Origin of the sequence: Arthrobacter sp. AB6, from assembly GCF_031844545.1 — a bacterium.
GTDB lineage: Bacteria > Actinomycetota > Actinomycetes > Actinomycetales > Micrococcaceae > Arthrobacter.
Genome location: NZ_JAUZVL010000015.1, coordinates 1 through 57,671, shown reverse-complemented (window position 1 = coordinate 57,671; position 57,671 = coordinate 1). Strand labels below are relative to the sequence as shown.

The 57,671-nt window shown below is 66.8% G+C and carries 44 protein-coding genes and 2 tRNA genes (1 of these 46 running past the window's edge); 14 read left to right on the top strand and 32 right to left on the bottom strand.

Going from position 1 to position 57,671, the window contains the following annotated elements; translation table 11 throughout:
• From Q9R30_RS12815 to Q9R30_RS12785, 7 genes are all read right to left on the bottom strand, one after another.
• Positions 1-1,310, bottom strand: partial view of an ABC transporter ATP-binding protein gene (locus tag Q9R30_RS12815; RefSeq protein WP_104998458.1) — the 5' portion only. It extends 415 nt beyond the left edge of the window; the window shows 1,310 of its 1,725 coding nt (coding positions 1-1,310); it begins with the start codon at positions 1,308-1,310; the stop codon falls past the left edge of the window.
• Positions 1,307-2,320 carry an ABC transporter permease gene (locus Q9R30_RS12810; RefSeq protein ID WP_311217781.1) on the bottom strand — a complete coding sequence of 338 codons (1,014 nt, stop codon included), beginning with the start codon at positions 2,318-2,320 and terminating at the stop codon, positions 1,307-1,309. The genes Q9R30_RS12815 and Q9R30_RS12810 overlap by 4 nt, the downstream gene beginning before the upstream one ends.
• A gap of 2 nt (positions 2,321-2,322) precedes the next feature.
• Entirely contained in the window at positions 2,323-3,414 is a 1,092-nt protein-coding gene (locus Q9R30_RS12805; RefSeq protein ID WP_157241750.1) for an ABC transporter permease, read from the bottom strand.
• Between the two features lie 139 nt (positions 3,415-3,553).
• The gene (locus Q9R30_RS12800; protein ID WP_311217780.1) at positions 3,554-5,185 is read right to left on the bottom strand and encodes an ABC transporter substrate-binding protein; all 1,632 of its coding nucleotides are present in this window, start codon (positions 5,183-5,185) and stop codon (positions 3,554-3,556) included.
• 231 nt (positions 5,186-5,416) lie between these two features.
• Complete coding sequence (gene mnmA, locus Q9R30_RS12795) at positions 5,417-6,556, bottom strand: tRNA 2-thiouridine(34) synthase MnmA (RefSeq protein ID WP_104998462.1); 1,140 nt, start codon at positions 6,554-6,556, stop codon at positions 5,417-5,419.
• 141 nt (positions 6,557-6,697) lie between these two features.
• Positions 6,698-7,927, bottom strand: a complete 1,230-nt coding sequence (locus Q9R30_RS12790; RefSeq protein WP_104998463.1) for a cysteine desulfurase family protein — start codon at positions 7,925-7,927, stop codon at positions 6,698-6,700.
• A 54-nt stretch (positions 7,928-7,981) separates the two neighbouring features.
• On the bottom strand, positions 7,982-8,674 hold the full coding sequence (locus tag Q9R30_RS12785) for a hypothetical protein (protein ID WP_311217779.1): 693 nt from the start codon (positions 8,672-8,674) through the stop codon (positions 7,982-7,984).
• A gap of 226 nt (positions 8,675-8,900) precedes the next feature.
• Between Q9R30_RS12785 and Q9R30_RS12780 the strand changes: the two genes are divergently transcribed.
• The 4 genes from Q9R30_RS12780 (at position 8,901) to Q9R30_RS12765 (ending at position 12,061) form a co-directional block, all read left to right on the top strand.
• Positions 8,901-9,851 (top strand): J domain-containing protein, encoded by a 951-nt coding sequence (locus tag Q9R30_RS12780; RefSeq protein WP_104998465.1) that lies wholly within the window; start codon positions 8,901-8,903, stop codon positions 9,849-9,851.
• A 42-nt stretch (positions 9,852-9,893) separates the two neighbouring features.
• Entirely contained in the window at positions 9,894-10,361 is a 468-nt protein-coding gene (locus tag Q9R30_RS12775; RefSeq protein ID WP_104998466.1) for a tRNA (cytidine(34)-2'-O)-methyltransferase, read from the top strand.
• A 211-nt stretch (positions 10,362-10,572) separates the two neighbouring features.
• Complete coding sequence (sigK, locus tag Q9R30_RS12770) at positions 10,573-11,211, top strand: ECF RNA polymerase sigma factor SigK (protein WP_104998467.1); 639 nt, start codon at positions 10,573-10,575, stop codon at positions 11,209-11,211.
• 10 nt (positions 11,212-11,221) lie between these two features.
• Complete coding sequence (locus Q9R30_RS12765) at positions 11,222-12,061, top strand: anti-sigma factor (RefSeq protein ID WP_311217807.1); 840 nt, start codon at positions 11,222-11,224, stop codon at positions 12,059-12,061.
• Positions 12,062-12,155: 94 nt separating this feature from the next.
• On the opposite strand, the gene Q9R30_RS12760 is transcribed toward Q9R30_RS12765, so the two are convergent.
• From Q9R30_RS12760 to Q9R30_RS12745, 4 genes are all read right to left on the bottom strand, one after another.
• Positions 12,156-12,935 (bottom strand): PIG-L deacetylase family protein, encoded by a 780-nt coding sequence (locus Q9R30_RS12760; RefSeq protein WP_104998468.1) that lies wholly within the window; start codon positions 12,933-12,935, stop codon positions 12,156-12,158.
• A gap of 4 nt (positions 12,936-12,939) precedes the next feature.
• Positions 12,940-13,893, bottom strand: a complete 954-nt coding sequence (locus tag Q9R30_RS12755; RefSeq protein WP_311217778.1) for an electron transfer flavoprotein subunit alpha/FixB family protein — start codon at positions 13,891-13,893, stop codon at positions 12,940-12,942.
• Positions 13,894-13,907: 14 nt separating this feature from the next.
• On the bottom strand, positions 13,908-14,699 hold the full coding sequence (locus Q9R30_RS12750) for an electron transfer flavoprotein subunit beta/FixA family protein (RefSeq protein ID WP_104998470.1): 792 nt from the start codon (positions 14,697-14,699) through the stop codon (positions 13,908-13,910).
• A gap of 280 nt (positions 14,700-14,979) precedes the next feature.
• Positions 14,980-16,527 carry a S1C family serine protease gene (locus tag Q9R30_RS12745; RefSeq protein WP_104998471.1) on the bottom strand — a complete coding sequence of 516 codons (1,548 nt, stop codon included), beginning with the start codon at positions 16,525-16,527 and terminating at the stop codon, positions 14,980-14,982.
• 283 nt (positions 16,528-16,810) lie between these two features.
• On the opposite strand from Q9R30_RS12745, the gene Q9R30_RS12740 reads away from it, so the two are divergent.
• The 3 genes from Q9R30_RS12740 (at position 16,811) to Q9R30_RS12730 (ending at position 21,280) form a co-directional block, all read left to right on the top strand.
• A complete protein-coding gene (locus Q9R30_RS12740) occupies positions 16,811-18,847 on the top strand; it encodes a TPM domain-containing protein (protein ID WP_311217777.1) in 2,037 nt (678 codons plus the stop codon).
• A 105-nt stretch (positions 18,848-18,952) separates the two neighbouring features.
• Positions 18,953-19,744 (top strand): PspA/IM30 family protein, encoded by a 792-nt coding sequence (locus Q9R30_RS12735; protein ID WP_104998473.1) that lies wholly within the window; start codon positions 18,953-18,955, stop codon positions 19,742-19,744.
• Between the two features lie 102 nt (positions 19,745-19,846).
• Positions 19,847-21,280 carry a deoxyribodipyrimidine photo-lyase gene (locus Q9R30_RS12730; protein ID WP_311217776.1) on the top strand — a complete coding sequence of 478 codons (1,434 nt, stop codon included), beginning with the start codon at positions 19,847-19,849 and terminating at the stop codon, positions 21,278-21,280.
• Between the two features lie 24 nt (positions 21,281-21,304).
• Here Q9R30_RS12730 and Q9R30_RS12725 read toward each other — a convergent pair whose 3' ends face one another.
• From Q9R30_RS12725 to Q9R30_RS12705, 5 genes are all read right to left on the bottom strand, one after another.
• Positions 21,305-22,237, bottom strand: a complete 933-nt coding sequence (locus Q9R30_RS12725) for a cytochrome b/b6 domain-containing protein (protein WP_311217775.1) — start codon at positions 22,235-22,237, stop codon at positions 21,305-21,307.
• Between the two features lie 140 nt (positions 22,238-22,377).
• Positions 22,378-22,451 (bottom strand) — tRNA-Met (locus tag Q9R30_RS12720).
• A gap of 102 nt (positions 22,452-22,553) precedes the next feature.
• Positions 22,554-22,627 (bottom strand) — tRNA-Met (locus tag Q9R30_RS12715).
• A 166-nt stretch (positions 22,628-22,793) separates the two neighbouring features.
• Positions 22,794-25,778 (bottom strand): UPF0182 family protein, encoded by a 2,985-nt coding sequence (locus tag Q9R30_RS12710; RefSeq protein WP_311217806.1) that lies wholly within the window; start codon positions 25,776-25,778, stop codon positions 22,794-22,796.
• 167 nt (positions 25,779-25,945) lie between these two features.
• Positions 25,946-27,013 (bottom strand): PDZ domain-containing protein, encoded by a 1,068-nt coding sequence (locus Q9R30_RS12705; RefSeq protein ID WP_396136722.1) that lies wholly within the window; start codon positions 27,011-27,013, stop codon positions 25,946-25,948.
• Between the two features lie 279 nt (positions 27,014-27,292).
• On the opposite strand from Q9R30_RS12705, the gene Q9R30_RS12700 reads away from it, so the two are divergent.
• Entirely contained in the window at positions 27,293-28,768 is a 1,476-nt protein-coding gene (locus Q9R30_RS12700; protein ID WP_104998478.1) for a zinc-dependent metalloprotease, read from the top strand.
• A 34-nt stretch (positions 28,769-28,802) separates the two neighbouring features.
• Here the strand turns inward: Q9R30_RS12700 and Q9R30_RS12695 are convergent, their stop codons facing one another.
• Genes Q9R30_RS12695 through nudC form a run of 3 tightly spaced genes read right to left on the bottom strand, consistent with a single transcriptional unit; the run spans position 28,803 to position 32,618 of the window.
• A complete protein-coding gene (locus tag Q9R30_RS12695) occupies positions 28,803-29,405 on the bottom strand; it encodes a M48 family metallopeptidase (RefSeq protein ID WP_311217774.1) in 603 nt (200 codons plus the stop codon).
• On the bottom strand, positions 29,402-31,537 hold the full coding sequence (locus Q9R30_RS12690) for an ATP-dependent DNA helicase UvrD2 (protein ID WP_104998480.1): 2,136 nt from the start codon (positions 31,535-31,537) through the stop codon (positions 29,402-29,404). The genes Q9R30_RS12695 and Q9R30_RS12690 overlap by 4 nt, the downstream gene beginning before the upstream one ends.
• Before the next feature lie 58 nt (positions 31,538-31,595).
• Entirely contained in the window at positions 31,596-32,618 is a 1,023-nt protein-coding gene (nudC, locus tag Q9R30_RS12685; protein ID WP_104998481.1) for an NAD(+) diphosphatase, read from the bottom strand.
• Positions 32,619-32,760: 142 nt separating this feature from the next.
• Between nudC and Q9R30_RS12680 the strand changes: the two genes are divergently transcribed.
• The gene (locus Q9R30_RS12680) at positions 32,761-33,993 is read left to right on the top strand and encodes a macrolide 2'-phosphotransferase (protein WP_104999787.1); all 1,233 of its coding nucleotides are present in this window, start codon (positions 32,761-32,763) and stop codon (positions 33,991-33,993) included.
• Here the strand turns inward: Q9R30_RS12680 and Q9R30_RS12675 are convergent.
• The 3 genes from Q9R30_RS12675 to Q9R30_RS12665 form a co-directional block, all read right to left on the bottom strand.
• Complete coding sequence (locus tag Q9R30_RS12675; protein ID WP_311217773.1) at positions 33,971-37,522, bottom strand: ATP-dependent DNA helicase; 3,552 nt, start codon at positions 37,520-37,522, stop codon at positions 33,971-33,973. The two genes, Q9R30_RS12680 and Q9R30_RS12675, sit on opposite strands and share 23 nt — an antisense overlap.
• Positions 37,523-37,560: 38 nt before the next feature.
• Positions 37,561-40,761 carry an ATP-dependent DNA helicase gene (locus Q9R30_RS12670; RefSeq protein ID WP_311217805.1) on the bottom strand — a complete coding sequence of 1,067 codons (3,201 nt, stop codon included), beginning with the start codon at positions 40,759-40,761 and terminating at the stop codon, positions 37,561-37,563.
• A 164-nt stretch (positions 40,762-40,925) separates the two neighbouring features.
• Positions 40,926-41,342, bottom strand: coding sequence for an MGMT family protein (locus tag Q9R30_RS12665; RefSeq protein WP_104998482.1), 417 nt, complete (start codon positions 41,340-41,342; stop codon positions 40,926-40,928).
• A gap of 63 nt (positions 41,343-41,405) precedes the next feature.
• On the opposite strand from Q9R30_RS12665, the gene Q9R30_RS12660 reads away from it, so the two are divergent.
• The 4 genes from Q9R30_RS12660 (at position 41,406) to Q9R30_RS12645 (ending at position 44,899) form a co-directional block, all read left to right on the top strand.
• Positions 41,406-42,116, top strand: coding sequence for a 3'-5' exonuclease (locus Q9R30_RS12660; protein WP_311217772.1), 711 nt, complete (start codon positions 41,406-41,408; stop codon positions 42,114-42,116).
• Positions 42,117-42,448: 332 nt separating this feature from the next.
• A complete protein-coding gene (locus Q9R30_RS12655) occupies positions 42,449-43,384 on the top strand; it encodes an ABC transporter substrate-binding protein (protein WP_104998484.1) in 936 nt (311 codons plus the stop codon).
• A 16-nt stretch (positions 43,385-43,400) separates the two neighbouring features.
• Entirely contained in the window at positions 43,401-44,165 is a 765-nt protein-coding gene (locus Q9R30_RS12650; RefSeq protein WP_104998485.1) for an amino acid ABC transporter permease, read from the top strand.
• A complete protein-coding gene (locus Q9R30_RS12645; RefSeq protein ID WP_104998486.1) occupies positions 44,162-44,899 on the top strand; it encodes an amino acid ABC transporter ATP-binding protein in 738 nt (245 codons plus the stop codon). Before Q9R30_RS12650 ends, Q9R30_RS12645 begins: the two co-directional genes overlap by 4 nt.
• A gap of 81 nt (positions 44,900-44,980) precedes the next feature.
• On the opposite strand, the gene hemL is transcribed toward Q9R30_RS12645, so the two are convergent.
• The 10 genes from hemL to hemE all read right to left on the bottom strand — a co-directional run bounded on the left by hemL (position 44,981) and on the right by hemE (position 56,010).
• On the bottom strand, positions 44,981-46,312 hold the full coding sequence (gene hemL, locus Q9R30_RS12640) for a glutamate-1-semialdehyde 2,1-aminomutase (protein WP_311217771.1): 1,332 nt from the start codon (positions 46,310-46,312) through the stop codon (positions 44,981-44,983).
• Positions 46,313-46,348: 36 nt separating this feature from the next.
• A complete protein-coding gene (locus Q9R30_RS12635) occupies positions 46,349-47,446 on the bottom strand; it encodes an LLM class flavin-dependent oxidoreductase (RefSeq protein ID WP_311217770.1) in 1,098 nt (365 codons plus the stop codon).
• Positions 47,446-48,426, bottom strand: coding sequence for a porphobilinogen synthase (gene hemB, locus Q9R30_RS12630; protein ID WP_104998489.1), 981 nt, complete (start codon positions 48,424-48,426; stop codon positions 47,446-47,448). Before hemB ends, Q9R30_RS12635 begins: the two co-directional genes overlap by 1 nt.
• A 60-nt stretch (positions 48,427-48,486) precedes the next feature.
• Positions 48,487-49,356, bottom strand: a complete 870-nt coding sequence (locus Q9R30_RS12625) for a uroporphyrinogen-III synthase (protein ID WP_311217769.1) — start codon at positions 49,354-49,356, stop codon at positions 48,487-48,489.
• An 8-nt stretch (positions 49,357-49,364) separates the two neighbouring features.
• Entirely contained in the window at positions 49,365-50,363 is a 999-nt protein-coding gene (gene hemC / locus Q9R30_RS12620; protein ID WP_311217768.1) for a hydroxymethylbilane synthase, read from the bottom strand.
• Positions 50,360-51,568, bottom strand: coding sequence for a ferrochelatase (locus Q9R30_RS12615; RefSeq protein WP_311217804.1), 1,209 nt, complete (start codon positions 51,566-51,568; stop codon positions 50,360-50,362). The genes hemC and Q9R30_RS12615 overlap by 4 nt, the downstream gene beginning before the upstream one ends.
• Before the next feature lie 56 nt (positions 51,569-51,624).
• Positions 51,625-52,326, bottom strand: a complete 702-nt coding sequence (hemQ, locus tag Q9R30_RS12610; protein WP_104998493.1) for a hydrogen peroxide-dependent heme synthase — start codon at positions 52,324-52,326, stop codon at positions 51,625-51,627.
• A 115-nt stretch (positions 52,327-52,441) separates the two neighbouring features.
• Positions 52,442-53,350 (bottom strand): hypothetical protein, encoded by a 909-nt coding sequence (locus Q9R30_RS12605; RefSeq protein ID WP_311217767.1) that lies wholly within the window; start codon positions 53,348-53,350, stop codon positions 52,442-52,444.
• Between the two features lie 106 nt (positions 53,351-53,456).
• Positions 53,457-54,911 (bottom strand): protoporphyrinogen oxidase, encoded by a 1,455-nt coding sequence (gene hemG / locus Q9R30_RS12600; protein WP_104998495.1) that lies wholly within the window; start codon positions 54,909-54,911, stop codon positions 53,457-53,459.
• 4 nt (positions 54,912-54,915) lie between these two features.
• Positions 54,916-56,010 carry a uroporphyrinogen decarboxylase gene (hemE, locus tag Q9R30_RS12595; RefSeq protein ID WP_104999791.1) on the bottom strand — a complete coding sequence of 365 codons (1,095 nt, stop codon included), beginning with the start codon at positions 56,008-56,010 and terminating at the stop codon, positions 54,916-54,918.
• Positions 56,011-56,168: 158 nt separating this feature from the next.
• Here hemE and Q9R30_RS12590 point away from each other — a divergent pair, with 158 nt between their 5' ends.
• A complete protein-coding gene (locus Q9R30_RS12590; RefSeq protein WP_104998496.1) occupies positions 56,169-57,485 on the top strand; it encodes a glutamyl-tRNA reductase in 1,317 nt (438 codons plus the stop codon).
• Positions 57,486-57,671: the final 186 nt, after the last annotated feature.

Below are 57,671 nucleotides of genomic sequence, written 5' to 3'. Positions count from 1 at the left end.
TGGACTGATTCGAGCAGCTCACCGACGCGCTTGCGCAACTGGGCCGGGCTTGGCTTCGTGTGGATGACCATGGGTTCGGCAATGCAGTCCCCGATGGTCAGCTGCGGGTTGAAGGACGCTGCCGGGTCCTGGAACACGAAGCCGATGTCCTTCCGGAGCGGCTTGAAGGTGCGTTCCCTAAGGTTCAGCATCTCGTAGCCCAGCACCTTGAGGCTGCCGCCGGTGGTCCTGTTGAGGCCGGCGATTGCGCGGCCGATGGTGGTCTTCCCCGATCCGGACTCCCCCACCAGCCCGAAGACCTCGCCCCTGGACAGGGTGAAACTGACGCCATCCACAGCCTTGAACGCCGGCGTTCCCAGCCTGCCGGGGTATTCGATGGTGAGGTTCCTGGCCTCCACCAGGACTTCCTCATCCTGGTGGGCCCGCCCTGTCAGGCCCTCCGACGCCGAGTTGTGACCCAGGTGCGGCACGGCCGCGAGCAGTTTCCGGGTGTAGTCCTGCTTGGGTTCAGCGAACAAGGTGCGGGCCGGCGCCTCCTCCACGACATCGCCCTGGTACATGACCACAACGCGGTCGGCAAGGTCCGCCACCACCCCCATGTTGTGGGTGATGAGCACAATGGACGTGCCGTACTTGTCCCGCAGGTCCCGCAGCAATTCCAGGATCTCTGCCTGGACCGTGACATCGAGGGCCGTAGTTGGCTCGTCGGCGACGATCAGCTCCGGATTCAGCGCCAGCGCCGCGGCGATGACCACCCGCTGCTTCTGTCCTCCCGAGAACTGGTGGGGGTAGTAGTTGACGCGGTGTTCGGGGTCGGGGATGCCCACCTTGCGGAGCGCGTCGATGGCGCGGGACCTGGCATCCCTGGCCGAAACCCGCTTTCCGCCGCTGCCGGCGTGTGCGCGAATGCCTTCGGCGATCTGCCAGCCCACGGTGAACACCGGGTTCAGGGCCGTTGAAGGTTCCTGGAACACCATGGCTACGTCGCGGCCCCGGATCTGGCGCAGTGTGGCGGCACTGACGCTGATCACGTCAGCGCCGTTGATCACCACTGCCCCGGAACTGCTGGCTGTTTCCGGAAGCAGGCCCAGGATGGTCTTGGCGGTCACCGTCTTGCCGGACCCCGATTCCCCCACGATGGCCAGCACTTCCCCCTTCCGGACCTCCAGGCTGACGTCCTTGACGGCATGGACCGGGCCGCCGTCGGTGGCGAAGGTGACCTGGAGGTGGTCGATGTCAAGGACCGGACGGCCGCCGCCGGACTCGTGGCCGGAGCCGGCCCCGGACGACGGATCGATGTTGACGGTCATGATGCCCTCACTTCTGTTGCGATGGCGGCGGTGTCCACCGGCGCGGGCGAACTGCCGCCCGTGCTCTTGCGGCCCCGGAGCCGCGGATCGTTCAGGTCGTTGATGCTCTCGCCCACCAGGGTCAGGCCCACCACGGTGAGTACAATCGCCAGGCCCGGGAACAGGCCGGTCCACCAGATGCCGGAGGTGGTGTCGGCGAGCGCCTTGTTGAGGTCGAAGCCCCATTCAGCCGCCGAGCTCGGCTCGATGCCGAAGCCCAGGAACCCCAGCCCGGCTAGGGTCAGGATGGCCTCGGAAGCGTTGAGGGTGAAGATCAGCGGCAGGGTGCGGGTGGCGTTGCGGTAGATATGGCGGGTCATGATGCGGATGTTGGAAGCGCCCACCACTTTGGCCGACTCCACGAACGGCTCGGCCTTGAGCCGGACCGTCTCCGCCCTGATCACCCGGAAATACTGCGGAATGAACACCAGTGTGATCGCGGTGCCGGCAGCGAAGATGCCGCCAAGCAGGCTGGACTGGCCGCCGCTGATGACAATGGCCATGACAATGGCAACCAGCAGGGACGGAAAAGCGTACACGGCGTCGGCGATGACCACAAGGATCCGGTCGAGCCACCCGCCAAGGTAGCCGCTGACGAGGCCGAGGGCAACACCCAGGACGATGGACATGGCAACGGCGACCACGATCACCAGGATGGCCGTCTGCGCTCCCCAGACGACACGGGACAGGACGTCGTAACCGCCCACGGTTGTGCCCAGAAGATGCTTGCCTCCGGGGGCCTCCTGCGTGGGGAAGTTGCCGTCGGCGTCGGAAAGCTGGGAGAAGCCGTAGGGTGCCAGCAGCGGCGCGAAGAGCGCTGTCAGGACGAAGATGCCGGTGAGGATCAGGCCGGCCACCAGCATGCCGCGCTGGAGGCCCACGCTCTTGTTGAAGTGGGAAACCACCGGCAGGCGCCGGTACCAGGGTGCCCTGGGATTTTCCATGGGGACGGGAACAGTCGGGATGTTCATGCTCAGTACCTCACGCGGGGATCGATCAGCGCGGCAATAATGTCCACGATGAAGTTGGTCATGGCCACGATGATGGCGAGCAGGACCACGATTCCCTGCACAGCCACGAAGTCCCGCGCGGTGAGGTAGTTGGCCAGCTGGAATCCCAGGCCTTTCCATTCGAACGTCTTCTCGGTCAGTACCGCGCCGCCAAGCATGACGGCTATCTGCAAGCCCATCACCGTGATGATGGGGATGAGCGCTGGCTTGTAGGCGTGCTTGGTGACCAGGCGGTATTCGCTGACTCCCCTGGACCGCCCCGCCTCTATGTAGTCCCTGCCCAGGGTGCCGATGACGTTGGTCCGGACCAGGCGGAGGAAGATCCCTGCCGTCAGCAGTCCCAGTGCCACCGCAGGCAGGACCGCATGCGCCAGGACGTCTCCGAGCGCGGCCATGTTGCCGCTCCGCAGGGCATCGAGCCAATAGATCCCGGTGGGGGCCTGGAGCGAGGTCAGGGCGAGTTCGCTGGAGGTCTTGGCCCGCCCGGCCACCGGCAGCCACCCGAGCCAGACAGAGAAGGTCAGCTTCAGGAGCATGCCGGCGAAGAACACGGGCGTTGCGTAGCAAAGAATGGCGAAAACCCGCAGGACGGCGTCCGGCGCCTTGTCCCGGCGGTGGGCCGCCACCATGCCCAGGGGGATGCCCACCAGGAGGGCAACGAGGAGTGCGTTGATGCTCAGTTCCAGGGTGGCTGAGCCGTACGTGGTCAGCATTTCGACGACGGCACGGTTGTCCGTGAGCGTGCGGCCGAAGTTGCCGGTGGCCAGCTGGCCGAGGTACTCGAAGTACTGGACCAGGATGGGCCGGTCATAGCCGGCAGCCTGGATCCGCGCCTGGAGCTGGTCCTCGGGCAGGCGGCCGCCCATGGCCGCGGTGATAGGGTCCCCCGTGATCCGCATCAGGAAGAAGACCATGGTCACCAGAATGAAGATGGTGGGGAAAATCAGCAGGAAACGGATCAGGATGTATTGTCCCAGTCCCCCGCCGGAGGACTTCTTGGCGGCCGGAAGCAGTCCGTCCGCGTCTGTTGGCGGCGCGTCGATCAATGTAGTCATGGTGCCTCAGGTTGTTGTTGCGGTGCCTGCGGTGGGCATGCACCCGGTTCCCGACCAGCAGAGGGGGCGGGGCACGCGCACCTGAGCAGGCGCACCGTGTCCCGCCCCCTCTTAGGCCGGAGCCGGATTGTTCGGGGGCCTACTTGGACATCACGCCAAGACGGGTCTTGAACGACGCGTCCAGGGTCTTCTCGATTCCTTTGACATCCGTGCCGGCCACCATGACCTGGGCGCCCTGCAGCAGCGGAAGCGTTGAGAGGTCCTTTGCGATGGCCTCCTGGGCCTGGCCCAGGAGATCGCTGCGTTCCGCCTTGTCCGTGGTGACGAGCTGCTTCTTGACGATCTCCGTGACTGCGGGATTTTCGTAGTGGTTGCCGAGGAAGTTGCCCGGAATGAAGAACGGGGTCAGGTAGTTGTCCGCGTCCGAGTAGTCCGGGAACCAGCCCAGCTGGTAGACAGGGTAGGCGTCCGCACGGCGCTCCTTGGTGTACGTAGTCCATTCCGTGGACTTCAGGTCAACGGTGAAGAGACCGGACTTCTCGAGCTGCTCCTTGACCAGCGCGTACTCGTCGGCAGCTGAGGTACCGTAGCGGTCCGTGTACTGCAGTTTCAGGTCCACCACGGAGGTGACGCCGGCGTCAGCCAGTACCTTCTTGGCCTTGTCTACGCTTGGCTTGCCGTTTCCGTCGCCGTACAGGCTCTTCAGCGGTTCCGCTGCTCCTTCGAATTCCTTGGGGACGTAGGAATAGACAGGGGTGTAGGTGTTCTTGAAGACCTGGGAAGCGATAACGTCGCGGTCAACGAGGTGTGCTATCGCCTGGCGCACGGCCCGCGACTTCGCGGGGTCGGCTTCGGGAGTCTTCGCGCCGAACGGCATGGTGTCGAAGTTGAAGACCATGTAGCGCAGTTCCCCGCCGGGGCCCTTGTGGACCTTGACCTTGGAGTCCTTTTCCAGGTCGGCCACGTCGGTTGCCGTGAGGATGCGGCCTGCAACGTCAATGTTGCCCTGCTGGACGTCGAGTTTCAGGTTGTTCGGGTCCGCGTAGTGCTTGAGCGTGGCGCCGCCGTTGGCTGCCTTGCCAAGGAGGCCCTGGTAGTCCGGGTTGGGCTTGAAGCTGACCAGTTCGTTCTTTTTGTAGCTTTCAATGGTGTACTGGCCGGCGAAGGGCTTTGCGGCGACGATAGCGTCGTCGTCCATGATCTTGTCCGCCGGAAAGACCTGCTCGTCCACGATCGGCCCGGGGTTCGAGGCCAGGACGCCAGGGAACACCTGGTCATTTCCGGCCGCAAGGGTGAACACCACGGTGTTGGGGTCCGTCGCCTCGATTTTTTCCATGTTCGAAAGCAGTGAGGCCGGGCCGTTGGGATCGTCAATGGCCTTGACCCGCTTGAAGGAGAACACCACGTCCGAGGAATCCAGCGTATTGCCGTTGGCGAACTTCAGGCCGGGCTTCAGCTTCACCGTGTACTCGGTGGAGCTGGTGAAGGAGGCGGACTCGGCGATGTCCGGCGCGGCGTCGGCAGTTCCGGGCTTGTAGTTGAGCAGGAACGGGTAGATCTGGTTCATCACCATGAAGGATCCGCCGTCATAGGATCCGGCGGGATCGAGGGTGACCACCTTGTCCGTGGTGCCGTAGGTGATGGCACCGCCCCCTGGCTCGCCGGTTGAGGTTCCGCCGCCGCCTGAGGGGCCCGTGCAGGCAGTCAGTGCGAGTGCGGAGATGCCTGCGAGCGCGATTGCGCCATGCAGTGCTTTGTTGCTCTTCGTCATCCGTGAACTTTCTGTTCGATGAGTGCGCGCCCGCCGACCGCTGATGGGTACGTGTGTCCAGGCGGAAGCGCGCGGTGCTGATGGCTAGATTCAATCAGAGAGTCAACCCTCAGACGCGGCTATTTTGTGAGTTGAGACACAAAATTTACCTGAATGGGCCGCTCCCGCCATGGCGCACACAAGAAAGAACACCGCCCCGGCGGAACCGGGACGGTGCTCGAAGTCGATGGCCTAGAGTGCGGCGCGCTGAAGGGAGCGGGCGGCGTCGATCGTGGCCTGGCCCAGCACGCGGCTGCCCTGGTACAGGACTATCGTCTGGCCGGGGGCCACTCCGCGCAGCGGAGTGGTGAGCCGGACGACAAGCTGGCCTCCGCCCTCTTCCGTGTCCTGGCCGGCCGGCTCCATGCGTGCCGTGGCAGCAACGGGATCGCCGTGCGCACGCACCTGGGCGTGGCATGCGAACTCCCCGCCGGTTCCCACTTCAGCGATGGGCAGCCCGGCCCAGGACACCTTGATGCCGCGGATCTCGTCAATCGCCAGCAGCGCCTCAGGGCCTACCACAACCTTGTTCTCCTTGGGCCGGATCTCAAGGACGAACCGCGGCTTGCCGTCGGCGGCAGGCGTGCCCAGCTTCAGTCCTCGGCGCTGGCCCACGGTGAAGGCGTTGGCGCCAGGATGTTCACCTACCTTGCTGCCCGTTTCATCCACGATGTCCCCGGTGGACATGTCGATCTTTTCCGCCAGCCATCCGGCGGTGTCGCCGTCGGGGATGAAGCAGATGTCGTGGCTGTCCGGCTTGTTGGCGACGGACAGGCCGCGCCGCTCCGCCTCTGCACGCACTTCAGCCTTGGAAGGTGTGTCAGCGAGCGGGAACATTGAGTGCTTGAGCTGCTCGTGCGTCAGGACGCCCAGGACGTAGCTCTGGTCCTTGGCCCAGTCAGCTGCGCGGTGGAGTTCGCGGTTGCCGTCAGCGTCCTCGATCACCTTGGCATAGTGTCCCGTGCACACGGCGTCGAAGCCCAGTGCTATGGCCTTCTCCAGCAGTGCCGCGAACTTGATCCGCTCGTTGCAGCGCATGCAGGGGTTGGGCGTCCGGCCGGCGGCATACTCATCGATGAAGTCCTGGACGACGTCTTCCTTGAACCGCTCGGAGAAATCCCAGACATAGTACGGAATGCCCAGCACATCGCAGGCGCGCCAGGCGTCACGGGAGTCTTCAATGGTGCAGCAGCCCCGGCTTCCGGTGCGCAGCGTTCCGGGCATGCGGGACAACGCCAGGTGCACGCCGACGACGTCGTGCCCTGCCTCGACGGCGCGGGCGGCGGCAACGGCGGAGTCGACTCCGCCGCTCATGGCTGCTAGAACTCGCATGTTTGCTTTCTGTTGGGGTACTTCCGGCTCCGGGGCCGAACTGCCGGAGGCTGGCCTAAAAGGCGGGCAGCCAGCCGGAAACGATCTTCGCCTATCTATTCTACGGCGGTGTCAATTCGACGGGCGCGGGTAACGCTCCCGTCATTCTTGGACCGAGACCCGGCGGGCCAGGGTTCCTGCGGTCTGGATAGTGGATTCATGTCCCGCCATGCCCGCCTGCCGCGCCCGTGCATAGGCTCCGGGGAGCGCGGCCAGCAGCGCATCGACGTCGGCCTCCACGGATGCGTGGCCCAGGGTGAACCGCTGCGCTCCGCGCGCAGTCTCCTCGTCCAGGCCCATGGCCAGCAGGACGTGCGAAGGCCGCGGCACCCCTGCCGTGCACGCGGAACCCGTAGATGATTCCACCCCTGCCAGGTCCAGGAGGAACAGCAGGGAGTCCCCTTCGCAGCCGGGGAAGGTGAAGTGCGCGTTGCCGGGGAGCCGGCCGCTCCCGGGGGCACCCCGCAGGACGGCTTCCGGAACCTGTTCACGGACGCCGTCAATCAGCCGGTCGCGGAGGGCAGCGATCCGTGCCGATTCCTCCCCCAGGGTGGCCGCTGCCTTTTCCGCAGCCGCCGCGAAGGCCGCGATGGAGGCGGTGTCCAGCGTGCCGGAGCGGACGTCGCGTTCCTGGCCGCCACCGTGCTGGACGGGTGTCAGTTTCACCGCCCGCCCGAGCAGGAGGGCCCCTACCCCCACCGGTCCGCCGATTTTGTGCCCGGAGATTGACATGGCGTCCAGGCCGGAGGCCCTGAAGTCCACAGGGAGCGAACCGAATGCCTGTACCGCGTCCGAATGCACGGGCACCCCTGCGGCGTGGACCAGTTCCACGATCCGGCTGACAGGCTGGATGGTGCCCACCTCGTTGTTTGCCCACATGACCGTGGCCAGTGCAATAGTGTCCGGGTCACGGGCGAGTTCCGCTTCCAGCGCGGCCAGGTCCACAACCCCTTCGCTGTCCACGGGAAGCCATGCCACCTCGGCGCCTTCGTGCCGCTCCAGCCACTCCACCGTGTCCAGGACGGCATGGTGCTCGACGGCGGAACACAGGATGCGGCGCCGTGCAGGGTTTTCTGCCATCCGGGACCAGTAGAGGCCCTTGACAGCCAGGTTGTCGGACTCTGTGCCCCCGGAGGTGAAGATGACTTCCGAGGGATGGGCTCCCGCCGCAGCCGCAATTGCCTCCCGCGCGTCCTCCACGGCGCGGCGGGCGCGGCGGCCGGAGCCGTGCAGGGAGGAGGGGTTCCCGGTGCGCGCGAGCTCACGCGTCAAGGCAGCCAGCGCCTCGGGTGAGAGGGGCGTGGTTGCGGCATGGTCCAGGTAAACGGGCACCTCCCAATTCTACTGTCCATGCCTCCAGGCAGGAGCGGCTGCCCTTTGGGGCTGCTAGCCGGCCGGCGGGAGCACAGGCAGGAAACGCACGACGTCGGCCTTGGCCGCGGCGAGCGTGGCGGCGTCCGGGCAGGAGATGGAGACATAGACCGACGAGCCGGCAGTGCCGAATAGCCTGGCCAGCACAGCGGTTGTCCTGCCGCCCGGCTTCGCTGCCTGCTCCAGTGCCAGCACCTCCACCGTGCGCCCTGGCCCTTCCTGGGGCGCGCCCCACTGCAGGGTCGCCGTTTTCAGGTAGCCGGGGAGGATGGACGGATCAAGGTATTCGAAGAGGGCAATGGTCGATTCCCGGTCATCAGCCCGGGCAAGGGCGTTCTGGCTGGTGCGTGTCTTGGCGGCCACCAGGCATCCGTCCGCCTTGGTGTACCGGCTTTCGCCCGCGACGTTGCGGCTCCCGGCCTTCCAGCCCGGAGCTTCCTTGAGTCCATCCGAGATTCCAACCGGCACCCCCGGGGCCAGGGTGCCGCCGGCAGCAAAGGGCAGGTCTCGGCCGGCTACTGCCTCAGCGTCGTGGCCCGGCGTTATGGTGGGCGTCGCCACTGCGGGCGTGCTGGCCACAGGTTCCGGAACGGCCGGGTCCCGCACATCGATGCTGCAGCCGCCCGCGAGCAGGGCTGCCAGTGCTGCTGCCAGCAGCGGCACGGTCCGCCGCCCGGCCCCGCGGGCCGTTCCCGCCGTCGTCGGCATTTTCATTCCTACCCCAATGCATCCTGCGGCGGCCCGGACGGCCGCATGCACGAGTCTAGGGGCAGCGCAGCCCGGGCCAACATCCGGCGCCCGGGCGCCGTCACGCAGGGTCGGCGGGCCGCAGGGAACCCTGCAGGGCCGGAACCTCGTTGTCCAGGAAGGGCCGTTAAACTGTGCAGACCTGGCTACATGCGAAGACTGGCCGGATCAACCGAAGGATGGGTGCTTGACCGAGAGCAGCAGCTCGTATTACCAGGTGCTTCGCGTGCCGGTGACAGCCACGGAAAAGGAAATCAAGGTGGCCTACCGCCGGGCTGCCCGAACGGCCCACCCGGATCACGGGGGCGACGCCGCGGCATTCCGGCGGGTGACACGGGCCTATGAAACCCTCATCGACCCCATCCGCAGGAAAGCCTACGACCGCTCCTACGCCGCCGGCACTGTCCGCGGTGACGAGTCGGACAGGGAGCCGCACTTCGACGCCCCGCCGGCAGGCAGCCGCGCTTCTGCCACCGTGCACCGGCCAGGCAACGCCCGCAACACCGCCGGCGATCCCCCGGTCTACGTCCCGGCGTACGACAGCCTTCCCGCCGGGGAAGTTCCCCTGGTCCCGCTGGCACTCGCCAGCCAACAGGTCCACGGAATGCCCCGGAAACGTGGAATATTCGGCGCCGAGGCACGCATCCAGCGGGAGATGCGCACCGTCCAGCTCCTCACCCGACAGGTACTGCCGGCAATTCCGGCCGCCAGGCTCATCAATGGCCTCCAGTCCCCCGCAGACAACAGCCACATCGACCATGCTGTGCTGTCCGGGTACCGGCTGGCGCTGATCGGCTCCATGCTGCTGCCCAAAGGCGCCTATGCCTGGGACGGCCGGACCCTGAACCACGGGGGCCGTGCCATCCCCCCGCCGCAGCTCGCGCACGTGGTGCGCGCCATGCAGGACATCTTCCCGGAGCTGAATGTCACAGGCTGGACCGTGGTGCTCAGTCCGGGCGGCAACCTCCATGAGCCGGTGATCGACAACCACCGCCGGTCAGCAGGCGGGCTGGAGGCCGTACAGGTGGTTAATGCCGCAGGGATGGTCCGCGGCCTCAAGGAATTCCTCGCCGCCGGGCCGGCCCCCAATACGGTGAACGTTCCGGTGCTGGCCAGGCTGCTGCGCGGCATGCACTGACCCCGGACGGCCTGGACCCGCAACGGTCGCTAGGATGGAAGCGTGTTCCGCATCCTTTTCCACGCCCCCGAAATCCCCGGCAATACCGGCAACGCCATCAGGCTGGCAGCCATCACCGGGGCCGAACTGCACCTCGTGGAACCGCTCGGCTTCGACTTTTCGGATGCGAAGCTCCGCCGGGCCGGACTCGACTACCACGACCTCGCCGTCGTCACTGTGCACCCGAGCATCGAGGACGCGTGGCGGCACCTGAAGCCGGAACGGGTATACGCCTTTACTTCGGACGGAGCCGCCAGCTACACGGACATCTCCTACCAGCCGGGTGACGTCCTGATGTTCGGGCGGGAATCCGTGGGCCTGCCGCCGGAACTGAAGGCGGATCCCCATGTCACATCCACCGTCCGGTTGCCCATGCTGCCGGCACTGCGCTCCCTGAACCTGGCCAACGCCGCATCCATTGCCGTGTACGAGGCCTGGCGCCAGCAGGGGTTCGCCGGCGCCCGGATCTGACCTGCGCGGTTCAGGCACACCCTCGGCGGGCCGCTTCTTTTTCCCAGCCAACCCATCCGCCCCTGCTGCGGCGTCGAATCACTCCCGACAACATTCCATCGTGTTCAAGGAGCTGCAGGTGACATTGCTGGAGTCACGTTCCAGGACCTCCCGCAGCAGCCGGGGCGGCTCTGCTGAGGATTCACGGTCCGGAGACTTATGCTTGGTAGTAATGGAAACCCCCAATGCCCCGCATCCCGAGGCGCCGCATTCCCAAGCCCCGCATTCCGAGGCCCGTGCCGCGGTGACAGATCCTCCGGCCGACCTCAGCCACCGGCTTTCAGTCCTGCTGGACAGCATAGGCCGGGGCGACCAGGCAGCCTTCGCCGAGTTCTACCAGCTCACGTCGCGCCGGGTTTTCGGTATGGCCCGCCGCGTGCTGATCGACCCCGAACTCAGCGAAGACACCACGCAGGAAGTCTTCCTCCAGGTATGGCAGAACGCGGCGAAATTCGATCCCAAAGCCGGGAGCCCGCTCTCCTGGCTGATGACCATTTCGCACCGCCGTGCCGTGGACAGGGTCCGGTCCTCCCAGTCCTCCACTGATCGCGAGGCCAAATACGGCGCCAGCACCCAGGACATCGACCACGACACAGTGTCTGACCAGGTGGGGAGCAGGCTGGAAGCCGAGTCCGTGGTCCGTTGCCTTGGAACGCTGACCGAGACGCAGCAGGAGTCGGTGCGCCTGGCCTACTACGGCGGCCTCACATACCGGGAAGTTGCCGAGCGCCTGAACGCAGCAGTACCGACCATAAAATCCCGGATCCGTGACGGATTACTCCGGCTGAAGACCTGTTTGGAGGTGAGTTGAGATGAGTGACATGAACCACGGCCGCAACGGCCGTTCCGGTTCGTTTGGCGACACCGTGGCCATGGACCTGGCTTCCGGCCGGGCCGTGGAACTGGCGGAACTGTATGCCCTGGACGCGGTGACCGACGAAGAACGCCGGGCGATCGAGCAGTACATCTCGGCTGCCCCGGCAGCGGAACGTACCGCCTTTTTCGACCGGGTACGCCAAGCGAGGGAAACTTTGGCCAGGACCTTCCGGGTTGAGGAAGAGCCACCGGCCAACCTCTTCGACCGCATCGTTGCCCAACTTCCTGCACAGGGCAGCCAACCTGAAGCGGACGCCCCGGCCGCAGCTGCAGGGCCTGCCGCCACGCCCGCCGGGGACGAGCTCGCCAAGGCGCGGCAGCGCCGTGCAGAACGGCGCCGGCCTTCCGGTAGCCGCCGCTGGCTCGCCGGAGTGGCCGCGGCAGCCGCCATCGCCCTCGGCGGGGTTGGAGTGGGTTCGTACCTGGCGGACCAGAACGATCCCGTCAACCAGGTGGTACGGGCCGGGGACCTGCGGGAAGCCTCGGTGGATGTGGCCGGCGGCGGTACCGCCACCCTGCTCATTTCTTCATCCGAGGATGCCGCCGTTGTCAAGATGAATGGCGTTCCCGCACCGCCCGCGGGCAAGGTGTACCAGATGTGGCTGATCCCCAAGGATGGTTCGGCGCCCGTATCACAGGGCCTGATGGACGAAGAAGCCCTCTCCAAGCCGGCTGTGGTGGAAGGGATCTCCTCCGCAGCAGCGCTGGGGATCACCGTTGAACCGGTGGGCGGATCCAAGTCGCCCACGCTGCCCACGGTGGCCGCCGCACGCTTGGGTGCGTAGGGACAGGCTCCCGCACCATCCGAAAGCGTCCCGTTCCATCTTCCGGCAGGAAATGGTGCGGGGCGCTTTTGCGTGTGGTCAGCCGGGAAAGTTGTCAGAAGCCGGCGATAGTTCCCGGACCGTTGACCGCAACCACATGGAATGCCTCGGCGCTTCGTCCCTCCACCAGGCCGGCCCGTTCGGCATTGAACTTCATGCCCCGGCGGACGGTAGCCTCCATCGCCTCCACGTCGGGATGCTGGCTGACGTGGACATGGATGGCGCGGAGCTTGGACTCCACGTGCTCTGTGACGTCCACAAAATGGTTCTCCCGTTCCTCCGGCCCGGCATAGAGCCACAGCCATGGCAATTTGTAGGCCTCCAGGCCGGCTTCGGCCAGTTCAGGGTAGGCGAATGGATTCTCCAACGCCGGGTAAACGGCGCGGGTCACGGCCTCCCCTACGGCCAGATGGTCGGGGTGGCTCTTCTGGATGCGCTTCCAGCTCCGTTCCGGGTGCATTGAAAGCACGACGTCGGGACGGATTTCCCGGATCAGCTTCACCACGCCCTTCATCACCTCGTGCGACGCCTCGAGGTAGCCGTCCCGCTGGTGAAGGTAGTGGATGTCAGTGACTCCCACCAGCTCGGCGGCCCGGCGCTGTTCAGCGCCGCGCAGGGCGATGATGTCCGCACGGTGGGCGGGGTCGAAGCCGCCGGCGTCGCCGTCGGTCATAATGCAGTAGCTGACGTGGACCCCGGCCGCCGTCCAGCCGGCGATGGTGCCCGCAGCACCGAAGTCGATGTCGTCAGGATGCGCCGCAAAACAGAGCACCCGCCCAATCCGGTGGATGTCCGGGTTGAACGGGCTCTGTTCCTGTGCAGGAGAGGAAGCCAAGATGTCAGCCTTTTCGCTTCTTGATCTCAGCCGTGGCCTGCGGGAGGACATCGAAGAGGTCGCCTACGATGCCGAAGTCCGCGATCTCGAAAACCGGTGATTCAGCGTCTTTGTTGACGGCTACGATCACCTTCGCCGTCTGCATGCCGGCCTTCTGCTGGATGGCACCGGAGATTCCCGCCGAGATGTAGAGCTGCGGGGACACCGTCTTGCCGGTCTGGCCCACCTGCGCGTCGTGGCTGATCCAGCCGGCGTCGGTGGCGGCGCGGGAGGCACCCACGGCTGCGCCCAGGGCGTCGGCAAGTTCCTCAACCGGGCCAAAGTCGCCGTCAAGGCCGCGGCCGCCGGCGACGACGATGCGGGCATCGGTCAGGTCCGGGCGGCCGCTGGCTACTTTCTGCTCCCGGGCGGTGATGCGGGCGGCCGCGGCCGTGCTGCCGGCGGGAACCTCCACCGTGGCGGTCTCCGGCGAGCTTGGCGCCGCAGCCGGTTCCGGGGTGACGTTGTTGGCCTTCACCGTCAGCACGCTGACCGCGGTGGAGGCCTTGCAAGCGGTGTTGTAGGAGCCCGCGAGGACTGACTTGTGCGCCGTGCCGTCAGCGTCCACAGCAACGACGTCGGTGATGACGCCGGCGTTCAGGCGGATTCCCGCCCGCGCGGCGATCTCCTTGCCCTCAGGCGAATTGTCGAGCAGGACGATGCCGGCCCCGGCCTGTTCAGCCGCAGTTGCCAGGTAGGCAGCCTTCGGGGCAACAAGGAAGTCATCGAGGTCCGCTGCCGAGGGGAGCAGCACCGTGCTGACGCCGTACTCGGCAAAGGTGGCCGCAACGTCGTCGTGCAGCGTCCCGTTCAGCGCAACTGCTGTCTCGCCCAGTGAGCGGCCCAAAGTGAGCAGTTCAAGGTTGCTCTTCTTGAGCGCGGCCCCGGGGTTGTCAATGAATACAAGTACTTTTGCCATGTCTGTGGTCCCTCTTAGAGCAGCTTCTGGGCGGCCAGGAAGTCAACGAGTTTGATGCCGGCGTCGCCTTCGTCCGTGATGATGGTCCCGGCGGTCCGGGGCGGACGTTCTTCCGCACTGAGCACGCGGGTCCAGGAACCGGCGTGCCCCACCTGCGCCGGGTCCACCCCGATGTCAGCGAGCGAGAGCGTGGTGATGCTCTTGCGCTTGGCTGCGATGATGCCCTTGAAGTTGGGGTAGCGCGGCTCGTTGATCTGGTCGGTCACGGAGACGACAGCCGGGAGCGGGGCTTCCACCGTCTCTGACGACGTGTCAGCGTCGCGGCGGGCGGTGAGGCGTCCGCCGTCGACCTCCAGCGTGGACGCGAAGGTGACCTGCGGCAGGCCGAGCCGTTCCGCCAGCTGGGCGGGAACCAGGGAGGTTTCACCGTCGGTTGACGCCATGCCGGTGATGACCAGGTCCACGCTGCCCAGGTGCCGGACGGCTGCTGCCAGCGCCAGGGACGTGGCGGCGGCGTCCGAACCGGCCAGTGCGTCATCCGTGAGGTGCACGCCCTCGGTCGCTCCGATCTGCAGCGCCTTCTTGATGGCGTTGACCGCGCCCGAGGGGCCCATGCTCAGCGCGATGACCTGGTTGCCTGCCTTGGCTCCCCCGCGGGCTTCGGCCAGCTGCAGCGCGGCTTCGAGTGCGTATTCGTCAAGCTCGGACAGGATGCTCTCGTCGCGGTCAGTTGTGTAGTCCTCCCCATTGAGGTGGCGGTCAAACTGCGCGTCCGGTACATGCTTGACCAGGACGATGATCTTCAATGTATCTTCCACTGTATTTACAGCAGCCTTCCATGCTTGTGGACAGCCAGCCGGGTGAGGTCATGGCCGCGGAATGCCCCGGCATGCGGGTAGCTCCTAGCTAACCATATAGGCGCGCCCCGGCGCCCTCTTCCGTTAACGCCTGTGTCAGTGGGCTGGACATCCGCACCGCTGCCCTGCCCCCGCTGCCTGCCCACCGTGCAAATGCCCGACGCCGGCGCCCCCAAAGTGGGGACGCCGGCGTCGGGCATTGCTGATTACGCCTTGGCGGGCGCTGCTGCTAGCCCGCAGCGGAGCCGAGGGTGACGTCGAAGGTTTGTTCCGCGCCGTTGCGCAGGACGGTGATCTTCACGCTGGCACCGGCACGCTGTTCGCGGACAGCCGCTGTCAGCTGGTTGGGTTCACCGATGGCGAGGTCGTTGAACTTCGTAATGACGTCGCCCACCTTGATCCCGGCCTTTGCCGCAGCCGAATTCGCTTCCACAGTGGCAACGTCCGCGCCCACTGAGAACTCCGATGAGGTGCTGGATGCCGCCTTCTTCCGAACGCTGACGCCCAGCTGGCCGTGGGAAGCCTTGCCGGTGTCGATGATTTCCTGGGCGACGCGCTTGGCGTGGTTGATGGGGATGCTGAAGCCGACGCCGATGTTGCCGCTGGTGGACGATGCGCTCGAGCCCGCCGATGCGATGGCAACGTTGACGCCGATGATTTCGCCGCTGCTGTTCACCAGGGCACCGCCGGAATTGCCAGGGTTGATGGCGGCGTCCGTCTGGATGACGTTGATGGATATCTCGCCCTGGTTGGCCGGCTGCCGGGCTTCGCCGCCGCCGGGAGGTGCGAACTGGAAGCCGCCGTCGTCCTCTGCTTTATCGCCTTCCGGCGCGGCGGCGGAGGCCACGCTGATGGTCCTGTTGAGCGTTGAGACAATACCGTCCGTCACGGTGCCGGTCAGGCCGAGGGGCGAACCGATTGCAATGGCGGTGTCCCCCACGTTTAGCTTTCCGGAGTCGCCCAAGGTTGCGGGGGTGAGGCCGGAGGCGTTGTCCACCTTGATGACCGCGAGGTCGGACAGCGGGTCGGTGCCCACAAGTTTGGCGCCGAGGACGCGCCCGTCACTGGTACGGACTTCGAGCGCTGCGTTGGCCGTCTGGCCGTCCAGGGTGACCACGTGGGTGTTCGTGAGGATATGCCCCTGGTCGTTGAGGATGATGCCGGAGCCAGTGCCGCCGGCGCTGCCGGTGGATGCGCTGATGGTCACCACGCTGGGGGACGCCTTGACGGCAGCAGCCGTGATGGCATTCACGTTGTCCTGGTTGTTGACGATGACCGTGCCGGGCTGGCTGTTGCCGCTCACCGTGGTGCCGGCACCGGTGTTACCCAGTCCCGCGGAACCGACCGTGGCCACTCCGCCGCCCACCAATCCAGCAGCGAGGATGCTGGCCACGAGCGTACCGACGCCGAAGGACGCTTTCCGGCGCGGCGCGTCCTTGGGGTTGGGGGCAAGGCCCACGGCTCCGTACTGGCTGCCCTGGCCGTGATAACCGTAGCCGGGCTGCGGTGCCTGCTGTTGACCGTACGCCGGCTCGTGGGAACTGTCCTGTCCGTAGAACGGCTGCCGCTGGGGATAGGCCGGACGCGGAGTTCCGGGGATCTCCTGCGTGGGGTTGTCTCCGGGCCGGTCCAGCCGCTCCGTGGGGTACTCCCGCGGGCCGGGCTCACCGGGTCCGGCGGCATTGTCCTCCGGCTGGCCGGGGTGCTGCTGTTCCCAGGGATCCCGGTCCGGGCCGCCGTTCCTGGGGGCCTGCCCGGGCGTCTGGTTCTCAGTCATGGGACTTCCTTTCATCCTCGTCTGCATTAACTATGGACTCCCGGGCTGGAACAAGCTCGGATGTTTGCTGAGAGCTTCCTGAACGCTTTTCGGCCCCGGGCCGGATGGTCCGGGGGTTTCGCTGGTGGCATAGTCGGGCCGATGGACGGGCTCTGGGGTGCACCATAGAATCAAGATGAATTGCCACAGCGACCTGCGGCTTCACACCAAGCGTGGGGGCGCCGTGCATTCTGAGACGACCGGTTCGTCCCGAACTGGTGTCAGGCGTGCTGAAGGGTTGCACATGCGGTCAAAGTTCAAACGTATCCTCGCCGTGATCGGCCTCACCGCTTTCCTGGCGATACCCGCCGGCGCGGCGTGGGCCGAAGATCCGGTCACCTTGGATCCCGCAACCAAAATTGTGGATCCATCGGGAGTCCTCGGGTCGAAAAAGGGTGAGGTCCAGGACGCCATCAAGAAGCTTGGTGCGGACCACGCCACCGTGCTGCACGTCGTCATCGTTAAGAAGTTCGAGAACCCCGCCGATCGTGAAAAGTGGTCAGACGCTGTGGCCGAAAAGGCCAATCTCGGGTCCAACGCACTGATTTTCGCGGTTGCCACCGATACCAGGCAGTACGTCCTCAACAAGGGTGGCAGTAAGCTCACCACGGCCCAGGTCGAAAACATCAAGAGCAAGGCCATCGGCCCGGAGCTCGCGAAGGACAACTACGCGCAGGCGGCGATCAACGCCGCAGCGGCAGTTGGCGATGCAGCCGGCGGCGGCAGCGGCAACGTCCCCGGCGACGGTGCCGGCGCAGCTGTCCTGGTGGGGACCGGAATCGTCGCTGCCGGTGGCGCCGGCGCCTACCTGTATTTCCGCAACAAGCGCAAGAAGGCTGCCGGCCAGGCGGCTGGCGCAGGATATGGCGGCCAGGAGGCTCCGGCGGATCCTCTGGCTTCGCTGAGCATCGAGGAACTGCGCCGCAAGAGCGGCTCCCTGCTGATCGAGGCTGACGACGCCATCAAGTCCAGTGAGCAGGAGCTTGGCTTCGCCCAGGCGCAGTACGGAGATTCCGCCGTCGGGAACTTCACCAAGGCCCTGGACGAAGCCAAGGCCCACCTGAGCGAATCCTTCAAGCTGCAGCAGCAACTGGACGACCACATTCCTGACACCGAAGAACAGCAGCGGACCTGGCTTGTCGAAATCATCCGCCGGTCCGAAGCCGCTCTCACCTCGCTGCAGGAGCAGAAAGCGGACTTCGATTCCCTGCGCGAACTCGAAAAGAACGCTCCTCAGGCCCTGGCCGCGGTCAATGCCGGTGCGCGGGAAGCAGACGCGAAGATCAACACGGCCGAGCAGTCACTCACTGCGCTCCGCTCGAAGTATGCCGAGAGCGCCCTCACCCAGGTCTCGGACAACATCCTGCAGGCCAAGGAGCGCCTGGCGTTCGTTCAGAATGCCACCGCCACCGCTCAGCAGAAGCTGGGTGAGGGCGAGGGCAGCCTGGCCGCAGTAGCTGTCCGGGCAGCCGAGGAGAGCCTGCACCAGACGAACGTCCTCCTCGATGCCATCGCCAAGGTTTCATCTAGCCTTGATGAGGCCAGGAGCAGCCTCGAGGGCGCCGTTGTGGACACCTCGCAGGACCTCGCCCAGGCAAGGGCCATGATCCAGTCCGGCGCACACCCCGAACTGGCTGGCCCCGTGGCCGGCGTCGAAAGCGCCCTCGCAGAGGTCAAGGCGGAAATCCAGGGCGGCAAGATTGACCCGATCGCCACCCTGCAGCGGGTGGAGACTGCCCACCAGTCGCTGGACCAGGCCCTCAGCGGCATCAGGGACCAGCAGGAGCAGGCGCGCCGGGCCCAGGCCTCGCTCCAGCAGACCATCATGTCTGCCCAGGCACAGATCAGCGCAACATCGGACTACATCACCGCACGCCGCGGCGGTGTGGGGACTGAGGCACGTACCCGGCTTGCCGAGTCGCAGCGGAACCTCGATTACGCCCTGTCCATCTCGCGCACCGATCCGGTCACGGCCCTCACGTACGCGCAGCAGGCACACGCGCTGGCTGCGCAGGCCGCCCAGCTGGCGCAGGCGGATGTGGACCATTTCGGGGGCTACGCCAACCAGGGCTACGGCCGCGGCGGCATGTTCGGCGGTGGCGGCGGCGGGGGCCTGGGAGGCGCCATCCTGGGCGGCATCCTGATCAACTCAATCCTCCATGGCGGCGGTGCGGGCTGGGGCGGCGGCCACGGCGACGGCGGAGGCTGGGGTGGCGGAGACATCGGCGGCGGAGACATGGGCGGCTGGGGCGGCGATTCCGGCGGCGGCGGAGACTTCTAGAACCCCGATCGGCCCACGCTGTGCCATCCCGCCTACGCGCAAGGCACCACATAATTGTTCACTGGTTTCAGTGGTCACCACAGAGCAGGACGAAAGGGTAACACCATGGTTAAGCAGTCCATTTTCGGCCGCATCGCGCAGCTGGCTAAGGCGAACATCAACACTTTGCTGGACAACGCTGAGGATCCGCAGAAGATGCTGGACCAGATGGTCCGGGACTACACCAACAACATCGCTGAGGCCGAGTCCGCCGTCGCACAGACCATCGGCAACCTGCGGATGCTTGAGGACGACTACCGCGAGGACATCAAGAACGCCCAGGACTGGGGCAACAAGGCCCTTGCAGCCTCCCGCAAGGCGGACGAATACCGGGCCAGCGGTGACAACGTTGACGCCGAAAAATTCGACAACCTGGCCAAGGTGGCACTGCAGCGCCAGATGTCGGCCGAGAATGAGGCGAAGGGCGCAGAGCCCAGCATCGCCTCGCAGCGTGAAGTGGTGGAAAAGCTCAAGTCTGGCCTGGACCAGATGAAGGGCAAGCTTAACGAGCTGACCAGCAAGCGGAACGAGCTGGTGGCACGGTCCAAGACCGCTGCGGCCCAGTCCCAGGTCCACGACGCCATCAAGAGCATCGACTTCATGGATCCCACCAGCGAGGTGGGCCGCTTCGAGGAAAAGATCCGCCGCGAGGAGGCCAAGGTCCGCGGTCAGCAGGAGCTTGCAGCTTCGAGCCTGGACGCGCAGTTCAACCAGCTGGAGGACCTTGGCGAGCAGGTGGAAATTGAGGCCCGCCTGGCGGCCCTGAAGCAGGGCAATTCGTCCAAGCCGGCAATCGGCGCCTCCGGTTCCGCCGCCTCAGCATCCACCGTGGACGAAGCTGACTTCGACAAACTCTGACCGGCGGCGGGACATGCCGCCGCTTCTGCACTGAACACGTAGGGCCGGGGCCACTGATGGCCCTGGCCCCTACTTGTCCGTGTCCCTGTGTAGCGTGGTGCCATGGATTCCTCCGGTGCAACCTCCATCGCCTGGCTTCGCGACGACCTTCGGCTGGACGACAATCCGGCCTTGGTGGAAGCAGCTGCGCTGGGCCTGCCCCTGACGGTGGTCTTCATCCTTGACGAGGAGTCCGAGGGCGTCCGGCCACTGGGCGGTGCAGCCCGGTGGTGGCTGCATCACTCCCTTGCCTCCCTTGCGGCGGCGCTCGAGGCCAAGGGCAACCGGCTGGTCCTCCGCCGCGGCCCGGCGCAGGAGGTATTGCGGCAACTCGCCGCCGAGACCAACGCAGGCCACCTGTTCTGGAACCGCCGCTACAGCCTCCCGGAACGCACAGTGGACGCGGCCGTCAAGTCGTGGGCCGGAAAAAACGGCATTGAAGCCTCGAGCTACCAGGCGAATCTCCTGTTTGAACCATGGACGGTCCGCACCGGCGCCGGCGGCCCGTACAAAGTGTTCACACCGTTCTGGCGGGCCTGCCTCGCGAACGGTGACGTGCGCGACCCCCTCGAGATTCCGCTGAAGCTGCCGGCCCCGCCCCGGGAAAGAGGTGCCACGCCGGCCGGGGAAGGTCTTGAGGGCTGGCAGCTCCTGCCTTCCTCCCCCGACTGGAGCGGGGGGCTGGCCGAAACCTGGGAGCCGGGGGAAGAAGGTGCCCACCGGCGGCTGGAGGATTTCCTGGACGGCCCTGCGCTGGACTACGGGACCGGACGCAATGTGCCGGGAGTGGAAGGGACCAGCCGCCTGTCTCCGCACCTGCGCTTCGGCGAGGTCAGCCCTTTCAGGGTCTGGCGGGAAACCCGCGGCCGCTTTCCACGTAATGTGCCGGCCGACGTCGGGATCTTCCGTTCCGAGCTCGGCTGGCGCGAGTTCTGCTGGCACCTGCTGTACACGAACCCGGAACTTGCCACCCGTAACTACCGGCCGGAGTTTGACCGCTTTGAGTGGCAGTCCCTGGCCAGCGATGAACTGAAGGCCTGGCAGCAGGGGCGCACCGGATACCCGTTCGTTGATGCCGGGATGCGGCAGCTCTGGCAGACCGGCTGGATGCACAACAGGGTGAGGATGGCGGCGGCGTCCTTCCTGGTCAAGAACCTCCTGGCGGACTGGCGGACCGGGGAGGCCTGGTTCTGGGACACCCTGGTGGACGCCGACGCCGCGAGCAATCCCGCCAACTGGCAGTGGGTGGCAGGCTCAGGAGCGGACGCGTCCCCGTACTACCGGATCTTCAACCCCGTGACCCAGAGCAAGAAGTTCGACGCCGCGGGGAACTACCTGCGCCGCTACATCCCAGAGCTGGCAGGGCTGGACGGAAAAGGCATCCACGAGCCGTGGAAGGCCGGCGGTGAACTGCGGGGATACCCCGCTCCGCTGGTGGACCTGCCGGAGTCCCGGGAACGGGCCCTCGAGGCGTACCAACGGCTTAAGGACAGCTGAGACCCTCGGGCGGCCGGGCCGGGGTCAGCGGCTGACCTTGCCCATCAGGGAGGCGACGGGCCGCAGGAAGAGCGGTCGGGCCAGGAACCAGGCCGCCACCATGACCACAACCGAGGCAAGGAAGACCCAGAAACCGAGCCATCCGTCGTTGTCCTGCACACCGTACATGTGGTTGAGGTTCCGCAGGGCTCCGGTGGCGAGCACCAGGAACACGTGCACAACGATGAACGCCACAAAGTAGATCATCACGGGGAAGTGGACAGCCCGTGCCCATTCAATGGGAAAGGCCTTGTTGAGGCTTGCCGCCTTTTTTGGCCAGGCGCTTGACATGCGGAGGCCGGTGATGAAGGCCAGCGGTGCGGCGATGAAGACAGTCACAAAGTACGTCAGCAGCTGAAGCGCGTTGTAGTTGATCCAGCCGTTTTCGGTGGGCCAGTCCAGGGAGGCATACTGCAGGGCGGCCGACAGCGCGTTGGGGAAGACGTCCCAACTCGTGGGAACAATCCGCATCCACTGCCCGCTCGCGAAAAGCAGGACAGCGAACACCAGGCCGTTGAGGATCCACAGGGCGTCCAGCGTCAGGTGGAACCACAGCTCGAGCGTGATTTTGGTGGGCGGGTTCTTGGTCTTGATCAGGCCCTTGTTGTTCCGGGTCCAGTGGCCGCTGGGACGGGTGGTGGTGCGCACTTGCCACCCGGTCCGGATGATCAGGAGCAGGAAGAAGGCGTTGAGGAAGTGCTGCCAGGCAAGCCAGGCGGGAAAGCCCACGGGAGCAGCGGCCGGAAGCTCGGAATGGCCCGGGTAGTCGGCAACGAAGGAAGCCACGGCAGGCAGTCCCATCAGCCACCTGGCAATCAACACCACGAGGACCAGCCCTCCCAGGGCGGCAGGCACCCCCCAGTAGAGTCGCGACCGCTTACCCGCCGCGGTACCGGGCTTCTTCGTGGGTGTGGACATCGAACAACATTCCTCTCGAGAATGACTGGCCAAGTGCTCACGACGTGTGAGGCTCTGCGAAGAGAATACTAGGAACTGCTCGTATCCAAGGAAAAAGAAGACCCCGGCCGGCTGATATGCCGGTCGGGGTCTTCTCATAGTTGCGGGGACAGGATTTGAACCTGTGACCTCTGGGTTATGAGCCCAGCGAGCTACCGAACTGCTCCACCCCGCGTCGCTGAAACAACACTACCCTATTTTCCCGGCCCGCATTTCCACCTGCCGGGGAAACAAAAAAGTCCGGACACTGTTTCCAGTGTCCGGACTTCCCCATCAGTTGCGGGGACAGGATTTGAACCTGTGACCTCTGGGTTATGAGCCCAGCGAGCTACCGAACTGCTCCACCCCGCGTCGCAAGAACTACTTTACCGGCACGTGAACACCAGGCCAAATCGAAGCGGCGTGATGTCCGTCTCGCCAAACGGACGCGGCACCTGCTCCCCGAAAGGAGCAGGTGCCGCGTCCCGCCGTCGTGCGTAATCAGTTACCGGGCGAGTTTAATCAGTCACCAGGAACGTCAGCTACTCGGCGAGGGCGAAGGAGTAGCCTCAGGCGTTGCCGTGGACGCGGGAGCGGGAGATGCCTCGGGAGCCGCCACGGGGATCTTGGACTCCGCCTCGACGGCCCTCTTGAGGGCAGCCGCGATCCGGTTCTGCGCCTCACCATAAGCCGCGAAGTCGCCGGCAGCCAGTGCTGCCTGCCCTGCCTGCATGGCCGCGTTAGCTTCGTCCAGTGCCGCCTTCAGCTCCGCCTTGGCATCCGCACCCGCGGGGCTGGCAGGGGCGCCGGGACCGGCGGGCGCCTGGCCGTTGTTGTCCGAGTCACCGGCAGCAGCTCCGGAGTCTCCGCCGAACAGCTGCTTCAGTGCCTCATCCAAGGTGGGCGCAAAGCCCACCTTGTCGCCGAAGGCCACCAGGACGCGCTGCAGCGTGGGGTAGGACGTCTCGCCGGTGGACTTGAGGTAGACAGGCTGCACATACAGGATTCCGCCGCCCACCGGAAGGGTGAGGAGGTTGCCGTTGAGCACTTCCGAGGCGCCCTGGCGCAGGAGGTTCAGCGCCTGCGACACCGTGGGGTCCGAGTTGAACTTGTTCTGCGCCTGGCCCGGACCGGGGACCTGGATCTCCGGCGGGATCTGGAGCAGCCGCAGCTTGCCGTAGCTCTCCGCCTTAACCCCTGCCTGGTTGCCGGCGTCCGAGTCAGCGGCAAGGAAGCCGTACAGCACGTTGCGGGCGTTGCCGTTGACAATCTGCGGGATGAACGACGACGTCAGCTGGAAGGCGGGCTTGTCCTGGTCCGGCATCTGCAGCGACATGTAGAACGGCGGCTGCTTGACGCCGCTGGTGGAATCAACCGTAGGATCCGCCGGAACGCTCCAGACGTCCTTGGTCTGGTAGAACGTGGACGGGTTGGTTACGTGGTATTCGCCCAGGAGCTGGCGCTGGACCTTGAACAGGTCCTCCGGGTACCGGACGTGGCTCATGACGTCACCGGACATTTCCGAGTACGGCTTCAGCGTCGAGGGGAACACCTTCTGCCAGGACTTCAGGAGCGGGTCCTGGTCGTCCCACGCGTAGAGCGTGACGGAACCGTCGTACGCATCCACTGTTGCCTTGACGGAGTTCCGGATGTAGTTGACGGTGCTGTTGGGCAGGGCGACTGCCCGGCCGGACGTGGTCTGGGTGTCAGCGGTGGCATCCGAGAGCTGCTCCTGCTGGGAGTACGGGTAGTACTGGCTGGTGGTGTAGCCGTCCACGATCCACTTGACCCGGCCGTCCACCACTGCAGGGTAGGCATTGCCGTCAACGGTCAGGTAGGGAGCCACCTTTTCCACTCGCTCACGGGGGTTGCGGTCGTACAGGATCTGGGACTCCTGGTTCACGCCATCCGAGAGCAGCAGGTCCGAGGACTGGAACTTGATGGAATACAGCACACGGTTGAAGAACGTCCCCACGTTGGGTCCGCCGTTGCCTTGGAAGGTGTACTGGGTCTCGCCCTCGCCTTCCCGGCCGGAGGGCCTGTCCTGCTCGCGGGCCGGCGCTCCATCCGGCGCCCCTACGATCGAGTAGTCCGGGGAGTACTCGCCAAAATAGATCCGCGGCTCATAGCTGGAATCGTCACCAAGGACGCCGGTTGACGGGATGCCCGACTGCAGGAATTCCGGCTTGCCGTCAACGGTGAACTTGTTGCCCTTGGCCGCCACCACGCCGTAGCCGTGGGTATACACCACATGCTGGTTGAGCCAGCCCTGCTGGTTGGTGGCTACGTTGGCCGGATTCAGTTCGCGGACCGCGATCACGGTGTCCTGGACCTTCCCGTCAACTTCGTACCGGTCCACGTTGAGGGAGTCCGGGAACCGGTAGTACGGCCGGTACTGTTCCAGCTGCGAGAACGCATCCGAGATCAGGTTCGGGTCCAGCAGCCTGATGTTTGCAGTGGTCTGCGCATCAGGCGCGAGGGCTCCGGTGCTGGCCGTGTTGGTGGCGTCGTACCGGTTTACCTGGATCTTGTCCAGGCCATAGGCGGCCCGCGTGTTGTCGATGTTGCGCTGGATGTACTCCTTTTCCAGCGTCTCTTCCGAGGGCCGGACCTGGAACTGCTGGATCACCCAGGGGTAGACGCCCCCGGCCAGGATGGACGTGATGACCAGCATCGCGGTTCCAATGACGGGCAGGCGCCACTTGCCGATCACAGCGGCGACGACGAACAGGATGGCAACGAGGACCGCTGCCACCGCGAGGATGGCCTTGGTGGGGATGACGGCGCTGACGTCCGTGTAGAGGGCGCCGGCCCAGCGCCCGCTGTTGCTTTGCACTGTTGTAAAGCGGTCAAGCCAGAAGTTGATGCCCAGGAGCACCAGGAAGGAGGCGCCGGTGACAGCGATGTGGATCTGCGCCGCCCGGCTGGTGAAGACGCCGCGTTCCATCAGCCGGATGCTGCCGTAGAGGTAGTGGGTAAGGATGCCTGCGATGCCGGCAATGACCACCACACTGATCAGGAACCCGGTCACGAAGCCGAGGAACGGAAGCGTCATCAGGTAGAAGCTGATGTCCATGTTGAACTCGGGATCAGTTTGCCCGAAGGGCTCCTGGTTGAAGAACAGCAGGACTTTCTGCCATTGGCTGGCGGCTGCGCTGCCGGCGAAGAGGCCGAACAGGACGGGCAGGCCCACCATGACTACCCGGCGGACGGGCTCCAGCTGCGCCTGGTACCGGTTGAGGTTGTCCCGGATCTCGGAGTCGGGCGCATAAACCGGCCTGGCGTGGTACGCGATGCGGATCGCGAAGAAGACCGCCAAGAACATCACGGCGAAGCCGGCAGCGAAGATGCCGATCCGGGCCAGGTTCTCGGTCACGAATACTTCAATGAAGCCGAGCTGGCGGTACCAGAGGACGTCGGTCCAGACGTTGGCGAAGAAGATGAAGCCCACTACCACCAGGGCAACAACGATCAGGGTGGGCGTCAACGCCCCGCGTCGTGAAGGGGGCCTGCCTGTGGACATGGTGCTGGCGGGACGGGACAAACTGGGTACCTCATAGCTGGTCGTCAGATTATTCGATGCGTGCGTGCGAGCGACGTACGGCACCGGTCAAACAGCTGGTTTCGTCCGTCACAATTGCCACGAGTGGCGGTAAGGCTTAGTTCCTGTTGAGTCTAGTTGCGCCCAGTCTAGTTGCTTGTGCACGCCGGGAGGCCGGATGTGTCCTGGCCGCTGCCGGCGCGTTCGACGGCGTCACGCGCCTCCGCGAGGTTCTCCACCCGGACCACCTGCAGCCCCTCGGGGATTTGCCCCACCACGTCCTGGCAGTTTGCGGCCGGCGCGAGGAACATTGTGGCTCCCCCGGCCCTTGCACCCTGCATTTTCTGCTCGATCCCGCCGATGGGTCCCACGAGGCCGTCCGGGGAGATGGTGCCGGTCCCTGCGATGTGCTTGCCGCCCGTCAGGTCGCCCGGGGTGACGGTATCGATAATGCCGAGTGAGAACATCAGCCCGGCGCTGGGACCGCCCACCTTCTCAAGCGAGATGTCGACGGCGAAGGGGAACGTGAACAGGTACTTGAGCATCACTCCGAGGATGAAGCGGCCCTCCCCGTTGTCTTTGGGGGTGATCGCCTCCGTGACCGGCTGCCCGCCGCGCTCCACCACCACGGTGGCCGGCGCGCCTTTTCCTGCCGCCAATTCCTCCTGGACAACGGCCAGTGAGGTGATGTCCCTGCCGTTGATGCTTTTGAGGACGTCCCCGGGTTCGATCTTCCCGGCGGATGCGGAACCTTCCGAGAGGGCCGCTGCCTGGAGCTGCTGCCCGAAGGGAATCTCCAGCTCCTTGAGGGCCGACGCCACGGCGTTCTCCTGGGAGGTGGTCATGGCCACGGAACTCTGCTCCTCAGCCTCTTCCCTGGTTGTGCCGGTGGGGTAGATCAGTTCCACCGGGTGGACGGCCTTGGAGGGGGTAAGCCAGGCGGAAAAAGCGTCCAGGATGCTGACGGGCCCGTTGGGTCCGCCGTCCACGTAGACCGTGGTGAGGTCCAGGTTGCCTTTTGCCGGGTACGTATCCCTTCCCGTGATGCTGATTACCGGTTTACCCTGGCTTTCACCCAGGGTGTTATACGTGGGGCCGGGTGACTCGACGACGTACGGCACCGGAAGGGTACCGACGGCGATTCCCAGCCCCAGGGCCGACATGCCGGCCAACAGCATGGCGGACACTTTCGGGTCCCGCGGTGCACGGTCCCGCAGCGGCCTGCCGCCGGCCGGGCCGCCGTCGTAGTTTTCCTCTGTTGGGGCTTCTTCTGCCGGCGCTTCTTCCGTCCGCGCAGGTAACCCGCGGGTGAAGAGCTCAGGAGCGTGGTCCTCTGAGGGGTGGCCGCCACGGGTTGTAGTCACCCAACCAAGACTACGCGGTGACCGTGCCTGCCAACGCTTTGCCTAGAGCGAACGGCCCCGCAGTCCGGCAGACAGCCGGTCACCGCCGGGGTACCGTGAAGGTTGACAGTCACACCGACGATCGGCGGGATCATGGCCTCCAATCCACTCAATTCGTCCAACGGGGATGACACCCCCAAGGATCCGTTGACCGAAATGCTGCAGAACCTCATGGGCGGCAAGGGGATGGAAAATTTCGACCCCGCCGAGCTGGCCAAAGCTGCCGGCCTGCCCAACGACCCCAACCTGCTGGCCCAGATGTTCTCCCAGGTGCAGGCAATGATGAGCGCGCCTTCGGAAGGTCCCGTCAACTGGCAGCTTGCCCATGACAACGCACGCCGGGTTGCGGCAAGCAGCAGCGATCCTTCGGTCACTGCCCAGCAGTCCCGCGAAGTCGATGAAGCCCTGCGCCTGGCGGAACTATGGCTTGACCCGGTGACAGACCTTCCTGCCACCGGCCTGATCGGCCGGGCGTGGTCCCGGGCGGAATGGGTGGAAGCCACCCTTGGCACGTGGAAGCGGCTCACCGAGCCGGTTGCCAACAGCATTGCCAACGCCCTGTCCTCCGCAATGACGGAGCAGATGCCCGAAGAGATGAAATCAATGATGGGCGGGGCATCCTCGATGCTCCAGAACATGGGCGGGGCCATCTTCGGCATGCAGCTGGGGCAGGCCATCGGCGCCCTGTCCACTGACGTGGTCAGTTCCACCGACATCGGCGTACCCCTGGCCGACCTTGAAATGGCGCTGCTGCCGGCCAACGTGGCAGCTTTCGGTGAGGGCCTGTCCCTGCCCGAGAATGACATCCGGCTTTTCCTTGCGGTACGGGAAGCTGCGCACGCCCGGCTCTTTGTCCAGGTGCCGTGGCTGCGCGGCCACCTGCTGGGCGCCATCGAGGCCTACGCCCGCGGCATACATATCGACACCTCGCGGATTGAGGAACTTGCGCGGGACCTTGATCCCGGCAACCCCGAGGGCATCCAGGAAGCCCTGTCCCAGGGAGTGTTCATGCCGCAGCGGACACCCGCACAGGAGCAGGCCCTCGAAAAGCTTGAGACGGCGCTTGCGCTCGTGGAAGGCTGGGTGGACGAACTCACCGCGGCCGCCACAGAGAAGCTGCTGCCGTCCGCGGGCGCGCTCCGCGAAACAGTGCGCCGCCGCCGGGCAACCGGCGGTCCGGCCGAGCACGCCTTCGCATCCCTGGTGGGCCTGGAGCTAAGGCCCCGCAGGCTGCGGGATGCCGCCGCGCTGTGGGCCACTTTGAAGGAAGAGCGCGGCATCGAAGGCCGCGACGCCATCTGGCACCACCCGGACCTGTTGCCCACCGCCGAGGACCTGGATGACCCCAAGGGCTTCAGCGGACGCCGCAAACTGGCCGAAGCCAGCGACAGCGAAGTGGACGACGCCCTGCAGAAACTCCTCAGTGGCGGCTTCGACGCCGCTCCGGAAGGCGGGAGCGGCCCCGCGGGCCAGGGTGGCGCTGACGGCCAGGACCAGGGCGGCACTGCAAAGGACGACGGCGACGGCGGGCGGCCGGAAGAGGGGCGGGACGGCCAGCCGAAGGGCTAGGACCGTCCGGGCCCGCATTGTTGCGGGCCCGGATTCAGTCCGCGTCCGGGTCCGCCATGCCGCGCCCGGTGGCGTAGGAGACGCCTTCCAGGAATGCTTTGGCCCGCTGGGTCTCGGGGTAGGCTTCCAGCAGTTTCCAGAATGCGGCGTTGTGCGCGGCCACCAGCAGGTGGGCGAGCTCGTGGAGCAGGACGTAGTCGATGACCCACTGCGGCATTGGCCGAAGTTTGTCCGAGAGCCTGATGGTGCCCTCAGAGGGAGTAGCTGAACCCCAGCGGGAGTTCTGGTTGCTGACCCAGCGCACGGACGTCGGCACTGCCCGCCCCCCGAGGTACTGGGCTGACAGGTGGGCGGCGTGGGCCGCAAGGGCGGCGTCGGTGGCCGGGCGCCTCCGGCCCGCTGCTGCCCGCCGCTCCCCCTGGCGCTGCAGCTTGGCCACCATCCGGTGGACCCACTCGGCCTCCTGGGCGGCGGTAAACCGTGCGGGAATGGCCACAACTGCACTTCCGTTCTCCCAGAAGGCCGCCACCGTGCGGGTGCGCCGGGCGGAACGCCGCACCACAACGGGCGCACCGTCGTCAGTGGTCAGGGGGGCAGCAGCCGGCCCGGCCGTTTTCGCGCCCTGGCCGGACTTCACAGGGAAGTGCTTTCCGTGAGGACGCGCAGAACGTCTTCCCCGTACCGTTCCAGCTTGGACGGGCCCACTCCTGCCAGCCCGGCCAGCTCCTCGAGCGAGGCGGGGCGCGCCTCAGCGATGGCTGTGAGCGTGGCATCGGTGAACACTACGAACGCAGGCACCTCAGCGGCGAGGGCAACTTCGCGGCGCCAGTTCCGCAGGGCATCGAAGGTCTGCTCCTCGTAGCTCGGCGGACAGGAGTTGCAGCGGCCCACCTTGCGTTCCGCGCCAGTGGCAAGCATGCTTCCACAGACCCGGCACATGGCGGGAGCGGCGGCCTTCCGGCGGGACACCGGAACCTTCCCCCGGGTGGTTGACGTTGCCACTGAGTCCGGGCGCAACCCGTCCAGGAACCTTGACGGTTTCCGGTTTGCCCGTCCGCCCGGGGTCCGGGCTGTGGACCAGGACAACGAGAGGTGCTCCCGGGCACGGGTGATTCCCACGTAAAGCAGCCTCCGTTCCTCATCCACCGACTCGGGCGAGTCGGCGAAGGAGATGGGCATCAGACCCTCGCTGAGGCCCACCAGGAACACCGCATCCCATTCCAGGCCCTTGGCCGCGTGCAGCGAGGCCAGGGTCACCCCCTGGACGGTGGGGGCGTGCTGGGCGAGGGAGCGTTCCTGGAGTTCGTTCACGAAGTCGGCCAGCCCAAAACCGGCACCCCGGGTTTGGACCAGTTCATCGGCAAGCGCCACCAGGGCCGCCAGCGATTCCCAGCGTTCCCGCAGTGCGCCGCCGCTGTGGGGGGCGGAGTCCGTGTAGCCGAGGGACGAGACGATGTCCCGGACCAGCTGCCCCAGGGGCTCGGGGGAATCCGTCTCCGCGACGGCCCGGGTTGCGGCCCGAAGCTGCAGGATGGCGTCCCGGACCTCCTTGCGGGCGAAGAACCGCTCGCCGCCGCGCAGCTGGTAGCCGATGCCGGCCGCAGCGAGGGCCTGTTCGTAGGCCTCGGACTGGCCGTTGGTCCGGAACAGGACGGCCACCTCGCTGGCGGGAGTGCCCGCGTCCAGCAGTGCCTTGATCCTCTGGGCAACAGTGGCTGCCTCTGCTTCGTCGTCTGCGCACTCGGTGAACTGGGGTGCCGGGCCCGCCGGCCGCTGGGCCACGAGCTGGAGGGGTGTTGCCCAGGCGGCGTCGGCCACCGGACCGCCGCTCCGCCGGCCGGCCAGCAACTCATTGGCGAGCCTCACGACCTGCGGCGTGGAGCGGTAGTCCCGGATCAGTTTGACCACGTTGGCCTGCGGGTAGCGTGCTTTGAAATCCAGGAGGTGCTTGGGGGAAGCGCCCGTAAATGAATAGATGGTCTGGCTGGCGTCGCCGACGACGCAGAGTTCGTCCCGGCCGCCGAGCCAGAGGTCCAGGAGCCGCTGCTGCAGCGGGGAGACGTCCTGGTACTCATCCACCACAAAGTGCCGGTACTGCTCGCGGACGGTGGCGGCGACCTTCTCGTCCTCCTGGAGGATTCCCACCGTGATCAGCAGGACGTCCTCGAAGTCAATGACGTTGCGGTCCGTCTTCACGTCCTCGTAGGACTGGAAAACCCGTGCCACGGCGGTGAGGTCGAACCCTCCCGGGGCACCCCTGTCCTGGGCGTTTTCCAGGTAGTTGGCCGGGGTGAGCATGGACACCTTGGCCCATTCAATCTCGGAGGCGAGATCGCGGATGGAGGCCCTGTCGGTGCTGAGCCGGAGCCGCCGGGCGGCCTCGGCCAGCATCTGCGCCTTGTGGTCCAGGAGGTTGGGCAGGGTCCCGCCAACTGCCTGCGGCCAGAAGAACTGCAGCTGGCGCAGGGCAGCGGCGTGGAATGTCCGCGCCTGCACGTTGCCCGCCCCGAGATCCCGCAGCCGGCTCCGCATCTCGGCAGCGGCCCGGGCCGTGAAGGTCACGGCAAGCAGCCGCTGCGGCGAATAGACGCCGGAGTGGACGCCGTAGGCAATGCGGTGGGTGATGGCGCGTGTCTTACCGGTTCCTGCGCCCGCCAGGACACACAGCGGGCCGTTCAGGGTGCTGGCCACTTCCCGTTGCTCTGCGTCCAGGCCGCCAAGGATGCGGTCCTCCAGGGATGCTGTCCCGTCAATATGTTCTGTAGTCACTTCTGCTGCTCTTGGTCTCGACTACCGCGTGCTGGAGTCTGGTGGATACGTGAAGGAGTCAGGCCCCGGCCAGGTCCCGGATGCGTCCGCCGTACCAATGCTCAATCAGCGAGCGGGCAATGGAAAGCCGGCTGGAGATGGTGATCTCCCCGCTGAGCACGGCTTCCTGGAGTTCCTCCCGGCTGAACCAGCGTGCCCTGGTGACCTCTACGCCGTCGGGCTTTGCTTCGGAGTCCTCGGTGACGGCGGTAAATCCAAGCATAAGGGAGGCCGGGAACGGCCAGGACTGCGATCCGAGGTACTGGCATGCGGTCACCCGGACGCCAACCTCTTCGTAGATCTCGCGGACTACTGCCTGTTCCAGGGACTCCCCCGGCTCCACGAAGCCTGCCAGCGTAGAATAGTTCCTGGCATCCGCAGGACCTCCGCCGCCCAGCAGCAGCCGGCCGTCAGGGCCCTCAACGGTAACAATGATGGCGGGATCCGTGCGCGGGTAGTGTTCCGACAAGTCCTCCGGGCAGCGACGCACCCAGCCCCCGGCTTCCACCTCGGTGGGCTTCCCGCAGCGCGGACAGTGCGTGTGGCCGGAATGCCAGTTGGCGATGGCACTTGATTCGACAAAAAGCGCGGTGTGGGTTGGGGTCAGCCCGGCAGCCACGTCGCGGAAACCGGCCCACTGGGCGTCGGACGGGATCCCGGCTGTTCCCGGGGCCGCCGGCTCCGGCAGGACAAACAGCAGCAGCCCGGTTCCTGCGGGAAAGTCGGAGTCCGGGAGGGCGGTGCCTAGGAAGATGACCAGTTCCGGGGCTGAGCCTGCCGTGGTGAGTTCCTCAAGCAAGGGCCCCGCAGCGGCTGTAAACAACCCGCCGCCCTGGACCAGCCCCTGCCGGCCGGAAAGGACAACAGCCAGCGTTGCGGGGTTGGCCAGCTGGCTGGCAACTATTCCGGGGGCCGTGCGCTCGGCCGATCCGCGGTCCACCAGCGCCGGCCTGACAGGGAGCAGTGTGTCCCTGAGGTGGTTGGCGGGCAGCATTGCCTGCTGCCCCTGGTAGACCGGTGTAACAGACTCGGCGTGGCTCATAGGTCCACCGTACTGACTGGTGCTGTCAATTGACATTTCGAGGGCGTTTTCCGGCCGTCCTCCCTCCCCTGATTTGGAGGTATCTGAAGACTCGCCGCCGCCGGACCGGCCTCCCGGACGGCAGGCGATCTACCGTGGAATGGTGAGAAGAAAACCGATTGAACTGGCAGCCGTTGCAACTGCGGCAGTCCCCGGACTGACCCCGACGGCTGTTAGCTCTGCTCCGGACGATCCCGCGGACTTCGACTCTGCCCTGCTCCTTGATTCGGAGGGGAAGCGCTGGCGGGTGAGGTCCCCGCGGCACGCCGAGGCCAGCGCACGGCTGGAAACCGAGTTCCTGGTACTTCGCGCCTTCGCGCCGGGCATTCGGGCTGAGCTGCCTTTTCTGATGCCTACGGTTGCGGGCAGTGTGCGGCTGGGCAGCCTGAGCACGTTCGTGTACTCCCATCTGGGCGGGAGCACCCGCAGTGTCGAAGAACTCACGGCCGGACCGGATGCCCTCGCCCGCGAAATCGGCATCGCGCTGGCGGCCATTCACGATCTTCCCCGGGCCCTGGTCAGCAACGCGGACCTGCCCAGCTACACCCCGAACGAATTCCGGCAGCGCAGGCTGAATGAGCTGGACCAGGCAGCCACCACCGGGAAGATTCCCCCCGCCCTGCTGCTCCGCTGGGAACACGCGCTGGAAGACGTCTCCCTGTGGCGCTTCAATCCCTGCGTCGTGCACGGGGACCTGCACGAGGACAACCTGCTGGTGGAGGGCCAGCGGGTCACGGCGGTGACCGGCTGGACCGATCTTCGGATCGGCGACCCCGCGGACGACTTCGCGTGGCTGGTGGCCTCCAACGAGCATGATTTTGTGGATGCGGTTCTGGCGGCCTACACCTCCGGCCGCCGTGACGCCCCCGACAACCACCTCCTCCGGCGGGCCGCGCTCTCCGCTGAATTCGCCCTCGCGCAGTACTTGGTGAAGGGCATCGCTGCCGGCGATGCCTCCATGATTGCCGAGGCAGAAGAAATGCTGGACACGCTGGCAAGCGATGTTGCAGAGCACGGCGGGCAGCCCATCAGCGTTGAGCCCCTGCCGCCAGCGGCAGCTGCCGGGGGGCCTGACTCCGTGGCGCGTGAGGCCGTTGCGCCCGACGCCGTCCCAAGCATCCGGGCGGCCGACGACGACGTGCCGGCAGCCGTGCCACCGGTCACCGTCCTGCCCGTCCCGGCCCAGCCCGCTGTCGTCGTGACTCCAATCCCAGTGGCCGCGTCTCCTGTTCGGGTGGAGCCTGTGCCCGCGCCTGAGCCTTCCGCCGGCGGACCGGACGACACATCCACCGCGGCGCTCTCGATCGTCGACGTCAAGAAGGACCAGGGGAACTGAGGGCTGCCGCCACGATCTGCTCCAACTGGCTTGCTGTTCCCAGGTCGTGGGGCCGCACTACTTCGTTATCAGCAACGTAGAAGAACGCCGCACGCACGTCCTCCAGCGGCACGCCCTTCAGCCTCGACCAGGCCAGCCGGTACACCGCCAGCTGGACGGCCTTGGTCCGAAGCAGGTTCCCGGAGGGCCGTCGGCCGGTCTTCCAGTCCACCAGGTCCCAGCGTCCGTCAGGATCCTGGAACACCGCGTCAACACGGCCACGAACCACCACGTCCCCGACTCGGGTCTCCACCGGAACTTCAATGAAGGCCGGAGAGCGGTGGGCCCAGGGGGACGACCGGAAGGTGGCCACCATGGCGTCGAGGTCGTACGCCGCATCGATGTGATCATCCGAGCCCGGCGCTTCACCGAGGTCCAGCAGGCCTGCGGTGCCAAAGTACTCTTCCACCCACGCGTGGAAAGCCGTGCCCTTCCTTGCCGACATGCCCGGTTCCCGTGGCACGGGCCTGCGCAGCCGCCAGGCCACGGCTGAAGGGTCCTCGCCCAGATCAACAAGGGTGGACGCCGAAATGTGGGTGGGGAGGTGGACGTCCCGGGCTGAAGACCTCCTGGCCCGGCGTTCGAGCAGCCACGCCGCTTCCCGGGCCCAGCCGGCGGCAACCCCTGGAAGTTCAGATTCCCGGGCGGCAGCCCGCCCGCGGCGGGAGTCCTCCATCGCCGCCATGACCCGGGCAGCAGCGGTTTCCATCGCGTGCCTCCGGCCGCCCGCCAGGCGCAGGCGCTCCCCCGTGCGCGGGTCCACCGGCCCCTCCAGGGGATCGTACGGCCAGCCGGCCACCTCGGTATCAAGGGTAAGCGGGCTGGTCTCAGGCAGCGAGGGCTCCTCCACGGAGCGGGGATGGATGACCGCCCGCGCCGGGCCCCCGCTGGCCCCGGCGGTCAGGGTTTCAAGCTCTGCCAGGAATGGCGACATTTCCGCCCGTCCCGACCTGGATCCAACCCAGGCGGCGCTGGACGCCCACAGGACATGCTTGGCCCGGGTGTACGCCACGTAGGCAAGGCGGCGCTCCTCAGATTCCCCGTGGGCCTGGACAGCTGCCTTGAAGTCCTTCTCCGCATCCAGCCAGCCTTTTTGGTCAGGCTGGTCGAGGTCCCATTGGGGAAGGTCTGCCCGGTCACCGCGCAGCGGCCAGGGCAAGGCCGCGGACCCGCTGCTCCAGCGCGAGTCGCGGTCGCTGGGGAAGTCCTTGGCGTTCAGTCCCGGCACGAAAACGACATCCCATTCCAGCCCCTTGGAAGCATGGACCGTAAGCAGCTGCACAGCTTCCCGGTTGACGTCGCCGGGTGGTGCTTCCAGTCCGTTTTCTTCTGCTGAGGCAGCCTCCAGCCAGGACAGGAAGGCGAGGATGTCCACGCGCTGGGACGTTCGCAGGAACCCGGCAGCGGCATCCTGGAAGGCATCGAGGTTCCGGCGCGCCTGATGGATGCTGATGCCGGGCCTGGCGGCAACCTCGATATCAAGGAGCATGGCCCTTTCCACCTCCCCGAGCAGGGTGGTGAGGTCGTCCCCAAGGTAGCCCCGGAGCTGACGCAGCTCTGTGGAGAGCCGGACCATCCGCTCCCGCGCAGCGGGGGTCAGGGACCTGCCGTTCGATGAGGTCCATCCTTCCCGCGGCAGCCAGTCCAATGCCTCCACCAGGCTGGCGGCATCAGTAAGGTCGCTTTCGAGGACGGCCGGTCCGTCATCCGGAAGCTGGTCATCGCCCCGTCCGGCCTGGCCCCGACGCCGGGCAAGCTGGCTGGACCAGTCCCGCAAGGCCATCAGATCTGCGGGTCCGATCCGCCAACGGGCCCCCGCCAGCAGGCGCATCAGCGCGTCGGAACGGCCGGGGTCGGCCAGGACACGCAGGGTTGCAACAAGATCCACGATTTCGGGAGTATCAAGGAGCCCGCCAAGACCAACAATCTCGTAGGGAATGCCACGGGCTTCCAGCTGCCGCCGGATGGGCTCCATTTGTGCGCGCCGCCGGCAAAGGACAGCGACGGCGGGCGGAACCGGCGACCCGTCGGGCTCCAGCTCAAAATCCGTCACCCGGTACTTCAGGACGTCATCGGCCAGCGCTGAGGCTTCATCCACATCGCTTCCGAACCGCCCCAGCACCACTGATCCCGCTGCAGCATGAGGGCTCGGCTGCAGCGGCGGCACCTTTGGTGCGGCCGGCCCTCCCCCGCCCGCCGGTCCGCGCTGCGCGGCTGCCCGGGCCAAGGATTCAGACATCACGTTGGCAGCGGCCAGGATGGAGCGTCCGTTCCGCCACGCCGTTGTCAGGTACGAGGTCGGCGCGGGAGCCCAGTTGTCCCCGCTTTCCGCCATGCCCCGTCCCGCCGTCCCATCCGTACCGGTTGGCGCTGTCCCATGTCGTGGCGTCCCTGTCCGCACGGGGAACTCCCGCACGAAATGGAACAACTGGCCTGCCGACGCCCCGCGGAAGCCGTAAATCGACTGGTTGGGGTCGCCAACGGCGGTCACCGCGTGCCCGCCGCCGAAGAGCCGGGAGAACAGGACCAGTTGGGCGTGGGAAGTGTCCTGGAACTCGTCGAGCAGGACCACCTTGTAGCGCTGCCGTTCCATCTGGGCAGCCAAGGGCACGTCCTGCGCCACGCGGGCGGCAAGGGCCACCAGATCGCCAAAATCAAGTGCCCCCCGGGCCCGCTTCGCCGCCGCGTACCGGCCAACCATGTCCGCCACGCTGGCCCTGGTCCTCAACATGCCGGCGAGATCGGCCGCTGCCTGCGGGGGGTTCTTCTTTTTGTCGGCAAGGTAAGGGAGTGACTCGAAGTCGGACAACCGGGCCATCAGCCAGGCTTCGACGTCCTCGGGTTCCTGGAGGTGCTCGGCGCATTCACCGGCCAGCTGGATAACTGCCTTCACCAGCGTGGACTTGGCAGCCCGGAAATGCCCGTATTCGCCGTCATAACCCTCCACCACCTCGGTGGCCAGCTGCCAGGCCTGCGCACCGCCCAGCAGGACCACGTCCCGCTCCACTCCCAGGCGCAGCCCATAGTCAGAGACGATGCCGCTGGCGAAGGAGTGGTAGGTGGAAACTTTCGGTTCGAGTGCATCGCTGCTGAGCAGCCCGTCCTGGAAAACCTTGCCCCCGCTGTCCGCTTCGGCGCTGTCCCGGACACCTCTGTCCTTGATAACCAAGCGCTGGAGGGCGGCCAGTTTTCCCCGGATACGGGTGGCAAGTTCACCTGCTGCCTTGCGGGTGAAAGTCACGCCCAGGACTTCCTCGGGGCGGACCCAGCCGTTGGCGACGAGCCACACCACCCGGTCCGCCATAGTGGCTGTCTTGCCGGACCCCGCCCCCGCAATGACCAGCCTCGGCGCGAGAGGCGACGAAATGATGGCCGACTGCTCAGGGGTTGGAACGTTCTTCTCCCCCAGGAGCACAGAAAGCTCCTCCGGGCTGAAGCGGGGCTGCGGGAGTGGCTCCGCATCCGGGCCTGGCCCGGAAATCGGGGTCATGGCGGAAAGGGGAGTCAAAGACTGTTGCACGTCCGGCCTCATTCGGTCACTTGCCTTCCGCGCACACACAAAGGACATACCTCGGGGAGCCTGCAGCCGTGGCCACCGTGGCTTCCCTTCGAGGGATCGTGCCGTGCTTCAAACGTGCTGCCTCCCATTACGGCGGCTGCATCCTTCACCATGTCCATGGCCCAGTTCTCCTGCGGGTCTATGGCGTCCTGATGCTGGACGGCGGGGTTCTTTGCCCCGGTTCCGAGCTGGGCCAGGACGGCGCCGCCGGGGACCGGCGCGGCGGGGCTGTCCTTACTGCTCTGGAAGCCCCCGGCGAGCACCGCTGCCTGGTATGCGCCGAGCTGCGGATGCCGCGACAGTTCCCCTTTACCGGGCTGGCGTTTTCCGGTTTTGAGGTCCACGATGACCAGCCTGCCTTCGGCGTCTATTTCGAGTCGGTCCACCTGCCCGCGCAGGACGGCGTCCCGGGCGGGAGCGTCATCGACGGGAACCTTTCCGAGTGCGACGTCGAAATCCTGTTCCACTCCAAGCAGGCTTCGGCCCTCGCTTCGCATGAGGAGCACATACTGTGCCAGCTTGCGCACCATGGACTCGGCACGCTGGAAATCCAGCCTGCCCTCCCAGTTGTCCTTCATTCCCAATGCCGGCCAGCGCCGGACCAGCTCGGCGACATACTCACTGCCGGACGCATCCGGGAGCTCCTGGGCAATGGCGTGGACCAGGGTGCCAAGGCTGCGGGCGAAATCAGTGGCAGCTTCGCCTCCCGCGGCCTGGATAAACCAGTCAAGCGGAGATTTCTGCACGGTCTCGACTTTTGACGGTGACACAAAGACCGTTCCGCCAGGCGGAACCACGGCTGCCGCCGTGGTCAGAGGAAGGAGGCCCCACCAGCTCTGTGGATGCGCGCCGGGGACCGGCGGGTCAGCCTTTGCCAGCTGGGCAAGCACCCTGGCCGCTTCATCCGCCTGCGGAGCATCCCGGCCGTCCAGCTGCGCATGCTGCCGGAGTTCGGCAACAAGGGGCCGCAGCACCATGGGGCGCTCAACTGCAGTGAAGCCGCGGGCTTCCTGCCCAGGCGCCAAGGGCGCCACATAGTCGAGGAAGGAGGAAGGCTGGTCGTCTTCGGAGGATACGGCGGTGCAGACCAGCAGTTCGCGGGCGCGGGACACTGCAGTGGAGAAGCTCCGGAGCTCGTCATACCGGATGTCGCGGAGCCGGCTCAGGGGATCCCGTTGCAGGGCGTAGCCTGCCCCGTGTTCCACCGCATCGCTGTACAGCGTGCTTCCAAGCAGCTCGCCGCGGAGCCGGGTATTGGGCCACACACCTTCCTGGAGGCCCGCCACTATCACCACCGGCCACTCCCGTCCGGCTGCACTGGCTGGAGTCAACAGTTCCACGGCGTCGTCCACCTGGGCACGGGCGGCAAGGGTGTCCATGGGAAGCTCCTGGTTCAGGAGATACTCAAGGAACTGCTCGGGGCCGGCACCGGGCATCTGGTCCACGTAACGCTCCGCGGTGTGGAAGAGCGCCATCATGGCGTCCAGGTCGCGGTCCGCCCGCGCGCCGTGCGGACCGCCGGCAAGGGCGGTTTCCGTCCAGTTATCGGCGAGCCCGGTGGAGTCCCAGAGGGCCCAGAGGACTGACTCAGCGTTGGCGCCGGGTTCCGCTGCGGCGTGGCGGCCTGCCTGGATCATGCGTGCTGCCCGGCGTGCGGCACGGCCTTCGATGCCGAGCGTAGCCAGTGCGCCGGGTTCCAGTAATGCTTCAACCAGCAGGGAGTCGCTGGTCCGGCCTCCGCCCCCCAGGATCTCCTCCCTCCTCAGGGACTGCCGCAGCCGGCGGAGCTCGATCGATGTGGCACCGCCGATCCGGGAGGTCAGGAGGGAGACTGCGGCTTCCGGGGTGAGCAGTGCGGGATCCAGTGCAATCGCGAAGGCGTCAAGGAGCGGGCGGACGGCCACCTCGTCCCGGACAGCGGACTCTGCCACGGGGACCCGCACAGTAATCCCCTGGCCCGACAGGTAACGCTGGAACTCGCTCACCTGGGCGCCGCTGCGCACAATCACCGCGAGTTCGGCAAGGTCCCGTCCATGGGTGATGTGCTGGTCCAGGATGCGCTGGGCAACATAGCGCAGTTCATGCACGGCGGACGGAACGAGGTGTGCTTCCACTACCCCTTGGCGCCTGTCGCCGTCGGGTTGATCAGGGTCGCGTGGATCAAGCCGCCGGGCCAGTTGCCCGCCCGCGCGCTGTGAAATCCGCCCGGCCACTCCGAGCCAGGCTTCGGCCACTGCGGGCGCCTGCCGGTGGGCGTACCGCAGTGGACGCTCCACCACAGGTGCTCCGGACGACAGCAGCCCGGGCAGTTCTGCCACCAGGTCGGGCCTGGCACCGCGGAAGCCCTGCACCACAGTGTCCGGAGAAAATGCCACGTAGCAGTCCTTCCCGCCGGCGATGTCAGCCAGCAGCTCAAAGACTGCGGGGTTGGCTTCCTGGATGTCGTCCACCAGGATCACCTGCAGCCGGTCCCGTTCCGCTGCCAGGAAGCCGGGAGAATCCTGGAAGACCTGCCGTGCCGCGGTGATGATGCCGGCCGGATCGAAAGCCTCAGGCATCCGCAGGTCCAGGACATCCCGGTACTCGGCGTACAGGGCCGCAGCGGCGATCCAATCGGGCCTGCGGCACTCCTGTCCGAGGCGCACCAGGTCGCCGGGGGTTCGGCCCGACTCGATGATGCGGTCGAACAGCTGCCGGACTTCCTGCCGGAAGCCCCGGGTTTCCAGGGCACCTTCGATATCGGCGGGCCAGGGAAGCTCCAGGCCGGGCAGTCGATGGCCTTCAAGGAGCTCCTTGATGATGAGGTCCTGTTCCGGGCCCGAGAGGAGCCTGGGGGGCCGGGACAGGGGCAGGATCCCTTCCGCCTTGGCGCGCCGGATCACGTCAAAGGCGTAGGAGGCCCAGGTCCGCGCGGGGGTTGTGCTCAGGCTCCTGTCCAGCCGGGCCGTGAAGCGGTCACGCATGGCATCGGCAGCCAGGCGGCTGGGCGCCAGGATCAGTATCCGCTCAGGATCCGCACCGTCCCGGGTGACCCTGCTGACGGCGGCCTCCACGAGGACGGTGGTCTTGCCTGTCCCGGGAGCGCCGGGCAGCAACACCGGCCCTGTTCCTTGGGGGACGTCGACGGCCGCCTGCTGGTCGGCAGAGAGCAGGGGCTCCACGGCGTGCATCTGGCGGGGCGGCAGCAGCCGCAGGCCGGTTACTGCAGCTCCGGCCTGCCGCCCGGGGGTACGGCCGCCTCCCGGGCCGGCGGGTTCACCAAACTGACGGACATGGCCGTCCGTGGAGCCGTCCGGGGCTTCGTCGAGCGGGCCGGTGAGGGGCATGGTGACTGTCACAGGGACATTCCATCATCGGCCACCGACATTCTGTGCAGCCGCCGCACCAACACCCCGGCGACCGCGTCAATCCTGTCGAACTGGGCCTCGCTCGGCACCCAGCGCGCGGCCGGAAGATCCACCCGCCAGCGCCCCTCGCCGGTCCGCTGGAACTCAAGGTACGCCCCCAGCAGGGGTGTGCCTTCAGCAAGGTAGCGGCGGAGGGCATCAGCTTCGTGACCGTCCGGTGCGTGGCCGCTCGCCTTGAGGACCCGCCACCAGGGGACTCCGCTTCCGTAGCTGCTCATGACCGCGCCGACCTGCCTGGGCCCGCCTGAACCCAGCAGCTCGGCGACATCGCCATAGGCCACCGCGGATCCGGCGGGAACCAGCTCCACAACGGCAAGCACCGCCTCCACATACTCAATCCGCATTGATCCAATCTAGCCGCAGTGGCGTTCCACGGAATTGTCGGTGGTGGCCTTTAGCGTTGAAGCATGAGCACCTGGAACACCCTCCCCCGCGCCGCCTTCGACCTCGAAACCACAGGGCGCAACTCCCGGGCCGCACGTATCGTCACGGCCTCGGTGACGGTGGTGGACCACAAGGGCGACGTCGTCCAGGAATACGAGTGGCTGGCAGATCCGGGAGTGGAAATACCCACCGAGGCCAGTGAGGTGCACGGCATCACCACTGAACAGGCACGCCGTGATGGCAGGCCTGCCCACGAGGTGACCCGGGAGGTTGCCGCCGTGCTGCAGGGACTGTTCGACGACGGGACTCCCGTCATCGCCTTCAATGCCAGCTATGACTTCACGGTGCTGGCGGCCGAGTCGGCCCGGTACGGGGTCCCCCAGCTGACCCGTTTCCCGGTCCTGGACCCATACATCATGAACAAGCAGGTGGACCGCTTCCGTAAGGGCAAGCGGACCCTCACGGCGTTGTGCGAGGAGTACGGCGTGGTCCTGGACAACGCTCACACGTCGGCCGCTGATGCACTGGCCACCTTGAGGGTGCTGGACGCCATGGCCGGCAAGTTTCCTAAACTCAGCATGCCGGCCAGCCAACTGCACCAGCTGCAGGTTGACTGGGCAGTGAGCCAGGCAGCCGATTTCCAGGACTACCTCCGTAAGACGAAGCCTGCTGCCGTCATTGAAGGTGACTGGCCCGTGCTTCCACCGCAGGATGCCAGTACGGCTGGTTTCTGACGGGAACGTCTCCGGCACGGCCGGGACGAGAGCTATTTCACAGTCGCGCTGTGTATCACGGCTGGGCTGATGACGCACTAAGGATTCGCCTGCACGGGCACTCAAGGCTCCAGCACAAGGACCATTACCGCCCACACGGAATTTCCTTCGATCATCTGTGGCCAAGTCCGAGCATTTGTTCGCCCAACCGCCACGAAACGCTGAAGTGAGACAATAAAGTTTTGCGGTCACCCCTGCCTTGCAGTGCTTGAACAGCATCGGGCAGGTGCCAGGCGCCACCAGCGCAGCCTTGCGGCCCGGTTGACTTATGACTCAATGAAAGCGACAGACTGATGAAAATCAAAGCGATGAAGTGGCTGACAACCGCTCCCGTGGCAATCGCCCTCGCGGTTTCCCTGGCAGCGTGCGGCTCAGGATCAGCCCAGCCGAGCGGCACGCCCACGGATGCCCTCGCCGGCAGCGACCAGCAGACGCTGGACAAGTACACCACCGCTGACGTCACCCCGATTGACCAGATCGACAAGACCAAGCTTGGCCTGAACACCGAAGGCAAGCTTGAGGTGGGCACCCTGTCGGACGCCCCGCCGAACATCTTCATTGACCCCTCGGGCAAGTTCACCGGCTACGACAACGAGCTGCTGCGGGCCATCGCCGGCAAGCTCGGCCTTGAGGTCGAGTTCGTTGCCACGGACTTCTCCGCCCTGCTTTCCCAGGTTTCCACCAAGCAGTTCGACGTCGGATCCTCCTCCATCTCCACCACGGACGCGCGCCGCCAGAACGTCGGCTTCACCAACGGCTACGACTTCGGCTTCATGGCCGTGGTTGCCAAGACCGACAGCGGCATCAAGGGCTTTGCCGACCTGAAGGGCGATCTCCGCATCGGCGTCGTGCAGGGCACCGTCCAGGACGACTACGTGACCAACACCCTGAAGATGGAACCCATCCGCTTCCCGGATTACGCCACGGTTTACGCCAACGTGCGCAACGGCCAGGTGGACGCCTGGGTGGCTCCGTCGCAGCAGGCCAGCGGCCAGGTGAAGGAAGGCGACGGCACCGCCATCGTCGAATCCGTCGTCAATACGCAGAACTTCACTGCCTACGCGGTGGCCAAGGACAACCAGCCGCTGATCGACGCACTGAACTCCGGCCTTGACGCTGTCATCGCGGACGGGACCTGGACCAAGCTGACCAAGGAATGGTACCCGGACCGCGAAATGCCGAGTGACTGGAAGCCGGGCAGCAAGGCCGCCACGGTTCCCCAGAGCTGATTGAGCCGGGACGTTCATGGATCTCTTGGACCAGCTGGCTGACACCTTCTTCAACTGGGAGGAAATGGCCAAAGTCATTCCCGCCCTGTTCATGGTGGGCCTCCCCAACACCCTGATATTGGCCGTCGCTTCGGGAATCCTCGGCTCCCTGCTGGGGCTGGGGCTCGCCATGATGGGGATTTCCCGCAACGCGGGCGCCCGGTGGGTGGCGCGCATCTACACCGATATCTTCCGTGGCCTTCCCGCCATCCTGGTGATCCTGGTCATCGGCATTGGCCTCAGCCCCATCGCCCGGGAAATCACCGGGTCCAGGAACCCGTACCCCCTGGGCATCCTGGCGTTGACTCTGATCGCGGCCGCCTACATCGGTGAGATCTTCCGCTCGGGCATCCAGAGTGTGGAGAAGGGCCAGCTGGAGGCCTCCCGGGCGCTCGGGTTCAGCTACGGCAGTTCCATGCGCCTCGTGGTGGTGCCACAGGGAATCCGGCGGGTCCTTCCCGCCCTGGTGAACCAATTCATCTCGCTGCTGAAGGATTCCTCGCTGGTGTTTATGCTCGGGCTCGCCGCCTCGGACCGGGAGATTTTCCGGATCGGTAACGACGCGATGGCCAACACCGGAAACCTGTCTCCGCTGGTGGCCGCCGGTGTTCTGTACCTGATCCTGACCGTCCCGCTCACCCACTTCGTGAACTTCATCGACCACCGGCTGCGTACCGGCAAGCCGGAAAAGAAGGAACCGGACGAGCTGGCAGCACCTATCGGCAAGGGAGCACAGGCATGACGGAATTCGCGTCCGGAACCCTGACCGGCAAGAACCTGCATCTCTCCTTCGGCCACAACCATGTGCTCCGCGGCATCGACCTGCACGTGGAGAAGGGCACCACCGCCTCGGTGATCGGCCCCTCGGGGTCTGGCAAGTCCACCCTCCTGCGGGTCATGAACCGGCTGATCGAGCCGGACCAGGGAGACATCCTCCTGGATGGCCGTTCGGTCCTGAAGGACAACCCGGACGAGCTCCGGCAGCGGATCGGCATGGTGTTCCAGCAGTTCAACCTGTTCCCGCACAAGACCGTGGTGGACAACGTGTCCCTGGCCCTGCGGAAGCTTCGCAAGCTCTCCAAGGAGCAGGCACGCGCCGAGGCCCTGGAGCAGTTGGACCTGGTGGGCCTGAGGCACAAGGCCGATGCCCGCCCGGCAAACCTTTCCGGGGGGCAGCAGCAGCGCGTTGCGATCGCCCGGGCACTTGCCATGAAGCCCGAGGTGATGTTCTTTGACGAGGCCACGTCCGCGCTGGACCCCGAACTCGTCAAGGGAGTCCTGGCACTGATGACCGACCTTGCGAAGGGCGGCATGACCATGGTGGTGGTCACCCACGAAATGGGCTTCTCGCGCAACGTGTCCGACACCGTGACCTTCATGGATGCCGGAGTGGTTGTGGAATCCGGGCCGCCGGAGCAGATCTTCACCGCACCGGCAACGGACCGCCTCAAGGGCTTCCTCTCGGACGTCCTGTAGTTCCCGAAGCACATAAGAAATCCCCGGCTGCAGCCCGCAGCCGGGGATTTCTTTGTGTACGGCATGGATGCCCGGGTATTTTTAGCCCCGGGCCGCAGCCGCCGCCCTGGCTGCGGCCGGCAGTGCATCATAGATCCGGTTCATGGCGGCGTCGTCGTGCGCGGCGGACAGGAACCACGCCTCAAAGACCGACGGCGGCAAATACACCCCGGAATCCAGCATCGAGTGGAAGAACGGCGCGTAGCGGAAGCTCTCCTGCGCCTGGGCGTCAGCATAGTTGTGGACGCCATTGGCTGAGGTGCCGAAGGCCACCGAGAAGAGGTTGCCGGCAAACTGGATCGAGTGGTCCACCCCGGCGGCGTCCAGGGCACCTGACAGGGCAGAGGAGAGTTCCAGCGAGCGGACGTCAATGAAGGAGTAGACATCGCGGGTGGCATGCGTCAGCGTGGCCACGCCGGCCGCCATCGCTACCGGGTTTCCGGACAGTGTTCCTGCCTGGTACACCGGGCCGGTGGGCGCGAGGTAGTCCATGACGTCGGCACGACCGCCGAGGGCCGCCGTCGGCATTCCTCCGCCGATGACCTTGCCGAAGGTGAGCAGGTCCGGCGTCCACGGCTCGGCGGCGTCCGGCGCTCCGCCGGTAAGCCCCCAATAGCCTGAGTAGCCGGTACGGAAACCCGTGAGCACCTCATCCACGATGAGCAGTGCCCCGTGCTCACGGGTGATGCGGGACAGGCCAAGGTTAAAGCCTTCCTCGGGTGTCACCACGCCCATGTTCGCCGGCGCTGCCTCCGTGATGACAGCGGCGATGTTGGGCCCGTGGGCGGCGAAGGCTTCCTTGACGGCGGCGAGGTCGTTGTACGGCAGCACCAGCGTTTCGGCAGCCGTGGCCTCGGTGACGCCGGCGGAACCCGGCAGGGCGAGGGTGGCGACCCCGGACCCGGCGGCTGCGAGGAGCCCGTCCAGGTGGCCGTGGTAGCAGCCGGCAAACTTGATGATGAGGTTGCGTCCGGTGAAGCCGCGGGCCAGGCGCACGGCGGTCATGGTGGCTTCGGTGCCGGTGGACACCATCCGGAGGCGTTCGACGGCGGGAACGCGGTCCTTCACGATTTCCGCCAGGTTGGCCTCGTCCGGGGTGGACGCTCCGAAGGACAGGCCGCGGTCCACGGCGGCGTGGACGGCCTCCAGCACAGCAGGGTGGGCGTGGCCCAGCAGCGCCGGACCCCAGGAGCAGACCAGGTCTACGTATTCCTTGCCGTCGGCGTCCGTGAGGTACGGTCCCTTGGCGGAGACCATGAAGCGCGGGGTACCGCCCACGGACCCGAAGGCGCGGACCGGTGAGTTGACCCCGCCCGGCATCAGCTGGCGGGCGCGGTCGAAGAGTTCCTCGTTGCGAGGGTTGCTGGCAGTCATGGTTCCTATTCTCTCAGTTGGCCGGCGCCGGGTGCGTCAGGTGCCGAGCAGTTCAGCCACGCGCGGCGCCACGGCCGTGCCCAGCAGCTCGATGGAGCGCATCATGGCGGAGTGCGGCAGCGGCCCGTTGCTGTATTTAAGGTCGAAGCGGTCCACGCCCAGGTTCTGCTTGAGCAGCACGATCTTGCGCGCCACCGTTTCCGGGGAGCCGACATACAACGCCCCTTCCGGAGCGCACAGCGCCTCAAACTCGCCCCGTCCGGCAGGCCCCCAGCCCCGTTCAGCGCCGAGCTTGTTCCGCAGCTTCAGCCAGTGCGGGAAGAGTTCCTCCCTGGCCTGCTCGTCGGTCTCCGCCACGTGTCCGGGAGAATGCGTGGCAACCTGCTGCATCGGGTGGCCGTACTTGGCCATGGCCTCGCGGTACAGGTCCACCAGCGGCCGGAAGCCACGCGGCTGCCCGCCGATGATCGCGAAGATGATGGGATAGCCGTATTGGGCGCACCTCAGCACGGACTCGGGGGTGCCTCCGACGCCGATCCAGGTGGGCAGCAGGTGCCGCTCGAGCGGCGGGTACACGCTCAGCCCGGCCACGGGCGGCCTGGTACGGCCCTCCCAGTGCACTGGTTTCTGTGCCCGCACCTTGTCAAAGAGCTCGAGTTTTTCCTCGAACAGGAGCTCGTAGTCAGCGAGGTCCAATCCGAACAGCGGGAACGACTCGATGAAGGAGCCGCGGCCCAGCATGACTTCAGCGCGGCCGTTGGAAAGGGCATCCACGGTGGAGAAACGCTGGAACACGCGGATGGGGTCATCGGAGCTCAGGACCGTGACGGCTGAGCCCAGCCGGATCCGGGTGGTCCGGGCGGCAGCGGCGGCGAGGAAGACTTCCGGCGCGGAAACCGCATAGTCCTTGCGGTGGTGCTCGCCCACGCCAAAGGCATGGAGTCCTACAGCATCCGCCATCTGGGCCTCTTCAAGCAGTTGGCGCAGCACCCGGGCATGCGGCTGAGGGCTTCCGTCCGCATTCTCACCGACGTCGCCGAACGTGTTCAGGCCCAGGAGTATCCGGTCCGGTGCCACTGGGGCGGTGGGACTCTCCGGAACAGAGACGGACCGGGGCGTCGCGGAGCCAGCCATCAGGACTCCTTCAGCCAGCCGGCCAGTTCGGCGGCCCAGTAGGTCAGGACCATGTGGGCGCCGGCGCGGCGGATGCCCAGTACCGATTCGGTGATGGCGGCGCGCCGGTCGATCCAGCCGTTGGCGGCCGCGGCCTCGATCATCGCGTACTCTCCGGAGATCTGGTAGGCGGCCACCGGCACCGGACTCATGGCGGCGACGTCTGCGACGATGTCCAGGTAGCTCATGGCGGGCTTGACCATGACGACGTCGGCACCCTCGGCGAGGTCCAGTTCCACTTCGCGCAGGGCCTCGGTGCGGTTGCCGGCGTCCATCTGGTAGGTCCGCCTGTCACCCTTCAGCTGGGAATCAACGGCTTCGCGGAACGGGCCGTAGAACGCCGACGCGTACTTGGCTGCGTAGGCGATGACGGAGGTGTTGGTGTGCCCGGCCTGGTCAAGGGCGGACCGGATCGCGGCAACCTGGCCGTCCATCATTCCGGAGGGCCCCAGCATGTGGGCGCCGGCGTCTGCCTGGGCCACGGCCATCCGTGCATAGATCCCAACCGTGCGGTCGTTGTCCACGTAGCCGTCGGCGTCGAGCACTCCGCAGTGCCCGTGGTCCGTGAACTCGTCCAGGCACACATCGCTCATGACCACCAGGCTGTCCCCGACCTCGGCACGCACGTCCCGGATGGCCTTGTTCAGCACCCCGTCCGGGTCAAGCGATGCCGTTCCCTCGGCGTCGCGGGTTTCCGGGATGCCGAACAGCATGATTCCGCCGAGCCCCAACTCCACGGCCTCCGCCGCGGCGCGCTTCAGGGTGTCGGTGGTGTGCTGGACAACCCCGGGCATGGAGGTGATCGGGTTGGGTTCGGCCAGGCCTTCCCGGATGAAGGCCGGAAGAATCAACTCGGCGGGGGCCAGGCGGGTTTCGGCGGTAAGCCGACGCATGGCCGGCGTGGTGCGGAGGCGGCGGGGGCGGTCGCTGGGAAAAGTCATGATCCTGTCCTTTGGCTTTGGTTCAAGCGGTAGTGGGTGTCCGTGGTGGGCATCCCCGGGTCAGGGCGGCTTCCCGCCTGCGTCTTGTTCCGGCTGGAGGGCTGCCGCCACGGCAGCAACAAGCCCGGCCGGCGTAGGCCGGGCCGCCGTGGCAGCCACCGGCAAGCCAAGCGCGGAAGCCTGGTCCGCCGTCGGCCGTCCGATCGCCACGAAACGGCAGCGGCCCAGGGGAAACAGCTCATGGAAGCGCCGCGCGGCGCTGGGCGAAGCGGCGATCACGGCGTCGATGCGTCCCGCGGCGAGTTCGGCGGCGGCGGTTGCAGGGGTCAACAAGGCGTACGACGGCGGCTGCCCCTCCCCTGCCCCGCCCTCCGCCGGGATGGCGAGCCTGCGCTCCGCTGCCGCCGGGTAGTCCACCGTGCGGTAGGCCGTGACGGCGGTGACGCTGCCGCCGGCCCCTGAAAGTCCCTCCGCCAGGCGCGGCGACGCGATGTCCGCCTGCGGCAGCAGGACCTTGCCGCCCCCGTCCGGCCACACGGACAGCAGGCCGGCGGCGGACTGATCCTCCTCCGGTGCCAGGGCCACAGCAACGCCATGAGCCTCCAGGAGCCTGCGGGTCGCAGCGCCCACGGCTGCGATGCGGGTGGCAGCCGGGATCCAGCGGGCCAGCGCCAGGCCGCGTTCGGCGGCCTTGGCAGCGAGCACATGGACCGTGGTGGCGCTGCTGACTACAAGCCAGTCGAAGGCCCCGGCGGCCAGGGCATCGCAGGCAACGTCAAGGGAATGCTGGTCCGGAGCCCGTTCGAAGTCGATCAAGGGCAGCAGCAATGCGTCGGCTCCAGCCTTCCGCAGCGCCTCCACGAGGGGCAGCGAGCGCTCCGGGCTGCGGGTGATGAGTACCCGCGCCCCCGCCAACGGTGCCTTGGGCATGGCCGGGATCAGGAAGCCTGGAGGTCCGCTATGTCAGCGGCGCCGGCGGCCAGGAGTGCCTCGGCGAGTTCGATGCCGAGCAGTGTGGCACCCACCTCTGTCAGTCCGTCGGTGGCGCGCTTGTCCCGGACGGAGGCGGTGCCGTCCACGGCACACACCACTGCCTCCAGGTGGAGCAGGCTGCCCCTGCGGTAGGCGTAGGCGCCGACGGGCGCCGCGCATCCGGCCTCGAGCCGTGCGAGCAGGGCCCGTTCAGCAGTGACGGCCAGCCTGGTATCCGGATCATCCAGCGCGGCCAGCGCCTGCGCCAGGACTTCCTTCGAACCTTCCGTGGAGCCGGGCCTCGGCGGAGCGTCCGCAGTGCGGCACTCGATGGCGAGCGAGCCCTGGCCCGCAGCGGGCAGCATGACGTCCGTTTCGAGGAACTCGCTGACCGTATCCAGGCGGCTGATGCGTTCCAGGCCTGCGGCTGCGAGAACCACGGCGTCCAGGTCGCAGGACTTGCCCGGAACCACGTCGCCGACGGTGTTGCCCGGCAACCCGGAAACCCGCCCCAGGCGGGTGTCCACGTTGCCGCGGATGTCCACGATCTCCAGGTCCGGGCGGGCGGTGCGGAGCTGGGCTGCGCGCCGCGGCGAACCGGTACCCACCCTGGCGCCGGCGGGGAGGTCGGCCAGTTTCAGCCCGTCGCGGGCACACAGGACGTCGCGGACATCGACGCGCCGCGGGGTGGCCGCGAGGCTGAGCCCCACTGCCGCTCCGGTGGGCAGGTCCTTGAGCGAGTGGATCGCGACGTCGCATTCGTTCCGCAGGAGCGCATCACGCAGGGCGGCAACGAAGACGCCGGTGCCTCCCATCTGCGAGAGCGAGCCGGTGAGGACGTCGCCGTCGGTCCTGATGTGGACGAGTTCCACCGGAAAGCCTCCGACGGCGGCAAGCTGGTCCGCCGTCTGCTGCGTCTGGGTGAGCGCCAGCTTGCTGGCACGGGTGCCGATGCGGACCGTCACTGCTGCGGCGCTCCCCCGGAAGAGGCCGGCTGCCCCGCCCCGGCTTCGCCGGGATAGGGGTCGTGCCCCGTGCCAACGGTGGTGTCTGCTCCGGCGATCGTGGGCTTCTCGCCACGGAAGTTCGCGCAGCAGCCCGGCCGGCAGACGTCGTACCAGGGGCCCAGCTCCGTTACGGCCGGACGGTCGCTGATGTTGTTCGCCACGGTGCGTTCGGAGACCAGGTCCACCAGGCCGCTGACGAATTTGCGGTGCGTGCCCGGCGTGGGGACGCGGGTGGCGGCAAGTCCAAGGTTGGCGCAGGTTTCCAGGGCTTCGGTGTCAAGGTCCCAGACAACTTCCATGTGGTCGCTGACGAACCCCAGCGGCACGATGACGATGCCCTTGACGCCCTGGCCGGCCAGTTCCTCGATGGCGTCGTTGATGTCAGGCTCAAGCCATGGCACGTGCGGGGCGCCGGATCGTGACTGGTACACCAGGGACCAGGGGGCGGCCAGGCCCGATTCCTCTTCCACACGCCGGACGACTGCAGCCGCGGTGGCAAGGTGCTGGGCCACGTAGGCTGAGCCTTCCTCGAACTCGCGGGGTTCTCCTTCGGACCGGCCTGCCGCTTCCGCGTCCCGGGTGGGAATGGAGTGGGTGGCGAACAGGATCTGGACGGGCGCGTCGGGAGTGCCGGCCGCGGCGAGCTTTTTGCGGACCTCGGCGAGGCCTTCAGCGGTGCCCTCAATGAAGGGCTCCACGAAGCCGGGGTGATCGAAGTACTGGCGCACCTTGTCCACTTCCAGCCGGCCGTCCAGGCCGGTTTCCGTCAGGGCCATGCCGATGTCCTCGCGGTACTGGCGGCAGCTGGAGTAACAGGAGTAGGCACTCGTGGTGATCATCAGCAGGCGGCGGTGGCCGGCGTCGTACGCATCCTGCAGGGCCTGGGCGATGTACGGCGCCCAGTTGCGGTTGCCCCACAGGACGGGCAGGTCGATCCCCCGGGCGGCGAGTTCCACCTCCAGGGCAGCCTTGAGCTCGCGGTTCTGCTGGTTGATGGGACTGATGCCGCCGTTGGCGCGGTAGTGGTGCGAGACCTCTTCCAGCCGCTCGTCCGGGATGCCACGGCCGCGGGTGACGTTGCGGAGGAACGGGATGACGTCCTCCTGGCCTTCCGGACCGCCGAAGGAGGCGAGGAGCACGGCGTCGTAGTTCTTCGGCGCCATCCGTCCGGCTTCGGTGACCGGATTGACGACGGCGGCGCTGCTGGAAACTGGCAGGTTCACGCGAGGACCTCCGCCACTTCGGCCGGGGAAATCCGGCGTCCGGTGTAGAACGGGACTTCCTCACGGACGTGGTTGCGGGCCTCGGTGTTGCGCAGGTGGCGCATCAGGTCCACCAGGTCCACCAGCTCCGGGGCCTCAAGTCCCAGGATCCATTCCCAGTCGCCCAGGGCGAACGAAGAAACGGTGTTGGAGATGACCTGGGGGAACTCCCGGCCCAGGAGGCCGTGTTCGCGAAGCATGGCGCCCCGCTCTTCCTCGGGCAGGATGTACCACTCGTAGGACCGGACGAACGGGTAGACGCACAGCCACTCCGCGGGAGCCACGCCGCGGGAGAACGCCGGGGTGTGGTTCTTGGCAAACTCGGCCTCGCGGTGCACGCCCATGGCGGACCATACAATCTCGGTGCCGGCGAACAGGCTGCAGCGGCGGATGTCCCGGATGGCCTGCTGCAGGGCTTCCGGTTTGGGGCCGTGGAGCCACACCATGACGTCGGCGTCAGCCCGCATGGCGGAGACGTCGTAGCTTCCGCGGTGGGTCACCCCGGCCTGTGCAAGCCGGTCCAGGAGGGTCTCGAAGTCAGCGGCGGCGTCGGCGCTGCGGATCAGGTGTTCGGAGCGCTTGAATACCGTCCAGAGGGTGAAAAACTGCTCGGCTGATTCTTCGGTTTTAGTGACAGATTCGGCAGAAGTGTGGCTCATGGTTACAAGTTTGCCTCCTTCTGCCCACCAAGGCGAAACCAACGACTTCTACAGGCGGTAGAAGTGGTTAATGTCACAGTCCGCCCGGGGCCGCGTGCGGCATCGCCGGTTCCGGCTACGGCTTCCGCATCCGGAAGTAGGCTGCACCGGCCGCGGCAGCAAGGCCCACCAGGCCAACACCGAGCCCGATCATCACGGCTTCCAGTTCCGGCTGCGGCCTGACGATGGCGCCAGCGCTCTGCGCTGCACTGCGGGGAACGCCCGCGGCCTGCGGAACAGGGCCTCCGGCTTCCTGCGCTGCGGCGGCGGCAGCATGCGTAGCGGCCGCGGGAACTGGCGCTTCGGGTCCGGCCGCGGGTTCCCCTCCGGGCCCGGGCTGGCCGGCCCCGCCTTCGCCGGCCGGCAGTTCAATTCCGGACGGGTTTCCGCCGGCCGTCCCTGCCCCAGCGCCGTTCAGCTGTCCGCCGGGTTCCGACGCCGGCACGGGCACGGGCACCGCGCCGGAAGGCGCGCCCTGGGCGGCGGTTTCCGGGATGGGGGCGGCAGGTGCCGCGGCTCCGGGAAGTTGCTGGGCCTGGAGGTCCGGCGATGGCGAGGATGGGACCGGAACGGTTGCCGCCGGAGCCGTCGCGGCAGGGAGAAGCGGAACGTCCGACGGCGTCGGGAAGGGTATCGACGGCAAAGGTGTCGCAAGTGCCACGGAACCGGTGGCGGGAGCCGTGGTCACGGCCGGCGCCAGGGAAGTACTGACCGCCGGAAGAAGCGCCGTGGGGACTGACAGTATCGACGGGGCGGCTGCCTGCCGCGCTTCCTTCCCGCCCCGGTTCCGGCCGGGAGCGTCCTGGCCCGCGGCGGCGGCATCGCCGCCGGGCTGCGGAATGCCCTCATCACCTTGGGACGCGGGAACGCCTGTTGTAAGGACCAGTACCGCTCCGACTGCCGCAGCCGCAGTGCCGCGCCGGAGTCCCCCATGGATACCGGTCCGGGACGTGAAAAGTTCGGACCTGTTGTAAACCATAGTCATCGACCCTAGCCACATCGGAAGCGGAAAAGAAAACCGGCGAAGTACCCGGCCGCCACGCCTGGGCGGCGCCATGATGCCCTGCTGCGCCGCTGACCAGTGGCAACACCTAGCGGACCAGGCTCCGGATCTGTTCGTTCGTGTCGGAGACCACTGCGGCAAGCCCGTTGCCGGCCACCCAGCCCCCCACCACGGCCAGGTTCCCCGCCGACGCGCAGGCTGCCCGGATATCGGCTACCCGCGCTTTATGGCCTACGGCGGCGAAGGGCAGCGACCCGCGCCAGCGGACCACGTCCCAGTCCAGCAGGTTTTCCCTGGTGATGGGGGCGCCCAGCAGGGCACGGGCATCGCGCAGCGATGCTGCCAGGAGTCCTTCGTCCGTGTCAGGGCCACCGGACTGTTCCCCGGCCCCGTCCACGCGCCCGTACGAGAGCCGGACCACGTGTCGCCCCGGACCGGCGGCGTCAGCCAGCCAGTCCCACTTTCCGGTCGCGTGCGTCAGCGCCTTCGCTTCAATACCGGGAGTCTGCGGTGCCACCAGAACGCCCGTGCCGCGCGGCCGGCGGTCCAGATCATGGCTTGCCAGGACCAGCGTGACAAGTTTGACGTCCGGGCCTGCCGGCGGCCGCTTCCCTGCAAGGCCGGGCACTGCGTCTTCAAGCAGTCCGACGGCGGCCGGACCGTCCACTGCCACTACCAGCAGGCCGGCGTCGAACGTTGCCCCTGCCGACCTGACGCGCCAGCCTTCAGGGGTGCGGGTCACTGACTCGGCCGGATTGTCCAGGAGCAGCGTGACTCGCCTGCGGCGGAGGTCGGAGACCAGGGCGGAAATGAGCGTGTGCATGCCGCCCACCAGCCCCGCAACGGCGGAGCCTGCCTTGGCCGGGCCGGCAGGTGCCGGCCTGTCGCCCTGCGCGGCAGGACCAGCCCCCATGCGGCGCTGGGCGGAGACGGCGGCGGCCAGGGATCCGTGGCGCCGCAGCCCCTCACGCAGCCCGGGTGCCACCATGTCGACGTCGAGCATCCCGGGGTCCGCCGAGTGGACGCCGCCCACCACCGGCGCCACCAGCCGCTCCAGGACGCGGTTGCCCATGCGGGCCTTGACCAGTGCGGAGACGCTGACAACGTCCTCTGTGGTCCCGACGGAAGCCGGAAGGAATTTATCGAGGGAGGCACGGAGGGTGCCGATGAGCCCCAGCGAACGCCGGACTTCGGGATCCCACGGGTTGGCCGGAATTCCCAGCACGCCTGTCTTGGGCAACTCACGCGGGCCGTCCGGGAGCTGGACCCAGGCTCCCCCCGGGCGGGGCGGCACGATTTTGGCGGACAGGCCCAGTTCAGCGGCCAGCCCGGACACAGCGTCGGACCGGGTCGCGAAGGATTCGGCACCGCTGTCCAGGGTCAGGCCGGCAACGGTGTGGCTGCCCACGCAGCCGCCCCATTCAGCTCCGGCTTCAAGGAGCGTTACCTGATACCCGGCGGACGCCAGCCCGCGGGCGGACAGCAGTCCTGAGATGCCGCCTCCCAGCACCAGTGCCGTCCCGGTTGCCGGCGCACTGCCCACTGCCCTACTCCGGGGAGATGGAGTGGATGAGTTCAACCACCCGGGTGAGGACGGCCGGGTCCGTCTCCGGCGGAACTCCGTGCCCCAGGTTGACCACGTGCCCGGGAGCAGCCGCGCCCGCGGCTATGACATCGCGGACGTGGGCCTCAAGGATTTCCCACGGAGCAGGGAGCAGGGCGGGGTCGATGTTTCCCTGCAGCGGCACTGTGCCGCCCAGCCGGCGGTTCGCCTCATCGAGCGGAAGCCGGTAGTCCACGCCCACAACATCCACACCCACGTCCCGCATTGCCACCAGGAGCTCTGACGTTCCGGTGCCGAAGTGGATCAGCGGCGCCCCGAGGTGCCGGACATGGTCCAGGGCGCGGCCCGAGGCCGGTGCCACGTACTTGGTGTAATCCGCCAGGCCCAGGGAACCGGCCCAGGAATCAAAGAGCTGGGCCGCCGAGGCACCGGCCTCAAGCTGTGCCTGCAGGAACATTCCAGAGGCGTCCGCGGCCCAGTTGGCAAGGGCGTGCCACGTTTCCGGGTCAGCGTGCATCATGGTGCGCGGACCAAGGTGGTCGCGGGACGGCTTTCCCTCCACCATGTAGGCGGCAAGGGTAAATGGTGCACCGGCAAAGCCGATCAACGGTGTCTGGCCGAGCTCGGCCACGGTGAGGCGGACGGCTTCACGGATGGGTTCCAGCGATTCCCAGGTGAGCTGCGGCAGCGCTGCCACGTCCGCGGCAGTGCGGACCGGGGTGTCCAGGACCGGTCCCACGCCCGGAACGATATCCACTCCAACGCCGGCGAGCTTCAGGGGAATGACGATGTCGGAGAAGAAAATGCCGGCATCAACGTCATGGCGGCGGACGGGCTGGAGGGTAATCTCAGAAGCCAGTTCGGGGCGCAGGCAGGAGTCCAGCATGGCGACGCCTTCGCGGACCTTCAGGTACTCCGGCAGTGAACGTCCGGCCTGTCGCATGAACCAGACGGGACGCCGGGAGGGCTTGCCTCCGCGGTAGGCCGTGATGAGGGGTGAGTCTGCGGTGCGGCCATCCACCAGCGGGTGGTCTGCGGCGAGGGCGCCGGCAGCGGACGTGGCGGGGCTGGAAGTCATGCCTTTGATTGTGCCCAAAAATAGCTGCAAAAGATAACGACAAAGTGTCATGCGGGGGCCCTGCCGCCGCGCCGTGGCAGGAATCACAGCCCGCGCTCCCGTCCGGCAGCCCGGGGAGTTGTTCTACCGAGTAACGAAAAAGCTATGATTGACCTGCTGTGGTTCTTTTTTCATTGGTGGCTACACACGCCGACATCGATCTTGAGACCGTTGCTCAGTTGAGCAACGGTTCTTCGGAGATCGCCACATCCGCCCTCTCCGGATCGACGGCAGTGACGGGTGCGATAGTCCTTGCCACCTGCAACCGCTACGAAATCTACGGCGAAGCCGCCCGGCCTGATGATGTGGAGGCGGCCCGCGCCGCCCTGGTGGCCAAGATCAGCGAAACCAGCGGACTGAGCGAGCCGCTCGTCTCACGCTCCTTCAGCACGCGCACGGGCCCTGAAGTCAGCCAGCACCTCTTTGCCGTCAGCGCCGGCCTGGACTCCGCAGTGGTTGGAGAGCGGGAGATCGCCGGACAGGTGCGGCGAGCGCTGATCACCGCACAGCATGAAGGCACGGCAAGCTCCGGTTTGGTCCGGCTTTTCCAGGCGGCGTCCAAGACCGCCAAGGACGTGGGAGCACAGACGGCCCTCGGTTCACGGGGCCTCTCGATCGTTTCCGTCGCACTGGACCTGGCCACTGATCTTTCCGAAAACCCGGACTGGTCCAGCAAGAAGGTTGTCGTTTTCGGAACCGGCGCCTACGCCGGAGCCACCATGGCGCTCCTTCGTGAACGCGGCTGCACCGACATCTCGGTTTTCTCCTCCTCCGGCCGCGCCGAAGGATTTGTTGCCACCCGCGGCGGTACGGCACTGGACGCCGATTCACTGCGGCCGGCGGTTGCGGCAGCAGACGTCATGATCGGCTGCAGCGGTTCCGACACCCGGGTGGAGGCCGACGAACTGGCCGAAGTCCGGGCCGACTCCCCGCAGCCCCTGATCGCCATCGACCTTGCGCTCACCCACGACTTCGATCCGGGCGTCGGCGAGCTTGACGGCGTCGAACTGCTCACCCTGGAATCGGTGCGCCTCGCCGCACCCCAGGAGCAGGCCGAGTCGCTGGCCCAGGCCAGCGGAATCGTCAGTGGCGCTGCCAAGGCGTTCGAGCAGGAACGCGAGGCCCGGTCCGTGGATTCCGCCATTGTCGCGCTGCGCCGCCACACCATGAGCGTCCTGGACTCCGAGATGGAAAAGGTCCGGGCCCGGCACGGCTGCACCGCCGCTGCCGAGGAAGTGGAGTTCGCACTCCGCCGCATGGTCAAGCAGCTTCTCCATGTGCCCACGGTGCGGGCCCGCGAACTTGCCGCCAACGGCCAGCAGGACGACTACGTGGCCGCCTTGGAAGCCCTCTACGGCATCACCGTGGAGCAGCCGGCAGTGGCAGCGCCGCAGGCTGAGTGCCCGGTGGACCACCGGGGCCTCGAAACCGCCTGACCCGCGCCCCCCGGACAACCCCCTCTCACTTGATGCGCCTTTTCCGGCGACGCTCTCTCACTTAACGCGCCTTCTCCGGCGACGCTCTCTCACTTAACGCGCCTTCTCCGGCGATGCTCTCTCACTTGATGCGCCTTCTCCGGCGATGCTCTCTCACTTGCCTGAGGAAAGTGAGAGAGCATAGTG

Bases quoted from the DNA above. Each gene is read 5' to 3' on its own strand.
- sigK (WP_104998467.1), top strand. From the start codon at position 10,573: ATGGAAACCCCCAATGCCCCGCATCCCGAGGCGCCGCATTCCCAAGCC.
- Q9R30_RS12725 (WP_311217775.1), bottom strand. From the start codon at position 22,237: ATGTCCACACCCACGAAGAAGCCCGGTACCGCGGCGGGTAAGCGGTCG.
- Q9R30_RS12765 (WP_311217807.1), top strand. From the start codon at position 11,222: ATGAACCACGGCCGCAACGGCCGTTCCGGTTCGTTTGGCGACACCGTG.
- Q9R30_RS12645 (WP_104998486.1), top strand. From the start codon at position 44,162: ATGACGGAATTCGCGTCCGGAACCCTGACCGGCAAGAACCTGCATCTC.
- Q9R30_RS12660 (WP_311217772.1), top strand. From the start codon at position 41,406: ATGAGCACCTGGAACACCCTCCCCCGCGCCGCCTTCGACCTCGAAACC.
- hemB (WP_104998489.1), bottom strand. From the start codon at position 48,426: ATGACTTTTCCCAGCGACCGCCCCCGCCGCCTCCGCACCACGCCGGCC.
- Q9R30_RS12635 (WP_311217770.1), bottom strand. From the start codon at position 47,446: ATGGCTGGCTCCGCGACGCCCCGGTCCGTCTCTGTTCCGGAGAGTCCC.
- Q9R30_RS12730 (WP_311217776.1), top strand. From the start codon at position 19,847: ATGGATTCCTCCGGTGCAACCTCCATCGCCTGGCTTCGCGACGACCTT.
- Q9R30_RS12670 (WP_311217805.1), bottom strand. From the start codon at position 40,761: ATGCACGCCGTGGAGCCCCTGCTCTCTGCCGACCAGCAGGCGGCCGTC.
- Q9R30_RS12625 (WP_311217769.1), bottom strand. From the start codon at position 49,356: ATGCCCAAGGCACCGTTGGCGGGGGCGCGGGTACTCATCACCCGCAGC.
- hemQ (WP_104998493.1), bottom strand. From the start codon at position 52,326: ATGAGCCACACTTCTGCCGAATCTGTCACTAAAACCGAAGAATCAGCC.
- Q9R30_RS12810 (WP_311217781.1), bottom strand. From the start codon at position 2,320: ATGAACATCCCGACTGTTCCCGTCCCCATGGAAAATCCCAGGGCACCC.
- Q9R30_RS12800 (WP_311217780.1), bottom strand. From the start codon at position 5,185: ATGACGAAGAGCAACAAAGCACTGCATGGCGCAATCGCGCTCGCAGGC.
- Q9R30_RS12740 (WP_311217777.1), top strand. From the start codon at position 16,811: ATGCGGTCAAAGTTCAAACGTATCCTCGCCGTGATCGGCCTCACCGCT.
- Q9R30_RS12665 (WP_104998482.1), bottom strand. From the start codon at position 41,342: ATGCGGATTGAGTATGTGGAGGCGGTGCTTGCCGTTGTGGAGCTGGTT.
- hemL (WP_311217771.1), bottom strand. From the start codon at position 46,312: ATGACTGCCAGCAACCCTCGCAACGAGGAACTCTTCGACCGCGCCCGC.
- mnmA (WP_104998462.1), bottom strand. From the start codon at position 6,556: ATGCGAGTTCTAGCAGCCATGAGCGGCGGAGTCGACTCCGCCGTTGCC.
- Q9R30_RS12655 (WP_104998484.1), top strand. From the start codon at position 42,449: ATGAAAATCAAAGCGATGAAGTGGCTGACAACCGCTCCCGTGGCAATC.
- hemE (WP_104999791.1), bottom strand. From the start codon at position 56,010: ATGACTTCCAGCCCCGCCACGTCCGCTGCCGGCGCCCTCGCCGCAGAC.
- Q9R30_RS12805 (WP_157241750.1), bottom strand. From the start codon at position 3,414: ATGACTACATTGATCGACGCGCCGCCAACAGACGCGGACGGACTGCTT.
- Q9R30_RS12650 (WP_104998485.1), top strand. From the start codon at position 43,401: ATGGATCTCTTGGACCAGCTGGCTGACACCTTCTTCAACTGGGAGGAA.
- Q9R30_RS12700 (WP_104998478.1), top strand. From the start codon at position 27,293: ATGGCCTCCAATCCACTCAATTCGTCCAACGGGGATGACACCCCCAAG.
- Q9R30_RS12675 (WP_311217773.1), bottom strand. From the start codon at position 37,522: ATGACCCCGATTTCCGGGCCAGGCCCGGATGCGGAGCCACTCCCGCAG.
- Q9R30_RS12755 (WP_311217778.1), bottom strand. From the start codon at position 13,893: ATGGCAAAAGTACTTGTATTCATTGACAACCCCGGGGCCGCGCTCAAG.
- Q9R30_RS12605 (WP_311217767.1), bottom strand. From the start codon at position 53,350: ATGACTATGGTTTACAACAGGTCCGAACTTTTCACGTCCCGGACCGGT.
- Q9R30_RS12615 (WP_311217804.1), bottom strand. From the start codon at position 51,568: ATGGCGCCGAAGAACTACGACGCCGTGCTCCTCGCCTCCTTCGGCGGT.
- Q9R30_RS12735 (WP_104998473.1), top strand. From the start codon at position 18,953: ATGGTTAAGCAGTCCATTTTCGGCCGCATCGCGCAGCTGGCTAAGGCG.
- Q9R30_RS12710 (WP_311217806.1), bottom strand. From the start codon at position 25,778: ATGTCCACAGGCAGGCCCCCTTCACGACGCGGGGCGTTGACGCCCACC.
- Q9R30_RS12745 (WP_104998471.1), bottom strand. From the start codon at position 16,527: ATGACTGAGAACCAGACGCCCGGGCAGGCCCCCAGGAACGGCGGCCCG.
- nudC (WP_104998481.1), bottom strand. From the start codon at position 32,618: ATGAGCCACGCCGAGTCTGTTACACCGGTCTACCAGGGGCAGCAGGCA.
- Q9R30_RS12785 (WP_311217779.1), bottom strand. From the start codon at position 8,674: ATGCCGACGACGGCGGGAACGGCCCGCGGGGCCGGGCGGCGGACCGTG.